This is a genomic window from Streptomyces fructofermentans (assembly GCF_014651055.1).
In the GTDB taxonomy this organism is placed as follows: domain Bacteria; phylum Actinomycetota; class Actinomycetes; order Streptomycetales; family Streptomycetaceae; genus Streptomyces; species Streptomyces fructofermentans.
The window spans coordinates 227,063-276,357 of the sequence record NZ_BMWD01000009.1 but is presented as its reverse complement, the minus strand read 5'-3'; the positions used below and the strand labels follow the sequence as shown (position 1 = coordinate 276,357).

Here is a 49,295-nt window from a genome sequence, read left to right as displayed (position 1 = left end):
GATCACCTTCTGGACGCTGTTCATCGGCTTCCACGGCACCTTCCTCGTCCAGCACTGGCTGGGTGCCGAGGGCATGCCGCGCCGGTACGCGGACTACCTCGCGGCCGACGGCTTCACCGCGCTCAACACGGTCTCGACGATCAGTTCGTTCCTGCTCGGCCTGTCGATCCTGCCCTTCTTCTACAACGTGTGGAAGACGGCCAAGTACGGCAAGAAGGTCGAGGTCGACGACCCGTGGGGCTACGGCCGCTCACTGGAGTGGGCCACGTCCTGCCCGCCGCCGCGGCACAACTTCCTCACCCTGCCCAGGATCCGTTCCGAATCCCCGGCCTTCGACCTGCACCACCCCGAGATCGCCGCTCTCGACCAGCTCGAGAACGCCGGTCACGGCGAGAAGGCCCTCACCGGTGGCAAGGAGGCCGGCAAGTGAAGGTCCAAGGCAAGATGTTCCTCTGGCTGGCGTTCTTCGTCCTGGCCATGGCGATCGTCTACGGCGTGTGGTCCAAGGAGCCCGCCGGCACCACGGCGCTGTTCCTCGGCTTCGGCCTGTGCGTCATGATCGGCTACTACCTGGCCTTCACGGCCCGGCGGGTCGACGTGGGCGCCCAGGACAACAAGGAGGCCGACGTCGCGGACGACGCCGGCGAGGTCGGGTTCTTCAGCCCGCACAGCTGGCAGCCGCTCTCCCTCGCCATCGGTGGCGCGCTCGCCTTCATGGGCGTCGTCTTCGGCTGGTGGCTGCTCTACTTCTCGGTCCCGATCATCATGATCGGCCTGTGGGGCTGGGTCTTCGAGTACTACCGCGGAGAGAACCAGAACCAGTAGCACGCGCCGAGCGCACGGAACCCGGACACTCCGTCAGGAGGTCCGGGTTCCCTCGTTTGCCGCACGTCCCGTCCCCCGCACGGCCCACTCGCCGCGCCGGAGCCCACCCGGGTTCCTACGTTGAGTCCATGAGCCACTCCGTTTCTTCCAGGAGCGCCGAAGCCGGTGTCGAGAGGCCGGCCGCGCTCAGCCCCCCGGGCCCTGGTGTGCTGCCTCTCCGGACCCCGACACGCCCGCGGAACCGCACCGTCGTGGGCTGCACCCTGCTGGTGATCGCACTCGGCGCGGGCGTCACCGCCTGCGGCTCCGACGGCCACCCGCTCTCCTCCGAGCCCTACGACGCCGCCGACCAGATCTCCTTCAACACCCCGGTGGGCGACGGGCGGAAGGTCGACCCGGACAAGCCGCTGGAGATCACCGTCAAGGACTCCGAGGGCCGCATCACCGACGTCACGGCGACGGACGCCGGCGGGCGGTACGTGGCGGGCGAACTCTCCGCGGACGGAGGCCGCTGGCACAGCACCACGCCGCTCGCCGCGGGAGCCCACTACACGGTCCGGGTCAGCACCGAGGACGAGGACGGCGCGCCCGGGCGCAAGGTCCTCGGCTTCCACACCAGCAGGCCGACGACGAAGAAGCGGCTGAACGTCACGTTCGGACCCGACAAGGGGACTTACGGTGTGGGCCAGCCGATCACGGCCGAACTCAGCGTCCCGGTCACGGACAAGGCGTCACGGGCGGTCGTGGAACGTGCCCTCAAGGTCGACTCGCGGCCCTCCGTCGAGGGCGCCTGGCACTGGGTGGACGACACGAAGCTGCACTACCGTCCGAAGGAGTACTGGCCCGCCCACGCCACCATCCGGGCGCACAGCAACCTCTCCGGGGTGAAGGTCGCCGAACGCCTCTGGGGCGGCAGGGCGAAGCCGTTGAAGCTCACCACGGGCGACCGCATCGAGGCCGTCACGGACGCCTCGACCCACTCGATGACGGTCTACCGCAACGGCGCGGAGATCAACACGATCCCGGTCACCACCGGCAAGCCCGGCTTCGAGACCCGCAACGGCGTCAAGGTCGTGCTGGGCAAGGAGTACTTCGTACGGATGCGCGGCACCAGCATCGGCATCGCCGAGGGCAGCGCGGACTCGTACGACCTGCCCGTGTACTACGCCACACGGGTGACCTGGAGCGGCGAGTACGTGCACGCCGCGCCCTGGTCGACGGGCTCGCAGGGATCGGCCAACGTCAGCCACGGCTGCACCGGCATGAGCACGGGCAACGCCGAGTGGTTCTTCGACACGGTCCGCGCCGGGGACATCGTCAAGGTCGTCAACAGCGACGGCGAGACGATGGACGCGTTCGGCAACGGCTTCGGCGACTGGAACCTGACCTGGAAGAACTGGCGCGAGGGCAGCGCCCTGGTGGGCGGAAGCCCCGAGGGACCCCGCCCCCAGGACCGCGCGCGACTGCGCCCGGAGTCCGTCTAGGGCTCCGCGGGACCTGCCGGGCCCCGAAGGGCCGGTGCGCGACGCGGGGGCCGCAGACGGCCCTCAGGCCGCCGTACGAGGGGTTCCTGACAGCACTCGGGGGTCAGGCGCTCAGTGCGGAGCCGCGCCGCAGCAGACCGGCCAGCGCCGAGGCGAACTCCACCGGGTCCACGGGCAGGGTCACCGCGGCGTCGGCCCGGCTCCACGTGGCCAGCCAGGCGTCCTGCGGGCGCCCCATCAGGACCAGTACCGGCGGGCAGTTGAAGATCTCGTCCTTGATCTGCCGGGCGATGCCCATCCCGCCGGCCGGCACGGCCTCGCCGTCCAGGACGCACACGTCGACGCCGCCGCGGTCCAGTTCCTTGATGACTGCCGCCGGTGTGGCGCACTCGATGAACTCGACCTGGGGGACGTCGGTCGCGGGCCTGCGGCCCGTCGCGAGCCGCACCTGTTCGCGGGTGTTGGAGTCGTCGCTGTAGACCAGCACCGTTGCGGTCGGCTGCATTCTTCCTCCGGGACGTCAGCGTCGTACGGGCAAGGACCGATGCGCGGATGCTACTCCCTCGACCACGTGGTCAACACCGCTTCGGACAGGGCTTCGATGGGCCATACGGGCTGGACACACACCACAGACACCCCGAACGGCACCCCCCGGAGTGAGGGCGGGATAAGCGACCGACATAATGTCGGTCGTGGCGACAGCAACGACAGTAGAAACCGGGCACGCGCACCCGTCGGTCAATCGGCCGAACCTCACCAGCGTCGGAACCATCATCTGGCTGAGTTCCGAGCTGATGTTCTTCGCGGCCCTCTTCGCGATGTACTTCACCCTGCGATCGGTGACAGGGGCCGAGTTCTGGAGTGAGAAGGCGCATGCCTTGAACTTCCCGTTCTCGGCCACCAACACCACGATCCTGGTGCTCTCCTCCCTCACCTGCCAGCTCGGCGTGTTCGCGGCCGAGCGCGGGGACGTGAAGAAGCTCCGGATGTGGTTCATCGTCACCTTCGTGATGGGTGCGATCTTCATCGGCGGCCAGGTCTACGAGTACACCGAGCTGGTCAAGAAGGACGGGCTCTCGCTCTCCTCCGACCCCTACGGCTCGGTGTTCTACCTGACCACCGGCTTCCACGGCCTGCACGTGACGGGTGGTCTCATCGCCTTCCTGCTGGTCCTCGGGCGCACCTACGCCGCCCGCAGGTTCACGCACGAGCAGGCGACCGCCGCCATCGTCGTGTCCTACTACTGGCACTTCGTCGATGTCGTCTGGATCGGCCTCTTCGCCACGATCTACATGATCAAGTAGCCGGGCCCGTTCCCGCGCACATTCCAGCAGCATCGACGCAGAAGATCCTGACACCGGGGTAATCCGTGAAAAAGCTCTCCGCACGACGACGCCATCCGCTGGCGGCGGTCGTCGTCCTACTCCTCGCGCTGGCGGCCACCGGGGGGCTGTACACCGCGTTCGCGCCCGCGGACAAGGCGCAGGCCGATACATCCGCCCAGTCCCTCGCCATCGACGAGGGCAAGAAGCTCTACGCCGTCGGCTGCGCCAGCTGCCACGGCACCGGCGGTGAGGGCACCACCGACGGTCCCAGCCTGGTGGGCGTCGGCGCTGCCGCCGTCGACTTCCAGGTCGGTACCGGCCGTATGCCCGCCCAGCAGCCGGGCGCGCAGATTCCGGCGAAGAAGGTCATCTACTCGCAGGCCGAGATCGACCAGCTCGCGGCGTTCGTCGCCGCGCTGGGCGCCGGCCCGAGCGTGCCGACGGAGGAGCAGTACAGCCCCGAGGGCGCGGACATCGCCGAGGGCGGCGAACTCTTCCGTACGAACTGCGCGCAGTGCCACAACTTCACCGGCAAGGGTGGCGCGCTGACGAACGGCAAGTACGCCCCCACGCTGGAGGACGTCGACCCGAAGCACATCTACGAGGCCATGCAGACCGGCCCGCAGAACATGCCGTCCTTCCCCGACACCACGCTGACGGAGAAGAACAAGCAGGACATCATCGCGTACCTCGACGTGGTCAACAGTGACGACTCGGCCAGCCCCGGTGGTCTGGAGCTGGGCGGCCTGGGGCCGGTCAGCGAGGGACTCTTCGGCTGGATCTTCGGACTCGGCGGACTGATCGCCGTGGCCGTATGGGTCGCCGCCCGGACCGCAAAGGCCAAGAAGTCATGAGTAGCCAAGACACCCCAGAAGAGAACCTGCCCGCCGAGCGGGCCGCCGACGAGCACGGCGCCGTACGCGTCGCGGACGAGAAGGACCCGTTCGCGGATCCCGGTCTGCCGCCGCACGAGCACCGCATCCAGGACATCGACGAGCGGGCCGCCAAGCGGTCCGAGCGCGCGGTCGCCTTCCTGTTCACGCTCTCGATGCTCGCCACGATCGGCTTCATCGCCGCGTTCGTGGCGATCCCCAAGGACGAGATCGTCTACATCTTCCCGCTGGGTCACATCAGCGGGCTGAACTTCGCCCTGGGCATGACGCTCGGCCTGGCGCTGTTCTGCATCGGCGCGGGCGCGGTCCACTGGGCCCGCACCCTGATGTCCGACGTCGAGATCACGGACGAGCGGCACCCCATCGCCGCCGAGCCCGAGGTCAAGGCCAAGGTCCTCGCCGACTTCAAGGAAGGCGCGCAGGAGTCGGGCCTCGGCCGCCGCAAGCTCATCCGCAACACGATGTTCGGCGCGCTGACCCTGGTCCCGCTCTCCGGCATCGTCCTGCTGCGCGACCTCGGTCCGCTGCCCGAGGACAAGCTGCGGCACACGCTGTGGTCCAAGGGCAAGCTGCTCGTCAACATGAACACCAACGAGCCGCTGCGTCCCGCGGACGTCGTCGTGGGGTCGCTGACCTTCGCCATGCCCGAGGGCCTGGAGGAGCACGACCACGACTTCCAGAACGAGATCGCCAAGGCAGCCCTGATGATCGTCCGGCTCCAGCCCGACGACATCAAGGACAAGCAAGAGCTCGCGTGGTCCTACGAGGGCATCGTGGCGTACTCGAAGATCTGCACCCACGTGGGCTGCCCGATCTCCCTGTACGAGCAGCAGACGCACCACGTGCTGTGCCCCTGCCACCAGTCCACCTTCGACCTCTCCGACGGTGCCCGAGTCATCTTCGGCCCGGCCGGTCACGCCCTTCCGCAGCTGCGCATCGGCGTGAACGACGAGGGCTACCTCGAGGCGCTCAGCGACTTCGAAGAGCCCGTCGGTCCTGCCTTCTGGGAGCGCGGATGAGCACCACCACGAGCACAACGGACCCGCGTCGCAAGGCGCCCGCCGGTGAGCGGGTCGCCGACTGGGCCGACGGCCGTCTGGGGATCTACTCCCTGGCCAAGACCAACATGCGCAAGATCTTCCCGGACCACTGGTCCTTCATGCTGGGCGAGATCTGCCTCTACAGCTTCCTGATCATCATCCTCACGGGTGTGTACCTGACGCTGTTCTTCCACCCGTCGATGAACGAGGTGGAGTACCACGGCAGTTACATCCCGCTCCAGGGACAGCTGATGTCGGAGGCCTTCGCCTCCACGCTGGACATCAGCTTCGACGTCCGCGGCGGTCTGCTCATCCGGCAGATCCACCACTGGGCGGCCATCGTCTTCCTGGCCGGCATGTTCGTGCACATGATGCGCGTGTTCTTCACCGGCGCGTTCCGCAAGCCGCGCGAGATCAACTGGATGTTCGGCTTCCTGCTGTTCGTCCTCGGCATGTTCACCGGGTTCACCGGCTACTCGCTGCCGGACGACCTGCTCTCCGGCACGGGTGTCCGCTTCACCCAGGGCGCGATCCTGGCCACGCCGATCGTGGGCACGTACATCTCGATGTTCCTGTTCGGCGGGGAGTTCCCCGGCACGGACTTCGTGGCGCGCTTCTACTCGATCCACATCCTGCTGCTGCCGGGCATCATGCTCGGGCTCGTGGTCGGCCACCTGATCCTGGTCTGGTACCACAAGCACACCCAGTTCGCGGGCCCCGGCAAGACCAACAAGAACGTCGTCGGCATGCCCCTGCTGCCGGTGTACACGGCCAAGGCGGGCGGCTTCTTCTTCCTGGTCTTCGGCTTCATCGCCATGGTCGCCGGAATCGCGTCCATCAACCCGATCTGGGTGCTGGGACCGTACCGGCCCGACCAGGTGTCGACCGGCGCCCAGCCCGACTGGTACATGGGCTTCGCCGAGGGTCTGATCCGCGCGATGCCGGGCTGGGAGATCAACCTCTGGGGCCACACGCTGGTCCTCGGCGTGTTCATCCCGCTGGTGCTGTTCGGCCTGTTCCTCGGGGTGATCGCGCTCTACCCGTTCATCGAGTCCTGGGTCACCGGGGACAAGCGCGAGCACCACATCCTGGACCGCCCGCGCAACGCCCCGACCCGTACGGCCTTCGGTGTCGCCTGGGTGACCTCCTACATGATCATGTTGATCGGTGGTGGCAACGACATCGTCGCCACGCACTTCCATCTGTCGATCAACTCGGTCACCTGGTTCGTGCGCATCGGGTTCTTCGTGGGACCGGTCATCGCGTTCGTCGTCACCAAGCGGATCTGCCTCGGCCTCCAGCGCCGGGACAGGGACAAGGTGCTGCACGGCCGTGAGTCCGGCATCATCAAGCGCCTGCCGCACGGCGAGTTCATCGAGGTGCACGAGCCCCTCAGCCAGGAGGCCCTGCACACCCTCACGGCGCACGACCAGTACCAGCCGGCCGAGATCGGCCCGGCGGTCGACGAGAACGGTGTCGAGCGCAAGGTGAACGGCACGCAGAAGCTGCGCGCGAAGCTCAGCAACGCGTACTTCGGGGAGGACAACCAGATCCCGAAGCCCACCGCCGAGGAGTACAAGGAGATCACCAGCGGCCACGGCCACCACTGATCCCCGACTGTCCGCCACGCCGAAGAGCCCCGTCCATTGCCCGGACGGGGCTCTTCGGCGTACCCGGGGCTGGATAGGGTGGAGCCATCCCCTACGAGACGCGGGTCCCGGCGCGAGCCGCGGGGACCGGACGAGCCAGGAGCGGCAGATGAGCGCTGTGACCCCCGCTGGAGGCGACACCGCGGCGGGCCGTTCCTGGCCCGAGGTACTGAACGGACTGCTCGACGGACGGGACCAGAGCGCGGACGACACCGCGTGGGCGATGGACCGCATCATGCGGGGCGAGGCCACCGACGCGCAGATCGCCGGGTTCGCGGTGGCCCTGCGGGCCAAGGGCGAGACCGTCGAGGAGATCTCCGGCCTGGTCCGCGCGATGTACGAGCACGCGAACGTGATCCAGGTGCCGGGGGAGACCGTCGACATCGTCGGCACCGGCGGCGACGGCGCGAAGACCGTGAACATCTCCACCATGTCCTCGATCGTGGTGGCCGGCACGGGCGCCAAGGTCGTCAAGCACGGCAACCGGGCCGCGTCCTCCGCGTCGGGCGCCTCGGACGTCCTGGAGAAGCTGGGCGTCAACCTCCAGCTCACGCCCCAACGGGTCGCCCAGGTCGCGGAGGAGGCCGGGATCACCTTCTGCTTCGCGGTGAAGTTCCACCCCGCGCTGCGGCACGTGGCGGCGGCCCGCGGGCAGCTCGGGATCAGGACGACCTTCAACTTCCTGGGCCCGCTGACCAACCCGGCCAAGGTGAAGGCGCAGGCGGTCGGTGTGGCGGACCTGCGGATGGCGCCCATCGTGGCCGGCGTGTTCGCCGAGCGCGGCAACTCCTCGCTCGTCTTCCGCGGCGACGACGGGCTCGACGAGCTGACCACCACGTCCACGTCCCGGGTGTGGGTCGTACGGGACGGGAAGGTCCGCGAGGAGTCCTTCGACCCGCGGGACGTCGGCATCGAACCGGTGCCGGTGGAGGCGCTCCGGGGAGCCGACGCCTCGTACAACGCCGAGGTCGCGCGGCGGCTGCTCGACGGCGAGAGCGGGCCGGTGCGGGACGCGGTGCTGCTGAACTCCGCGGCTGCCCTGGTGGCCCTCGCGCCGGGTGACGGGTCGCTCGCGGACCAGCTCGGCGCGGGCATGGCCGCGGCCGCGCGGGCCATCGACTCCGGGGCGGCCAGGCGGACGCTGGAGCGGTGGGTGGCGGCGACGAACGCGTAGCACCGCGCACCGGGAGCCCCTGTCTCCCGGACCCGCTGTCCCGGAGCCCGCTCCCGGACCCCTTCCACGGGTCCGGGAGCGGGCTCCGGCATGCGGGCGAGCCCTCGCCGTCCCGCCATCCGGACCGGGGGTTGCGTCGGAAAGATCGTGTGGCAGGATGCTTGGCAGGTCATGAGCGACAGCCATCAGGCCCCGGCCGGCTGTCCGGCAACCCTCCGTCCGTGGCGGGGTGCCCCGGGTGAGGACCAGGTCGCAGGCAGTGAGGTCTGCGGCAAGCGCGGACCCCTCGCACCACCAGGGGTCCTGGTCGTTCGAGGGAGCCTTCCGTGAGCCAGCGAATGCGATAGGGCGTCGAGCCCCGCCTCCGCGTACCCCTTTTCCCCGCCTTGCCCGCGCCGGGCCGTGCCTTCGGGCGCCCGTTCCGCGCGGTGCTGCCGCCTGCCTCACACGGGAGTTCGCCATGTCTGTCCCCACCGCTGTCGCGGACCAGTCGCTTTGTGCCCCGCTGGGCGTTCTGGGCAGTGATGTCACAGTGCCGCTCGTCACCGGCGGCGAGGTCGTCTACGCCGCCCTCGACTACGCGGCCAGCGCCCCGGCCCTCCAGCGGGTGTGGGACGACGTCGCCGCGTACGCGCCCTACTACGGCAGCGTGCACCGGGGCGCCGGCTACCTTTCGCAGCTCTCCACCGACCTCTTCGAGAACGCCCGCAGGACCGTCTCCGAGTTCCTCGGCTGCCGGGCGGACGACCAGGTCGTCTTCACCCGGTCCACCACCGACTCGCTGAACCTGCTCGCCGCCGCCCTCCCCGCCGACTGCCAGGTCTTCGTCTTCGAGACCGAGCACCACGCCTCGCTGCTGCCCTGGCGGGACGCCCGGGTCAGCTTCCTCGACGCCCCGCGCACCCCCGGTGAGGCGGTCGCGACGCTGGAGCGGGCCCTCGCGGACCGCGACCCGTACGGGCCGGCGCTGGTGTGCGTCACGGGGGCGTCCAACGTCACCGGCGAGCTGTGGCCGGTGCGCGAACTGGCCGCCGCGGCCCACGCGCACGGCGCCCGCATCGTGCTCGACGCGGCCCAACTCGCCCCCCACCACCCCGTGTCCGTACAGGAGTTGGACGTGGACTGGGTCGCGTTCTCGGGCCACAAGCTGTACGCGCCGTTCGGTTCGGGCGTGCTCGCCGGGCGCTCGGACTGGCTGCGTGCGGCGCAGCCGTACCTCGCCGGCGGCGGCGCGAGCCGCAAGGTCGCCCGGCGCGAGGACGGCGGCGTGGACGTGGAGTGGCACGAGAGCGCCGCGCGGCACGAGGCGGGGTCGCCGAACGTCATCGGCGCCTACTCCATCGCCTCCGCCTGCAAGGCCCTCACCGAGGCCGGCTTCGACACGCTCGTCGCCCGTGAGCGGCGGCTGATCGCGACCGTGCGCGAGGGACTGGCCGAGGTGCCCGAGGTGCGGGTGCTCTCGCTGTTCGGCGACGACGCGCCCCGGGTCGGCGTCATCTCGTTCGTCGTCGAGGGCTGGAACAGCTCGCACTTCGCGGCGGCCCTCTCCGCCGAGTACGGCATCGGCGTACGGGACGGGCTCTTCTGCGCGCACCCGCTGGTCCGCACCCTGCTCGGCGGCACCCCCCAGACGCAGGGCGAGTGCGGTGCGCCCGAGGCGGCACCCGGCGAGAAGTCGCTGAACGCGATCCGCGTCAGCTTCGGCGCGGGCACCCCCGACGAGCACGTCGAGCGTTTCGTGCGGGCGGTCAAGGAACTCGTGAGCCAGGGCGCGCGCTGGAACTACCGCACCGAGGACGGCCGTTGTGTCCCGGACACGGGCGGTGCCACCGCCTCCGCGACGGCCTGAGGAAGTCGCCCGCCGAGCCCGGTCGGGGTGCGGCGGGCCGCCCGGGCGTCCGGGCGGCCGGCGTACGGAGTCCTCCGGGGCCGCACGCCGGGTGGGCCGGGGGACCGGTCAGTTGTCCAGGCCGATGGCGAACGCGGCCTCCAGGTCGTGCTGCGAGTAGGTGCGGAACGCCACGTGCGTGTCCGTGCCCTCGACCCCCGGAATCTTGCTGATCTTGCCGGGGATGACGTCGGCGAGGTCGTCGTGGGCCGCCACGCGGACCATCGCGATCAGGTCGTACGTGCCGGTGACGGAGAAGACCTCGCTGACGCTGTCCAGCGCGGCGATCGACTCGGCGATCTCGGGGATCCGGTCCACGCTGGTCTTGATGAGCACGATCGCGGTGATCACGGCTGGTTTTCTCCCTCGGTGGCCGTCGCTGGGGATTTCACTCTATCCGGACGCCCGTACCTGGCCCACGCGTAGAGGAAGCCCGCGGAGAAGCCCAGGAGATGGGCCAGATAGGCGACCGCGGGGCCCTCGGTCGTACGGGTCGCGGCCAGCCACTGCAGGGACACCCAGAACGGCAGCACGACCCAGGCCGGAAACCGCAGCGGCAGGAAGAACAGGAACGGGAAGAGACTGGTCACCCTGGCTTTGGGGAACAACTGGAGGAACGCGCCGAGGACCGCGGAGATCGCGCCGGAGGCCCCGACGAGCGTCTGCGCGGAGTCGGCGTGGGCGGCCGCGTACCCGAGCAGGGCGAGGCTGCCGCAGCCCAGGTAGAACAGGGCGAACCCGACGTGGCCCATCCGCTCCTCGACCATCGCCCCGAAGACGTAGAGGAAGAGCATGTTCCCCAGCAGGTGCAGCCAGCTGCCGTGCACGAACAGCGCGGTGACCAGCGACGCGGCGGCCCGCGGAGTCCCTTCGAACAGCTCGGTGGGGATCACCCCCCAGCGTTCGAAGTAGGCCCGCTGCGCGGAGAGGAGCCCGTCACCGGTGCCGTACGTCGGGCTGAGTCCCGAGGCCGGACCGATCAGGAAGATCAGGCAGCACACGGCGATCAGCGCGTAGGTCACCGGAGCGGACTGACTGCGGACCGCCCTGCCGACGGTCGTACCCCAGGTGCCGATCATGAGCAGAGCATGACGTAACGGGCCCGATCGGCGCAGAGTGCCTCGCCGCTTCCGGTGGACGGGCGTCGAGTACCCGCCAGGCCGTAGGGTTACGTGCCACACGCTCCAGGGAGTCTGGTGCGGCACACGGACACAGGAAAGCGAGCGACTGCCACGATGACGGTTCCCCTCCCGAACGCCGAGACCCGGTGGCGCTGCTCGCTGTGCGGCAACCTCACGCGCTTCGACGTGACCCGTTCGTCGAAGGTCGTGGAGTACGTCCACCTCGACCTGGCCGGGGAGCCGAAGGTGGAGGAGCGCGAGGTGGTCAGTGAGACCATCGAGTCGGTGCGCTGCCGCTGGTGCAACGCGGTGGACCAGGTGGAACTGGTGGACAGGCCGGGCGCCGGCTCCTGACAGGAGCGACGCCCACGGACGATGGGGTGAAGGATGGTGGAGACCACGGGCGGGGAGCCGGACGACGGCACCGCCGAGGTGCTCGACCGTCCCCTTCCCGACGGCGTGCGCCGCCGGGTCGTGCAGATCGTCTCGGACGGTTTCGGCGGCCTCACCATGGCCGAACTGCCCGCGCAACTGCGGCAGTACGCCCGGTTCGCCCCCAATCGCCGCGCCAAGTTCGCGGGGAACGCGATGGCGGCGGCACTGGAGAGCGAACCGCTGTTCAGACAGCGCATCGCGGAGAAGCTCAGGGACGCCCAGCCGGAGCTCGCCGACGCCCTCGCCGCGGGTTCGCCGCCGCCGGCCGCGGACCCGCTGGACGTGGCGGCCGCGGCCTACGTGCTGCGGCCCACGGGCTGGGTGAAGCTCGTGACCGCCGCGGGCGAGGAAGCCCTGCGGGCGGACGCCGAGCGCGCCGACGACGAGAGCCGCGCCGAACTGGAGCGGCTGCGCGAGGAGCTCTCCCGGGCCCGCGGCCAGACGCGTGCCGAGACGGACCGGCTGCGCTCCGAACTCGACGCGGCGAAGAAGGAAGCCGAATCGCTTCACCGCAAGCTGCGCGGGGCCCTCAGCGACGTCAAGCGCGGTGAGGCGGCCGTGCGCAAGCTGCGCGACGAGATGGAGTCCGTACGCAGTGAGGGGCAGACGCAGGTCTCGTCCGCCGAGAGCGAGTCGCGCCGGCTGAAGGCGCGGCTCAGCGAGGTCGAGGCCACCCTGGAGGCCACCCGCCGCGCGGCCCGAGAAGGTCGCAGCGTCGAGGACATGCGCGTACGGCTGCTGCTCGACACCGTGCTCGAGGCGGCGCAGGGGCTGCGGCGCGAACTCGCCCTGCCGCCCGTGTCGGTGCGGCCGGCCGAGACCGTGGACGCGGTCGAACCGGGACGTATGACCCCGAAGGACATCGCCGCCCGGGCCCTGTCCGAGAACGACCCTGCGATCCTCGACCAGTTGCTCGCGCTGCCGCAGGCGCATCTGGTCGTCGACGGCTACAACGTCACCAAGACCGGCTATCCGCAGATGCCGCTGGAGAAGCAGCGGCTCAGGCTGCTCGGCCAGCTCTCGCAGCTCGCCGCCCAGACCGGCGCGGAGGTCACCTGCGTCTTCGACGGGGCCGAACTGGCCGCGCCCGTGCTGCTCGCGCCGCCGCGCGGGGTGCGGGTGCTGTTCTCCAAGCCCGGCGTCACCGCGGACGAGTTGATCCGCCAGCTGGTGCGCGCCGAACCCCCGGGCCGGCCCGTCATCGTCGTCTCCACCGACCGCGAGGTGGCCGACGGGGTGGCGAAGGCGGGGGCGCGCCCGGTCGCCTCCGTGGTGCTGCTGAAGCGCTTCTCGCGGGGCTGAGCGGGCCTCCTCGCGTCGAGGGCCGCCGTCCTGCCGGTGACGCGCGCCCCGGGCTCCCGTGCACCTGCCCTTCGCGTCCCGTGCGCCCGCCCGTGCGCGTGCGTCCCGGGAGCGGAAACGTCCTTGCGCAAGGGTTGAAACAGGAGCGTTCCGGGGACCCTGCCGACCCTTCGCGGCCGCCGGCGCTCTTCTGCGGCTTACGTCGCGTTGGTCCCGCTAGTCCCAACCGCAACGTATGTGCGGCGTGCCCGAATTGGCGAAACCTTCACGCAACGTAGCGTCAAGCGAGTATTACTGCACGTGAGTTGAGTGCAAAGAATGCGGTCCGTGACTGAGATTTTTCCCGCGAGGATTTGAACTGATCACAGTGAGGTCACTAGGGTCGGGCGTCGAACCTCTACTCGGGTGATCACTCATTGGGAGTGACGGTGGAGGGGCACCGCCAACCGGCGTCTTCGGTGGGCGGCTGAGGTAAGAAGGAGCTCGCCTCCGTGGCGTCCCACCGTCGACCGAAGCAGCCGAGCCGCACCCGTGTGACCGTGCTCACCGCCGCCGCCGCTGCCGCCGTGGCTCTCAGCGCGAACGCCGCCAACGCGGCGCCCAGCGAGAAGCCGAGCAAGGACGAGGTCAAGTCCAAGGTCGACAAGCTCTACGAAGAGGCGGAGAAGGCCACCGAGAAGTACAACGGGGCCAAGGAGAAGCAGGAGAAGCTCGAGAAGCAGATCGACGATCTGCAGGACAACGTGGCGCGCGGCCAGGAGGACCTCAACACCCTGCGCGACGGCCTCGGTTCCATGGCGAGCGCCCAGTACCGCACCGGTGGCATCGACCCCTCGGTCCAGCTCTTCCTCTCCTCGGACCCGGACGACTACCTCGACAAGGCCTCCGCGATGGACCAGCTGAGCTCTCAGCAGGTCGAGACGCTGAAGAAGGTCCAGGAGAAGCAGCGTTCGCTCGCCCAGCAGCGCGAGGAGGCCTCCGGCAAGCTGGAGGACCTCGCCGACACCCGCGAGACGCTCAAGAAGAAGAAGGACGAGGTCAAGGGCAAGCTCGCCCAGGCCCAGAAGCTCCTCAACAGCCTGTCCGCCGCCGAGAAGGCCGCGCTGGACGCCGAGGAGGACCGCGCCACCCGCGCCAGCGAGCGCGACGCGCTGAGCGGCGGCGCCAAGCCCGTGAGCGGGCGCTCCGGCTCCGCGTACGCCGCCGCCCAGAGCAAGATCGGCTCGCCGTACGTCTACGGCGCCTCCGGCCCCAGCTCCTTCGACTGCTCCGGCCTCACCTCCTGGGCGTACGCCCAGGCCGGCGTCGCCATCCCGCGCACCTCCCAGGCGCAGGCCAACGCGGGTACGCGCATCTACTCGCAGAGCCAGCTCCAGGTCGGCGACCTGGTCATCTTCTACGGCGACCAGCACCACGTCGGCTTCTACGCGGGCAACGGCCAGGTGCTGCACGCCCCGCGCAGCGGCACGGTCGTGCGCTACGAGTCGATCAACAACATGCCGTTCCAGTTCGGCGTCCGGATCTGATCACCCGCTTCCGCTCCGGACCGCTTCCGGAGCGGGCCGGAGACTGATCACCACGCCGCCCGAACGGGCGAATTCCCGAGGCTCCCGCTGACCCCGCGCCCCGCCGATGACCTGCGTCTGAGGCGGGGCGTCACGTTGTGTGCACGTGTGGGTCTTTGGCCGTGACGTGGTCGCACGGCTACTGTCTGGCGCGTTTCCCCCAACTCCGGGGGTCCGTCAGCGGAAGGGAGTGCGGTTTCCCTTGGGGTCCCATCGCCGCCTTGCACCGTCCGGCTTCGACCGGGGCGCCCGAGGCGCCACCCTCTGCGTGCTCACCGCCGCGGCCGCCGCACTCGGCGCCCTGCCCGCCGGTGCCGCGCCGCACGACGACGGCAGAGCCGAGGTCGACCGGCTCTACGAGGAGGCCGAGCGGGCCACGGAGTCGTACAACAGGGCCGACGAGCGCGCCGACGACCTGCGCGGCCAGGTGGGCCGGGCCCAGGACCGGATGGCCCGGCAGCAGGAGCGCGTCAACACCATGCGGGACGCGCTCGGTTCGCTCGCCGGCGCCCAGTACCGCTCCGGCGGCATCGATCCCTCCCTGGCGCTGATGCTCTCGGAGGACCCGGACGACTACCTCGACAAGGCCGCCGCCCTCGACCGCATCACCAGCCGTCAGGCCGGGGACCTCCGGGATCTTCAGGGCGCCATGCGCGAGCTGTCCCAGGAGCGCGAGGAAGCCACCCGCAAGCTCGCCGAACTGGAGCGCAGCCGCGCGGCCGTGGCCCGGCACAAGCGCGCGGTCGAGCAGAAGCTGTCCAAGGCGCGGCGGCTGCTCAACGCGCTGCCCGAGGGTGAGCGCGCGGCCCTCGACCGCGCCTCGCGCTCCGGCCGGACGCCCGACCTCTCAGGAGCCGTGCCGTCCTCCGGACGCGCCGCCGCCGCGGTCGCCGCGGCCCGGTCGGCCGTCGGCAAGCCGTACGTGTGGGGTGCCAACGGGCCCGGCGGCTTCGACTGCTCGGGCCTCACGCAGTGGTCGTACGCGCAGGCCGGTGTCGGCATCCCCCGCACCTCGCAGGCCCAGGCGCACGCGGGACGCCAGGTACCGCTCTCCCAGGCACAGCCCGGCGACCTGGTGACGTACCGGAGCGACGCCAGCCATGTCGGCATGTACGTGGGCAACGGCCAGGTGGTCCACGCGCCCTACCCGGGCGCGGCCGTGCGCTACGACCCGGTGGGCATGATGCCCGTCTCGGCCGTGACGCGCCCCTGACCCGTCCGGCCCGAGCCGTCCGCACCCGACCCGCCCGGCCGCGCGCCGTACGATCGTGATCGTGGCCGGTCGTGGGCGTGCGTCGAGGTGGGTGGTGGCACTGCTGCTGGCCGGCCTGGCCGGCCTGGTCGGCTGCGGCGGCCCGACCGGCGCGGACGGCGCGTCCGCCGACGTGCGGCGCGTGCTCGACCGGCGGTCGGCCGCGGTGCGCGAGGGCAGCGAGGCGGCGTACGTGGCCACGGCGGCGCCCGGTTCCGTCGACGCCGGGGAGCGGTCCGCCGCCCGTACCGGCTTCCGCAATCTGCGCGAGGTCCCGCTGACGGACTGGTCGTACCGGATGACGGGCTTCCACCGGTCGGGTGACCGGGCCACGGCCGACGCGGAACTGCGGTACCGGATCGACGGGTACGACAGGGCCCCCGTGGTCACCGCCCGCACGCTCGCCCTCGCGCGCACCGGCGGGCGGTGGTACGTGACCGGCGACCGGCCCGCGGAGGGCTCCGGCCGGCAACTGTGGGAGCAGGGGGCCGTGACGGCCGTGCGCGGCGGGCACAGCCTCGTTCTCGGCGTGGGCCGCCCGGCGGGCGCGCTGCGCGCCCTCGCGGAACTGGCCGACCGCGCGGTGCCCGCCGTCAGCGGGGCGTGGGGCGGCGGCTGGGCGCAGCGGGTGGTGGTCCTGGCGCCGGCCTCCCTGGAGGACATGGCGGGGCTGCTCGGTGCGCCCGCGTCCGGGTACCGGGGGATCGCCGCGGTGACCACGGGGGAGGCGGGCGGCCGGGCGACCGCGCCCGCCGACCGGATCATCGTCAACCCCGAGGCGTACGGGGAACTCGGCTCCTTCGGCCGGCAGGTCGTCATCACCCACGAGACCACGCATGTGGCGACCCGCTCCTCGACATCGGCGGCGACCCCGCTGTGGCTCTCCGAGGGGTACGCGGACTGGGTCGGCTACCGCGGCACGGGCCGCACCGCGCGGCAGGTGGCGCCCGAACTCGCCAGGGCGGTGGCCGCGGGCCGGGTGCCGACCGAGCTTCCGGCGGACGGCGACTTCGCGTTCGGCGGCGACACGGGGGCGCTGGCTCGGGCGTACGAGAGCGGCTGGCTGGCCTGCCGTTTCGTCGCTGAGCGGTGGGGCGAGGAGCGGCTCGGCGACTTCTACCGCGCCGTGGGCGCGCACGGGCGGCGGGCGGGCGCGGTCGAGGCGGGGCTGCGAGAGGTGCTCGGCACGACCCCGCGGGAGTTCACGGACCTGTGGCGGGCCTACGCGCGCGACCGGCTGGGGTGACTCCGCCGCCGGCCGGGTACGGGCCCTCGAAGGCGCGCCGTGCGCGCGGGACGGGGCCCCGCCGCTCGGCGCCTCGGTGACCCGGGTGGACGCCGTGGCCCCCGTGGGCCATTGTCGCCGCGGCCGTGCCGTGCGGAGTGCCTCCGGCGGCCCTGCGACGTCAGGAGTTCAGTGTCTCCCCGGTACGGGCGGTGCGACCGGGCAGACCCTCGGGGGCCTCCGCCGAGGCCGTGTCGCGCCACAGCAGGACGGCCCCGGTGACGGACGCGGCGACCAGCAGGCCGTTGCGCACGACGAGCAGGGTGATGCCGAGCCCGTCACTGCCCACCACGTGCGCGAACCAGATCGGGAACTCGAGCACGGTGAAGAAGCTCGCCGCCAGGACCATCCCCGCCGGGAGCCCCATCCGGCTGCCGCGGAAGACCAGGCACGCGGCGGCCAGGCCGACCAGCCACACCAGGTACTGCGGGCTGATCACCCGGCTCGTCGTCGTGAACAGCAGGACGGCCACGAACGCGGCGTCGGCGGCCGTGTGCGCCGAGAACCGCGTCGCGCACAGCCGCCACAGCAGCAGCCAGCCGATCGCGCACCCCGTCAGCATCAGCGCGAGCGTGCTCACCAGGTCCACGTAGGGGCCGAGGAACTCCACCGAGCCGTAGTTCAGCAGCACCTGGCCCTCCCAACCGTGGTGCCTGGCGATGTGGAACACCAGGGAGCCGAGGGACTCGACCTCGGTCCCGCGGTCGCGCTGGAAGGTCAGGAAGGCGAACGCGCCGGGCATCGCCACCGCGAACAACAGTGCGAGAGCGCCGGCCGTCAGCGCGGCGGAGACCCACGCCCGCCGCCGTACGACGCCGACCATCAGCAGCGCCGGCCACACCTTCAGCAGGGCCCCGAACGCGACCAGGGCCCCCATCACCCGCGGATGCCGCGCGCCCGCCAGGATCGCGGCCACCGCCACGGCCGTCACCATCACGTCGTAGCGGGCGTACACCGTCGGGCCGAGCAGCGGAACGCCCACGACCCACATCCAGGCGCCGCGCCGCGACCTGCCGGGACGCCGTCCCGCGTACGCGAGCAGGGCGAAGGCGGCCAGGTCGGCGAGGCAGGCCAGGACGAAGAACGCCGACGTGTAGGCCAGGAACGGCAGCAGCGCGGGGGAGAGGATCGCGAGCGCGGCGGCCGGCGGGTACTGCCAGGTCACGTCGTCCAGCGGGAAGGTGCCGGTGCGCAGGACCTCGAACCAGCCCTGGTAGATCACCGAGACGTCGCTCGTGACGTCCGGGCCGGGGAAGACGACCACCTTGAAGACGAAGAGCAGCAGCGCCAGCCTGGTCAGGCTCCAGGTCCCCACCAGCAGGTACGGGAATCCCGTCCCCCTCGCTCCCGACATGCCCACCAGTCCTCATCCGTGTCCGAGCGGATCCTGTGCGGCCATGATCGCCCGCGCGGCTGTGCGAGAGCCGTGAAGCGCGGCCGCGCGGAGCCGCAGGGCACGGGTTCGGTACTGTCGACGGCGATGCACAAGACCCTGATCGTGACCAACGACTTCCCGCCGAGACCGGGCGGCATCCAGGCCTTCCTGCACAACATGGCCCTGCGCCTGGATCCCGAGCGGCTCGTCGTGTACGCCTCCACGTGGAAGCGGGGCCGGGAGGGGGCCGAGGCCACCGCCGCGTTCGACGCCGAACAGCCATTCGTCATCGTACGCGACCGGACGACCATGCTGCTGCCCACGCCGAGGGTCTCCCGGAGGGCCGTCGGCCTGCTGCGGGAGCACGGCTGCACCTCGGTCTGGTTCGGCGCGGCGGCCCCGCTCGGACTGCTGGCGCCGGCGCTGCGGAAGGCCGGCGCGGAGCGGCTGGTGGCCACCACCCACGGCCACGAGGCGGGCTGGGCGCAACTGCCCGCCGCGCGTCAACTCCTGGGCAGGATCGGTGAGTCCACGGACACGATCACCTACCTCGGCGAGTACACGCGCTCGCGGATCGCCACGGCCCTGACGCCCGCGGCGGCCTCCCGCATGGTGCAGCTTCCGCCCGGGGTCGACGAGAAGACGTTCCACCCCGGGTCGGGCGGGGACGCGGTCCGCGCCCGGCTCGGCCTGACCGACCGGCCGGTGGTCGTGTGCGTCTCGCGGCTCGTACCGCGCAAGGGGCAGGACACGCTGATCCTCGCCATGCCGCGCATCCTGGAACGGGAGCCGGAGGCGGTGCTGCTCGTCGTCGGCGGCGGCCCGTACGAGAAGGATCTGCGCCGGCTCGCGCACGAGACCGGTGTCGCGGGTTCCGTGCGCTTCACCGGAGCCGTGCCCTGGTCCGAACTCCCCGCGCACTACGGGGCGGGCGACGTGTTCGCGATGCCGTGCCGCACCCGGCGCGGCGGCCTCGACGTCGAGGGCCTCGGCATCGTCTACCTGGAGGCCTCCGCGACCGGGCTGCCCGTGGTCGCCGGCGACTCGGGCGGCGCCCCCGACGCGGTGCTGGACGGCGAGACCGGCTGGGTCGTGCCGGGCGGCAGCGCCGAGGACGCGGCCGAACGGATCGTCGCCCTGCTCGGTGACGCGGAGTTGCGGCGCCGCATGGGTGAACGGGGCCGGGCGTGGGTCGAGGAGAAGTGGCGCTGGGACCTCCTGGCCGAAGGGCTCAAGAAGTTGCTGTAGGGCCCGGGGCCCGGTGTCCGCGGCCTTCCGGCCTGAGGTGTCCGGGGGCGGGGCGCCGGTCGCAGGGCCGCGGGTCCGGCGGCGACGGGCCTGCCGTGCACGGGATTCGCGGCCGGCCCCGGCCGTGCCCGCTCCGGTCGGCCCGTGCCCCTACGCGAAGACACACGACGTGACGAGAAGCGGGGCGGGCCGGAGCGGGGCGCGGAGGAAGCGGGGCGACGCGACGCGGGGCGCGGACGGGGTCCGCGCCCGCCGGGGCCCTCGACTCGGCGCGGGCGGAGCCGGAACGCCCCGCCCCGTGCCGAACAGGGGCCTCAGCCCCGGTAGATGGCCTCGATCTCGTCCGCGTAGTCCTTCGCCACCACGTTGCGCTTCAGCTTCAGCGACGGCGTCAGGTGGCCCGAGTCCTCCGTGAACTGGGCCGACAGGACGCGGAACTTGCGCACCGACTCCGCCTTGGAGACCGCGGCGTTGCCGTCGTCGATCGCGCTCTGGATCGCGGCGAGGAGATCCGTGTCCTCCCGCAGCGACACCGCGGTGGAGCCGGCCGGCTTGCCGTGCTCGTCGGCCCAACGGCCGAGGAACTCCTCGTCGATGGTGACCAGCGCGCCGACGAACGGCCGTCCGTCGCCCACCACCATGCACTCGGCGACCAGGGCGTGCGCCCGGATGCGGTCCTCGATCACGGCCGGGGCGACGTTCTTGCCGCCGGCGGTGACGATGATCTCCTTCTTGCGGCCGGTGATGCGGAGGTAGCCGTCCTCGTCGAGGGTGCCGATGTCACCGGTGTGGAACCAGCCGTCGGCGAGCGCCTCGGCGGTCGCGCCCTCGTTGTTCCAGTACTCCTTGAACAGGTGCTCGCCGTGCAGCAGCACCTCGCCGTCGTCGGCGATCCGCACCACGGAGCCCGGCAGCGGCTGACCGACCGTGCCGATCTTCTGGCGGTCCCACGGGTTGAAGGCTGTGGCCGCGCAGGACTCCGTCAGGCCGTAGCCCTCGAGGACCGTGAAGCCGATGCCGCGGAAGAAGTGGCCCAGGCGCTCGCCGAGCGGCGCTCCGCCCGAGATCGCGAACTCGCCCTTGCCGCCGAGCACCGCGCGCAGCTTGCTGTAGACGAGCTTGTCGAAGGTCTTGTGCTTGATCCGCAGGCCGATCGACGGTCCCGAGGGGGTGTCGAGCGCACGGCTGTACGCGATCGCCGTGTCCGCGGCCTTGTCGAAGATCTTGCCCTTGCCGTCGGCCTGCGCCTTGGCCCGCGCCGAGTTGTAGACCTTCTCGAAGACCCGCGGCACGCCGAGGATCAGCGTCGGCCGGAACGAGGCCAGCTCGTCGGTCAGGTTCTTGATGTCCGGGACGCAGCCCAGCTTGATCGGCGCCATCATCGGCGCGACCTGCACGAGCCGCCCGAAGACGTGCGCGAGCGGGAGGAAGAGCAGCACCGAGCACTCGCCCGTGCGGAACAGCGGACGCAGCCGCTCCACGATGTTGCCGCACTCGGCGAAGAAGCTGCGGTGGGTCAGCACGCAGCCCTTGGGGCGGCCGGTCGTACCGCTGGTGTAGACGATGGTCGCCGGGTCGTCGGCCTTGGCGAGCGAGCTGCGCTCCTCGACGGCGGCGTCGGTGACGTCCTGGCCCGCACGGGCCAGCTCATCGATGGCGCCGGCCTCGATCTGCCAGACGTGCTTGAGGTTCGGCAGCCGGTCGCGCACCGACTCGACCGAGGCGGCGTGGGCGTCGAGCTCCACGACGCAGGCGGTCGCGCCCGAGTCGCCGAGGATCCACTGCACCTGCTCGGGGGAGCTGGTCTCGTACACCGGCACGGTGATCGCGCCGGCGCTCCAGATCGCGAAGTCCAGCAGCGTCCACTCGTAGCGCGTGCGGGACATCAGGCCGACCCGGTCGCCGGGCTGCACGCCCGAGGCGATCAGGCCCTTGGCGGCGGTCTGCACCTCGGCCAGGAAGGCGGTGGCCGAGACGTCCGTCCAGGTGCCGCCGACCTTGCGGGCGATGACCGCGACATCAGGATGCTGCGCGGCGTTTCTGCGGACGATGTCGGTCAGATTGCCGTCCGCAGGGACCTCGTACAAAGCCGGAAGGCTGAACTCGCGCAAGACTGCTGCTCCTCATAGGGCGCCGACGCCACGACTGCGTGTGATGCGACGGAGCGGTCCAAGGCTCGGGCAAGGTGCTCCGGGAGTCGGTTGTTGAAACCCTGAGCACGACTGGACTGCCCGGACGTTACCCGCCGGTACTGCCTCTGGGACAGGGGGGTCCGGTGAGATGTTCCCCGCGTCACATGGACGGGCGTTCCTTCGCGCACAGTAGTCCACGGGTTCACCGGCTGGGTAGTAACCGCAGGTCCGCCCGCGTCTACACACGTTTGCTCCACAGGCTTACCCTTGATCGCCATGGCAGGTACACAAGGCGGCAGCGGCGACGGGACCTCGCGGAGGGCCCCCCGGAGGACTGCCCGGACGCGGATCCACGTGGTGAGCGACGTGCACGGAAACGTGCGTGACCTGGCCCTGGCCGGCGAGGGCGCGGACGCCCTGGTCTGCCTGGGCGATCTCGTGCTCTTCATCGACTACGCCGACCACACGCGCGGCATCTTCCCGGACCTCTTCGGCGCCGAGAACACGGACCGCCTCGTCGAACTGCGCACGGCCCGGCGCTACGACGAGGCCCGCGAGTTCGGCCGGGCCCTGTGGGCGGGGGTCGACCGCGGCCCCGCCATCGAGAAGGCCGTACGCAAGCAGTACGCCGAATTGTTCGCAGCCTTCCCGACGCCGACGTACGCCACCTACGGCAATGTCGACATGCCGCAGCTCTGGTCGGAGTACGCCGGACCCGGCACCACCGTGCTCGACGGGCAGCGCGTCGAGATCGGCGGCCGGGTCTTCGGCTTCGTCGGCGGCGGCCTGCGCACCCCCATGCGGACGCCGTACGAGATCAGCGACGAGGAGTACGCGGCGAAGATCGAGGCGGTCGGGGAGGTCGACGTGCTGTGCACGCACATCCCGCCGGAGGTGCCCGAGCTCGTCTACGACACCGTGGCACGGCGCTTCGAACGCGGGAGCCGCGCACTCCTCGACGCGATCCGGCGCACGCGCCCGCGCTACTCCCTCTTCGGGCACGTCCACCAGCCGCTCGCACGGCGCATGAGGGTGGGCGCCACCGAGTGCGTCAACGTGGGCCACTTCGCCGGATCGGGGAAGCCGTGGGTGCTGGAGTGGTGAGGGCCCGACGCGGCCGCGGGCCCGGGGACGGGCACCCGCCGACCGCGCGGTAGCCTTCACGCTGCATACACGGGTACGAAGCGTTCGTACCCGGAAAAGCACCCCCTGTCCGGACCGCATCTGGAGGAGCCACAGCGATGGCGGAACACACCAGCTCGAGCATCACCATCGAGGCGGCGCCGGCCGATGTCATGGGGGTGATCTCCGACTTCGCCCGCTACCCGGACTGGACCGGCGAGGTGAAGGAGGCGGAGGTGCTCGCGAGCGACGGCCAGGGCCGCGCCGAGCAGGTGCGCCTGGTCATGGACGCCGGGGCCATCAAGGACGACCAGACGCTCGCCTACACCTGGACCGGCGACCACGAGGTCTCCTGGACCCTGGTCAAGTCGCAGATGCTGCGCTCCCTCGACGGCTCGTACATCCTCAGGCCCGCCGGTTCCGGCGTGACCGAGGTGACCTACCAGCTCACCGTCGACGTCAAGATCCCCATGCTCGGCATGATCAAGCGCAAGGCGGAGAAGGTCATCATCGACCGCGCGCTGGCCGGGCTGAAGAAGCGCGTGGAGACGGACGCCGGGTAGCGCCCCGTCCGCCGGGGGACGGCAGCGCGTACCGTTCACCCCCATGCGCACCATCCTGTTCACCGGCCCCGGCGGCTCGGGCCGCACCACCGTCGCCGCGGCCACCGCGCTGGAGGCCGCCCGGCGCGGCTCCCGCGTCCTGGTGCTCTCGGCGGACCGCACCGACAGCCTCGGAGCCGTCCTCGGCACCCCCACCGGAGGCACGCCCACCGCGGCCGCCCCCGGACTGACCGCGTGGCGGCCCGACGCGACGGCGGGCTTCCGGGCCGACCTCCTCGCGTTCCAGGACCGGGCCTCCACCGCCCTGGACCTGCTGGGCGCGGCCCGGCTGGAGGCCGAGGAACTCACCCCCCTGCCGGGCGCCGAGGAGCTGGCCCTGCTGCGCGCCCTGCGCGACGCGTCCGCGGCGGACGCCCACGACCTGCTGGTCGTCGACCTGCCGCCCACCCCGCAGGCGCTCGCCCTGCTCTCCCTGCCCGAACAGCTGCGGCGCTACCTCCGCCGGCTGCTGCCCGCGGAGCGCCAGGCCGCCCGCGCCCTGCGGCCGGTCCTCGGCCGCCTCGCCGGCGTCCCGATGCCCGCGGACTGGCTGTACGAGACGGCCGGCCGCTGGGACGTCGAACTCGCCGCCGTCCAGCTCGCCGTCGAGGACCCCGACACCACCGTGCGGCTGGTCGCCGAACCCGGACCCGCCGGCACCGACGCCGTCCGTGCGGCGGCGACCGGCCTCGCCCTGCGCGGGCTGCGGGCCGACGCGCTCATCGGGAACCGCGTACTGCCCGACACGTCCCACGACGCCTGGCAGGCGGGCCTCGCCGCGCAGCAGCGCAAGGCGCTGGACGAGTGGCGCGACGAGTGGCGCGACACATGGGGGCGCACGTACGCGGTTGCGCACCTCGGCCGTGATCCGCGCGGCCCCGAGGACCTCGCCGCGCTCCCCGTGCCCGGCGCGGGCGAGGCCCCGGAGCCCGTCCGGTGGCCCGTCTCCGAGGGCGACGCCGACGGCGGCCGGGTCTTCGTCTGGCACATCCCCCTGCCAGGGGCGATACGGGAGGAACTCGACCTGGTCCGCCGCGGCGACGAACTCGTCGTCACCGTCGGCGCGCACCGCCGGATCGTCGCCCTGCCGTCCGCGCTGCGCCGCTGCACCGTGGACGGGGCCTCCCTGCGCGAGGGCGAGCTGAGGGTGCGCTTCGCCCCCGACCCGGAGCTGTGGCCGCGGACACGGTGAACGGCATACCCCCGTTCGGGTAACGTCGAGAGACACACAGCCGATGCTTGGAGTCCGCCATGAGCGATGAGCGCCCCACGTCCGACGCCGCGGGCGACGCGTTCGACGAGGTGCGCGACGAGGTGCGTGACGAAGCGCGCGCGACCGACGCCGACGCCTGGGCGAAGGCGTGCGCCGAGGACCTCGCCGCGGAGAAGGCCCGCCGTCGCACCGAGCAGGGCCGGCCGCCCTCCTCGGCCGCCGAGGAACTGCGCAAACTGGTCGACGCCGTCGCCGAGAAGCTGTCCGGCGCGCAGTCGCCGCTGTTCGGCGCCGTGGCGGGCGGGGCCGCCCAGCAGATGGTGAACCAGGTCGTGCAGCAGGCGAAGGCCGCGGTCGAGCCCGTCATCGAGCGGAATCCCGACGTCTTCGACCACCTGGCCGCCGCCGGCTCCGAACTGCTCGCCGCCTACCGGTCCGCGGTGGAGGCGCAGGAGGGTCGCTGGACCCGTGACACGTCCTCGCGTCCCAAGGACGAGGGCACCGGTCCCGGGGAACACATCGACCTGGACTGATGGCGCTCGGGTACGGTTGGCCGTAGCGGGGCTCGACCGAAACTGAGGGATTCATGGGACTCACCATCGGCGTCGACATCGGCGGCACCAAGATCGCGGCCGGCGTGGTCGACGAGGAAGGCAACATCCTCTCGACCTTCAAGGTGCCGACCCCCAACACACCGCAGGCGATCGTTGACGCCATCGCCGCGGCCGTGGAGGGTGCCCGGGCCGGGCACGAGATCGTCGGCGTCGGCATCGGCGCCGCCGGGTACGTCAACCGTCAGCGCTCGACGGTCTACTTCGCACCGAACATCGACTGGCGCCAGGAGCCCCTCAAGGCCGAGGTGGAGGCCCGCGTGGGCCTTCCGGTCGTCGTCGAGAACGACGCGAACGCGGCCGCCTGGGGCGAGTACAAGTTCGGCGCGGGCAAGGGCCACCGCAACGTCATCTGCATCACCCTGGGCACGGGCCTCGGCGGCGGCATCATCATCGGGAACAAGCTGCGCCGCGGGCACTTCGGCGTCGCGGCCGAGTTCGGGCACATCCGGATGGTCCCGGACGGCCTGCTCTGCGGCTGCGGCTCGCAGGGCTGCTGGGAGCAGTACGCGTCCGGCCGCGCGCTCGTGCGCTACGCGAAGCAGCGGGCCAACGCGACGCCGGAGAACGCGGAGGCGCTGCTCTCCCTGGGAGACGGCACCCCCGACGGCATCGAGGGCAAGCACATCTCGATGGCGGCCCGCCAGGGCGACCTGGTGGCCGTGGACTCGTACCGTGAGCTGGCCCGCTGGGCCGGTGCCGGACTGGCCGACCTGGCCTCGCTCTTCGACCCCTCGGCGTTCATCGTCGGCGGCGGTCTGTCGGACGAGGGCGAACTGGTCCTCGACCCGATCCGCAAGTCGTACAAGCGCTGGCTCGTCGGCGGGAACTGGCGTCCCGTCGCCGACGTGATCGCCGCCAAGCTGGGCAACAAGGCCGGACTGGTCGGCGCCGCCGACCTGGCCAGGGAGCCCGACCCGATCATGTGACACACGTACAACCGCCCGCCGCGCCCCGATCCCGGGGGACGGCGGGCTTTGTCGTACCGGGCGGTCGGCGGTCGGCGGCCTCCCGCGCGGACCGTGTGCGACGACCGGCGTTCCGGCCCGCTCCGCGGGGGCGCAGCGCGTAAATTGATCGGCATGCCGACGAGCCCGCCGCGCGCCACCGGTCCGCTGCCCCCGTCCCGCACCGAACCCGACGGTTCGGCCGTCGTCCGGGTCCTCAGCTACAACATCCGCTCGATGCGCGACGACACCGACGCGCTCGCCCGGGTGATCACCGCCTGCGAGCCCGACCTGGTGCTGATCCAGGAGGCGCCCCGGTTCTTCCGCTGGCGCAAGAAGCTCGCCCGCCTCGCCGCCGCCTCCGGGCAGGTGATCCTCTCCGGCGGCGCCACGGCGTCCGGCCCCGCCCTCCTGTGCTCCCTGCGCGCCACGGTCGAACGCACCGAGGACGTGCTGCTCCCGCTCACCCCCGGTCTGCACCGGCGCGGTTTCGCCACGGCCGTCGTGCGGTTCGGCGGCGCCCGCCTCGGAGTCCTGAGCTGTCACCTCTCGCTGCAGAAGGACGAGCGGTACGAGCAGGGCGGGATGCTCCTCGACCGGCTCGCCGCGCTGGGCACCCCGCACGCGGTCGCGGGCGGCGACCTCAACGAGCGACCGGGCGGGCGCACCTTCCGGCGCCTCGCCGGGGAACTCGGGGACTGCTGGACGGCGGCTCCCTGGGGCGCCGAGTACACCTCGACTCCCGTGGACCCCCGTCAGCGCATCGACGCGATCCTCACCACGCCGGGCGTGGAGGTGCTGGGCTGCGGTGTGCCGCTGGGGCAGCCGGGCGTGACGGAGGAGGACCTGAGGGCGGCCACGGACCACCTGCCGGTCCTGGCCGCCCTCAGGCTTCCCGCCTCCTAGATCCCGCCCGGCGCGCGGGCTCCCCGTCCCCCGGAGCCCGTCCGGCGCGCGGGTGGCGCACGGGTGGCGCGCACACACGTGGGGCCCGGCCGCTCACGCGCGCCGGGCCCCACATGGGCGGGTCGGGGTCAGACCACCGCGCCGCGGCCCGGGTCGTCCTCGTCCTCGTCGTCGTTGTGCATCCGTGCCACCAGCGTGGCGAAGCCGCCGAGGAAACCGCCTATTCCGACGGTGGCCAGCCACCAGGTCATCTCCCAGCCGAGCAGCACGGCGAGCAGGAGCAGCACGGGTCCGCCCACGACGGCCAGCCAGGCGAACCTGGAGGTCGTGTCCGCCGTGGGGAGCGGGGGCGGCTCGGGCGGCACGAAGTGGCCCTCGTCGTCGTCCTCGAAGTCCTCCTCGGCGGGCTCGGGCACCGAGTAGTCCCGGGGGCCGGCCACACCGGGCGCGAACGCCACGGAACTGCCGAGCGGCTTCTCGGCCGCGGGCTCCTCCTCCGCGGTGCCCCCGGCGTCCTCGGGCTCCGCGGGGTCCTCGGGGCTCCTGGTGTCCGTGCCGCCCTTCGTGGTCCGGGCGGTCCTGGTGCTCCCCGAGCCCGTCGTGTCGGGCTCGTTCGTCTCGGGCTCCAGGAGGGCCAGGTCCTCGACCGACTTGAAGGGCTTGGCGCCGGGCGGGTCCGGCGGCTCGTCGCCGTATCCCGCGACGATCGCCTCCCACGCGGCGGCCTCGTCGAACGACGGGCCCTGCTCCTCGCCGGGCGGCACGTCCTTCTCCTCGGGTTCGGGGTCCGCGTCGTGCTCAGCCACCGGTGGCCGTCCCTTCCTGCCGACTCGTCTGGCCCGCGCCCGCCTCCTTGCCGGCACCGGGTGCGAGCCGGGAGACGAAGGTGAAGCTCTCCTCGAAGATCCGGTCCGCGTCGTGGTCCAACGTCGCGACGTGGTAGCTCTGTTCCAGGAGTATCTCCGTGACGTCCGTGGACGACACCCGGCTGAGCACCCTGGCCGAGTCGGCGGGCGGCACGACATGGTCCTGCGGGCTGTGCAGGAGCAGCATCGGCTGGGTCACCTGCGGCAGCTCGCCGTCGACCAGCCGGAGGAAGTTCCGCAGCGAGTGGGCGGCGTGCAGGGGCACCTTGTCGTAGCCGACCTCGAAGCTGCCCTCCTTCGCGATGTCGCTGGTCAGGCCCTTCGTCGTGGGGACCAGGTGGCGCAGCACCGGCAGGGCGTGCGCGGACAGGCCGTGCACCTTGTTCGCCGGGTTGACGACGACGATGCCGCTGATCGCGTCACCGTGCTTCGCGGCGAGCCGCAGCGTCAGCGCGCCGCCCATGGAGAGGCCGAGGACGAAGACGCTGGAGCAGCGCTCGCGCAGGGAGCGCAGCTCGCGGTCCACCTCCGCGTACCAGTCCTGCCAGCCCGTGGCCTGCATGTCCTCCCAGCGCGTGCCGTGACCGGGCAGCAGGGGGAGCGCGACGGTGAGACCGCGCTCCGCGAGGTACTCCGCCCAGGGGCGCAGCGACTGCGGGGAACCGGTGAAGCCGTGGCAGAGAAGGACCCCGACCTCTCCGCCCTCGTGGCGGAACGGCTCGGCTCCAGGAAGCACCGGCACCTTCGGTCTCCTGTTCATTCAAGAGGGACGTCTCACGGAAGAGGGACGGCTGTTCGCCGTGAACGGTTCACGGGGGTGACCCGACGATCACCCCGAAGCGTTCGAGGCGTACTTCACCGTACGCGACCGCACTGACACCGACCAGGGCCGTCGGGCCCTTTGGCGGTGCTCCGGGTTAAGGTCTCACCGACAGACACGGGAGGCAGTGGGTTGATCTACGGCGCAATGAAGTTTTCCATCGGAGGGCCGCTGAAGCTCGCCTTCAGGCCCTGGGTGGAAGGCCTCGAGAACATTCCTGCCGAGGGCCCGGCCATCCTGGCGAGCAATCACCTGTCGTTCTCGGACTCGTTCTTCCTGCCCGCGGTCCTCGACCGCAAGGTGACCTTCATCGCGAAGGCGGAGTACTTCACGACTCCGGGCGTCAAGGGCCGGATGACCGCCGCCTTCTTCAAGGGGGTCGGCCAGCTGCCGGTGGACCGCTCCGGCGGGCGCGGCGCGGGTGAGGCGGCCGTCAAGAGCGGCATGGACGTCATCGAGCGCGGCGAGCTGTTCGGCATCTACCCCGAGGGCACGCGTTCGCCCGACGGGCGCCTGTACCGCGGCAAGCCCGGCGGCCTCGCGCGCGTGGCGCTGGCCACCGGCGCGCCCGTGATCCCGGTCGCCATGATCGACACCGAGAAGATCCAGCCGCCGGGGAAGGTGATGCCCAAGCTGATGCGGCCGGGCATCCGCATCGGCAGGCCGCTGGACTTCGCCCGGTACAGCGGAATGGAGCACGACCGTTTCGTGCTGCGGGCCGTGACCGACGAGGTCATGTACGAAATCATGAAGCTCTCGGGCCAGGAGTACGTCGACATCTACGCGACGGCCGCCAAGCGGCAGATCGCGGACGAGGCGAAGGCCCGGAAGCAGGCGCAGAAGGAAGCCGAGCAGGCCGGGAAGGACGCGCAGCGGGAGGTCGAGCAGGCGCGGAAGCAGGCCGAGCGGAAGCAGGCCGAGCGGGAGCAGGCCGACAAGGAGCGGGCCGACTCCTAGACGCGGCCGCCGGGGGATGGAGCAGTGGGGGACATGGCCAAGCGCGAGCACGTCATGAGGATGTCCGTCGAGCAGCCGCTGTGGCGCGCCCTGAGCGCGTACCGCGTACTGACGATGCTGTACGCGATCGGCCTCTTCGTGTCGAAGTACGGCGAGTTCGTCCGCCCCGAAGTGGCCATCGGCTACTTCGTGGTCCTCTTCGTCTGGACGTTCGCGACCCTGCCCAGGGTGGCCGGCGCGGCGGGCTGCACCAAGCCCTTCCTCGCCGCCGACCTGACCATCGCGCTCACCGGTGTGCTGCTGACCCCGGTCGCGGACGCCCACGAGCGGATCGTGGCCGGCGGCCCGACGCTCCCGTCCATCTGGACGGCCGGCTCGGTGCTGGCCTTCGCGATCAAGGGCGGCTGGCGGTGGGCGGCCTTCGCCTCGGCGCTCGTCGGGGTCGCCAACGTCGTGCAGCGCGGCGCTCCCAGCCAGGACACCCTGCACAACGTGCTGCTCGTGTGGGTCGCCTCCATCGCCATCGGCTACGTCGTCGAGGTCGCCCGGGCCTCCGAGCGGACCCTCGCCCGCGCCCTGGAGATCGAGGCGGCCACGCGGGAACGGGAGCGGCTGGCCCGCGACATCCACGACGGCGTGCTGCAGGTGCTCGCGATGGTCCAGCGGCGCGGCACCGCGCTGGGCGGGGAGGCCGCCGACCTGGGCCGCCTCGCCGGCGAGCAGGAGGTGGCCCTGCGCACGCTGGTGTCGGGCGGCCTGGTGCCGGTCTCCCGTGTCTCGGAGGACGCGGCGCAGGGCGCGCTGGTGCGGGCGGTGGACGAGCCCGACGCGGACGACGGCTCCGGCCCGCGCGACCTGCGTCCGCTGCTCGCCCCGTACGCCTCCGCGAAGGTGACCTTCTCCGAGCCGGGCACCCCGGTGCCGCTGGCCGCGGACGCCGCGAGGGAACTGGCCGCCGCGGTCGGCGCAGCCCTGGACAACGTGCGGCGGCACGCGGGCGCGGACGCCCGGGCGTGGATCCTGGTCGAGGACGAGCCGGACGCCGTGATCGTGACGGTCCGGGACGACGGCCCCGGCATCCCGGAGGGGCGGCTCGCCCAGGCCGAGGGCGAGGGGCGGCTCGGGGTGTCCCTGTCCATCGTGGGCAGGCTGCGCGAGATCGGGGGCACGGCCGAGCTGGTCTCGGTGCCGGGCCAGGGCACGGAGGTCGAACTGAGGGTGCCCGGGGACCGGCGAGGCCGGAAGGACTCCGCGGACCCGGAGGGGGCGCACGGACCGGGAGGCGCGAAGGACGGGCAGGGTCCGCGCGGGCCGCTGGGCAGGAAGGCGGAACGGTGATGACGGGAACACGGCGGGGAGCGGTGCCGGGAACGGCGGGGAACGGAACGGGGGCGGTGCGGTGATGGCGGGGGCAGTGGACACGTACGAGCGGGACGAGGACCCGATCAGGGTCATGGTGGTCGACGACCACCCGATGTGGCGCGACGCGGTCGCCCGCGACCTGGCCGAGTCGGGCTTCGACGTGGTCGCCACCGCGGGCGACGGCGAGCAGGCGGTGCGCCGTGCCCGGGCGGTCGGGCCCGACGTGCTCGTACTCGACCTCAACCTGCCGGCGAAGCCCGGCGTCCAGGTCTGCAAGGAGCTGGTCGGGGCCGACGCGGCACTGCGCGTCCTCGTCCTGTCCGCGAGTGGCGAGCACGCCGACGTCCTGGAGGCCGTGAAGTCGGGGGCCACCGGCTACCTGCTGAAGTCGGCGTCCACGGAGGAACTGGTCGACGCGGTGCGCCGCACGGCCGCGGGCGATCCGGTCTTCACCCCCGGGCTCGCGGGCCTGGTCCTCGGCGAGTACCGCAGGCTCGCCTCCGAACCGGCTCCGGGACCGGGCGCGGAGGAGTCCAGGGCCCCGCAGCTCACCGACCGCGAGACCGAGGTCCTGCGGCTGGTCGCCAAGGGACTGAGCTACAAGCAGATCGCCGAGCGCCTGGTCATCTCCCACCGGACCGTGCAGAACCACGTCCAGAACACCCTGGGCAAGCTCCAGTTGCACAACCGCGTGGAGCTGGTGCGCTACGCCATCGAACGGGGCCTCGACGACGCGTAGCGCGGGGCCGGACCGCCGCCCGGGTGCGCTTCCGGTGATCAACACCCGCACAATTCACCGGAATTGACCTTCCCGACCATCCCGAAGTGACCTGCATCACTACTAGCGTGAGTCCCATCAGCCATCCCCGGCGAAGGGATCTTCCATGCGGGTCGGAGTACTGACCGGAGGCGGCGACTGCCCCGGGCTCAACGCCGTCATCCGTGGCATCGTCCGCAAGGGCGTGCAGGAGTACGGCTACGACTTCACCGGCTTCCGGGACGGCTGGCGCGGGCCCCTGGAGGGCGACGCGGTCCGGCTCGACATCCCGGCCGTGCGCGGCATCCTGCCGCGCGGCGGAACCATCCTCGGCTCCTCGCGCACGAATCCCCTGAAGGTCGAGAACGGCATCCGCCGCATCAAGGAGAACCTGGCCAAACTGGAGGTCGAGGCCCTGATCGCGATCGGCGGGGAGGACACGCTGGGCGTCGCGGCCCGCCTCACCGACGAGTACGGGGTGCCGGTGGTCGGCGTTCCGAAGACCATCGACAACGACCTGTCCGCCACGGACTACACCTTCGGCTTCGACACCGCCGTGGGCATCGCGACCGAGGCCATCGACCGGCTGCACACCACGGCCGAGTCGCACATGCGCGTGCTCGTCGTCGAGGTGATGGGCCGGCACGCGGGGTGGATCGCGCTGCACTCCGGTCTCGCGGGCGGGGCCAACGTCATCCTCATCCCCGAACAGCGCTTCGACGTCGAGCAGGTGTGCGCCTGGGTGACCTCGCGCTTCAGGGCCTCGTACGCGCCGATCGTGGTCGTCGCCGAGGGGGCGATGCCGCGGGACGGCGACATGGTGCTCAAGGACGGCACGCTCGACTCCTTCGGGCATGTGCGGCTGTCCGGCGTCGGGGAGTGGCTGGCCAAGGAGATCGAGCGGCGCACGGGCAAGGAGGCCCGTACGACGGTGCTCGGGCACGTGCAGCGCGGCGGGACGCCCAGCGCCTTCGACCGGTGGCTCGCCACCCGCTTCGGTCTGCACGCCATCGACGCCGTGCGCGACGGGGACTTCGGGAAGATGGTCGCGCTGCGCGGCACCGACATCGTGCGGGTGCCCATCGCGGAGGCCACGGCCCGCCTGAAGACGGTCGATCCGGCCCTGTACGACGAGGTCGGCGTCTTCTTCGGCTGACCCGCGGCCTGCTCCCGGCTCCCGCCGCACCCGGCGGGCCGCGGGACCCGGGGCGCGCCCGGGTCCCGCAGCCACCACGCCCACGCCCTCCGGGCTTCGTATATTCGCCGGTGACAGACATTCCCGGCGCGACCCCCGGAGGGCCCGTGGACATCCTCGCTTTCGGCGTGCAGACCGACGAGAGGCCGCTGATCGAGAAGGCGTTCCGGGCCGAGGGCCATCACGAGGTGCGCTGCGTCGGCGTCTTCCTGAACGAGGACACCGCCCCCATCGCGGCCGGCTACGAGGCCGTCTCCACGAGCGTCAACTGCGATCTGGGCAACCGGGTCCTGCAGACGCTCGCCGCAGCGGGCACCCGGATGGTCGCCCAGCGGTCCACCGGCTTCAACAACATCGAACTGAAGGTCGCCGAGCGGCTGGGCATGACCGTCGCCCGCGTCTCGTACTACTCGCCGTTCTCCGTCGCCGAGTTCGCCTGGACCCTGGGCATGGCCGTCAACCGCCGTGTCGTCCGGGCCTCCAACCGCACCCGCGACTTCGACTTCAGGCTCGACGGGCTGATGGGGCGGGACATGCACGGCCGCACCGCGGGCGTCCTCGGCACCGGCAAGATCGGCGAGGCCTTCACCCGGATCGCGCACGGCTTCGGCATGCGCCTCCTCGGCTGGGACGTCGCCGAGAACCCGGCCTGCCTGGCCCTCGGCATGGAGTACGTCCCGAAGCAGCAGCTCCTCGCCGAGGCCGACCTGGTCAGCCTCCACGTACCGCTGCTCCCGCAGACCCGGAACCTGCTGGACGCGGCGGCCCTGCGCACGATGAAGGACGACGCGATCCTGGTGAACTCCAGCCGCGGCGGCCTCATCGACTCCCGGGCCCTCGTCGCCGAACTGCGCGAGGGCCGCTTCACGGGCGTCGGCCTCGACGTGTACGAGGCGGAGGCCGGACTGTTCTTCCTGGACAAGTCGCTGGAGGTGGTCGACGACGACACCCTGGCCCGGCTCGTCACCTTCCCGAATGTCGTCGTCACGTCCCACCAGGCGTACTACACCGTGGACGCGGTCGGCCAGATCATCGCGACCACGGTGGACAACGTCCTCGACTACGTCGCGGGCCGCCGCTCCGACAACGTGCTGGTGCCGGCGCCCCCGCGGACCTGAGCGACCAGTTCCCGCACGAGGTCCGCGCCGCGCAGGGTCAGCACCGACTCCGGGTGGAACTGGACGCCCGCGAAGCCGGGTCCGCGCAGCGCGTGCACCTCGCCCGACGGGCCGCGGCCGATCTCCACCGAGTGCGCGGCGAGTTCGGCGGCGGCCTCGTCGTCGCAGTGCGCCACGAAGCTGTTGTAGAAGCCGACGGTCTCGGTCCGCCCGAAGAGGTCGACGTCCGTCTGGGCGCCCTGGTACGGGACCTCCTTGCGGACGATGCCGAGCCCGAGCTCCGCCGCGATCAGCTCGTGCCCGAGGCAGACGCCGAGCAGGCCGTGCCGGTGCGTGCCGAGCAGTTCGGCGGTGAGGGCGCGCAGGAACGTCATCTTCGGGTCCGCGGTGTCCGAGGGGTCGCCCGGACCGGGGCCGAGCACCAGCGGACCCTCGTGCGCGAGAGCCTCCTCGCGCAGCCCGGGCTCGTCGTACCGCCGTACGGTCACCGTGAGGCCCGACGAGCGCAGCACGTGCGCGAGCATCGCCGTGAACGTGTCCTCGGCGTCCACGACGAGGGCGTGCCCGGACGCCGGCGCGGCCGACGGCTCCCGCATCCGCAGCCAGAACGGGGCCAGGGCCGCCCGCCGCCCGTCCAGCGCGGCCCGCACCCGCGGGTCGTCCGCCAGCCGGGGCCGCGGGCCCTCTCCGCCGGCCCGTCCGGGCCGCACGCCCAGGGCCGCCAGCACGCCCGCCGCCTTCGCGTGGGTCTCGGCGACCTCGCCCGCCGGGTCGGACCCGCGGACGAGGGTCGCGCCGACCGGCACCCGCAGCCGTCCGCCCGCGTCGATGTCGGCGGTCCGGATCAGGATGGGGGAGTCGAGGGTCTGGGCTCCGCCGGCGTCCCGTCCGACGAGGGCCAGCGCCCCGGCGTAGTAGCCGCGCCCGACGCCGTCCCGCCCGACGGGCTCGTGGCGCTCGATGACCCGGCAGGCGTTCTGCACCGGCGACCCGGTGACGGTGGCGGCGAACATGGTCTCGCGCAGCACGTCCCGCACGTCCAGCGACGACCTGCCCCGCAACTCGTACTCAGTGTGGGCGAGATGGGCCATCTCCTTGAGCCGCGGGCCGATCACGACTCCGCCCCTGTCGCCGACCGTGCACATCATCTTGAGCTCCTCGTCGACGACCATCGAGAGCTCCTCGATCTCCTTGCCGTCGGCCAGGAAGTCCAGCAGGCCCTCGGGCGTCGGGCCCCCGGCCGGGTAGCGGTAGGTCCCGCTGATCGGGTTCATCACGACGGTCCCGCCGGACATCCGCACGTGCACCTCGGGGCTCGCCCCGACGAGGGTCCGCTCTCCCGTGTGCACGACGAACGTCCAGTACGCCCCGCGCTCGCCCACCAGGAGCCGCCGGAACAGCGCGAGCGCGTCGGCCCTCCCGAAACCGGGGATCTCCCCCTCGTACGTGCGCCGGATGACGAAGTTGGCGCCCTCGCCCCGTCCGATCTCGTCGCGCAGCACCCGCTCGACGATCGCCGCGTACTCCTCGTCCCCGACGTCGAACCCGCCGCCCTCGACGCGCACCTGGTGCGAGGGAAGCTCCGACAGCGCCCGCTCCAGGGGGATCTCGTACGACTCCTCCGGGACGAGTACGGACAGCGGCGTGCCGTCGTCGCGGACCTCGAAGCCGCGTTCGCGGATCTGGCGGAACGGGACGAGCGCCAGGCCCTCGGGCAGGTCGGCCAGCCGTTCGCGGGTGGTGACCGGGCCGAGCAGCAGCTCGACGGTGTCGCCCCCCTCGGCGGAGCGGCCCGGCGTGCGGCGGCGCAGCAGGGCGAACGGGCGCGGATCGTCGAGGAGGTCGAGCAGATGCGGGGTCATGGGTCCGGGTTCCCTCTCGGTGGAATCGGATGGAGAGGGGCGGACCCGGCCGGGAGAACGCCGAAGGCCGCCCCTTGGGGCGGCCTTCGCGAAGCGGTGCGTACGCGCAGTCAGTGGGCCGCCGGATGAGCGGTCCACCACCAGGTGCTGATCGAGTGCGCGAACATGCGCCGCACCCTATCCCAGATCCTCCCGGTTTCGGGATCTCCGCGGCGCGCTTCCTCTATGATCATGTCTGTTTTGGCATGTTCAGACCATTCTCATTCCATGGAAGGGTGCGTGTGGCACTCAAACGGAAGAGCAGGCCGCTCGCGCTGGTCGCGGTGGCGGCAGCCCTGTTCGCGGGACTCACGGCGCGGCCGGCGACGGCCGCGGACGAACCCGTCGTCGTGCGGACGGCGCTCAGCGGCGACCGGTTCAGGATGACCGACACGAGTACCGCGGCGGCGGCGACCACCCTGCGGGCCAACCTGACGGCCGCCGACCTCCCCGAGGTCCTCACCACCGAATACACGAAGAACTCGGCCGGCGCGGCCGACCCCTGGATGAACCTGCGCTCCATGCGCTCCTGCGCCGGCGGCGAGACGCAGGCGCTGCCCCCGGTGGACCGGAAGGTCGCGTGGTGCTGGTCCGCCGCGCACGCGGACGACACCACACCCCGCTGGTGGCCGCAGGGCCTGAGCACCACCGGCACCGCCGACGGCGGCGACGGCGCCATCCAGGGCAAGCGCGCGGCGGCGGTCGTCTGGCACTACAAGACGTTCAGGACCAGCGCCTCCGGCACCGTCGAGGCCAACGACAAGTGCCGTACGAACAACCTCCTCAAGCTCAGCCTCATCGACCGGGACACCGGCAGGTACCGCCACGTCCTGCTCGCCGAGCCCACCGAGGGCGGCGCCGACTTCAAGCCCGTCACCGGCCACGGCGGCGGCCTCGTCTGGTACGCCAACCACCTCTACGTCACCGACACGTCCAACGGCATCCGCGTCTTCGACGTCAACAAGCTCGCCAAGGTCGACACGTACGGCTCCGGCGTCAACGCCTTCGGCATCAGCGGCGGGAAGGCCGGCGCCTGCGGCTACCCGTACGTGCTGCCCCAGGTGCACTACTACAAGCAGGCCTCCCCGCCGCCCGCGGGCGGCTGCGACTCGGACGCCGTGGGCGGCACGCCCGACACCGACTCCCTGTGCTACTCCTGGCTCTCGCTGGACAAGACCGGCGGCAGCCCGTTCAAGCTCGTCACGGGCGAGTGGTTCGGCAGCGCCACCGGCGCGCGCGTCGTGCGCTACCAGCTCAACCCGGCGAGCGCCGAGACGAACCCCGCGCTGCTCAACCTGTCCGGCGGCAGGACCGTGATCCAGGACGCGTACACGGCCTCCCGCTACCAGGGGCTCCAGGGCGGGATGACCTGGACCGACGGGGCCGGGCTGCTGAACTTCGCCTTCCACAAGGGCTGCGGCACCAAGCCCGCCGTGTTCTCGCACACCTGGGTGGGCGACACGCGGGCCGTGACGAGCTGCGCCTCCGGCGGGAACTGGGCCGTCGGCACCCCGCAGGCCCTCAGCCACTGGCCGAAGCTGGACGCCGACCAGGTGGACGAGCTGTGGGGGCTGACGGAGCACTTCTGCGCCGGCACCGCACTGCGCGCCGGCTTCCCGTACGAGTTCGAGGCCGTCACCGAGGAGGGCAACGCCTGCAAGGACTACGGCGCCGCGGCCAACCTGTCGCTGCGCTCCGTCTTCGCGGTGGGCTTCACCGACCCGGCGGTCATGGACCTGCACTGACACCCCCCGCCCGGTGGTGCCCGGAGCGCGTCGCGGCGCGCCCGGCACCACCGACGCGGGTCCGCCTGCGGACCCGCCCTCGGGCCCGCCTCGGGGCCCCGGGAGGGCCCGCGCCGATCGAGCGCGCCGCGTCTCACTTGATGAGCAGGTGGATGGACGCCCGACACGACCCCGTAATGTGGGGGAGGTGACCGTGAACGCTAAGTCCAGCGCGAGCGCTGGCAACACCTGGCGAGACCTTCCCGCGGCGCAGCAGCCCGAGTACCCCGATGCCGAGGCTCTGCGCGATGTGATCGCGGACCTCGAGTCGTATCCGCCGCTCGTCTTCGCGGGCGAGTGCGACCAGCTGCGCGCCCGACTGGGAGCCGTCGCCAAGGGCGAGGCGTTCCTCCTCCAGGGCGGCGACTGCGCCGAGGCCTTCGACGCGGTGTCCGCCGACCACATCCGCAACAAGCTCAAGACCCTGCTCCAGATGGGCGCCGTCCTCACCTACGCGGCCTCCGTGCCGGTCGTGAAGGTCGGCCGGATCGCCGGCCAGTACTCCAAGCCGCGCTCCAAGCCCACCGAGACCCGCGACGGCGTGACCCTGCCGACCTACCGCGGCGACTCCGTCAACGGCTTCGAGTTCACCGAGGCGTCCCGTGTCCCGGACCCCGAGCGCCTGAAGCGGATGTACAACGCCTCCGCCTCCACGCTCAACCTGGTGCGCGCCTTCACCACCGGCGGCTACGCCGACCTGCGCCAGGTGCACGCCTGGAACCAGGACTTCGTCAGGACCTCGCCGTCCGGCCAGCGCTACGAGCAGCTGGCGCGCGAGATCGACCAGGCGCTGCACTTCATGAACGCCTGCGGGGCCGACCCGGAGGAGTTCAAGACCGTCGAGTTCTACGCCTCCCACGAGGCGCTGCTCCTCGACTACGAATCGGCGCTGACCAGGGTCGACTCCCGCACGGGCCACCTGTACGACGTCTCGGGCCACATGGTGTGGATCGGTGAGCGCACCCGGCAGCTCGACGGCGCGCACATCGAGTTCGCCTCGAAGATCCGCAACCCCGTCGGGATCAAGCTGGGCCCGACGACGACGGCCGAGGACGCCCTCCAGTACATCGAGCGCCTCGACCCGGACCGCGAGCCGGGCCGGCTGACGTTCGTCGTGCGCATGGGCGCCGACAAGGTGCGCGACAAGCTCCCCGAGCTGGTCGAGAAGGTCACCGCCTCCGGCGCGACCGTGGCCTGGGTGACCGACCCGATGCACGGCAACACCTTCGAGGCGGCCTCGGGCCACAAGACCCGCCGCTTCGACGACGTGCTCGACGAGGTCAAGGGCTTCTTCGAGGTCCACAAGGGCCTCGGCACGCACCCGGGCGGCATCCATGTGGAGCTGACCGGTGACGACGTCACCGAGTGCGTGGGCGGCGGCGACGAGATCTTCGTCGACGACCTGCACCAGCGCTACGAGACGGCCTGCGACCCGCGTCTGAACCGCAGCCAGTCCCTTGACCTGGCGTTTCTCGTCGCCGAGATGTACCGGGACCAGTAGCAGATCAAGAGCCGCAGCGGCTCTTACCGGCAAGTGCCCTGGGGCGCGGATCACATGCGATCCGCGCCCCAGGGCACTTTTGCGACTCCGACCCGACGGGTAAGGTTAGGTTAGCCTCACCGATTAACGGACTTACATCCTTCGGTACGGCACGACCCAGGAACCATGTCGGGAGGTGAACCGCGTGTACGTCTGCAACTGCTTCGGGGTGACCGAGGCGCAGGTGAAGAAGCATGCGGCGGAGGGTGCCTGCACCCCCCGGCAGATCGCGTCCGCCAGCAAGGCGGGAACCGACTGCGGCTCCTGCGTGCGGAGCATCCAGGCGCTGCTGGGCCGGGGCACCTGCCCCCGTCGCGAGCTGGCCGACCAGGGAAAGCCCGTACTGTCCGAGGTCGAGAGGCTCGAAGAGGCGGCCTGAGCCCGCGGACGCCCGGCCACTCCCGGCGGGTCTAGCTCTCCGGCTGCTCGACGAGCTGCGCGATGTAGAGCGCCTCGCCCAGCTTCTCCACCAGTTCGAGCTGGGTGTCCAGGTAGTCGATGTGGTGCTCCTCGTCGGCGAGGATCGACTCGAAGATGTTCGCGGACGTGATGTCGCCCTTGGTCCGCATGACCTCGATCCCGCGCTTGAGGCGGTCGATCGCCTCCACCTCGACCTGCCGGTCGGCCTGGAACATCTCGGTGACCGTCTGCCCGACCCGGACGTGGAACAGCCGCTGGTAGTTCGGCAGCCCGTCGAGGAAGAGGATGCGGTCGGTGAGGACCTCCGCGTGCTTCATCTCGTCGAACGACTCGTGCCGCGTGTACTTCGCGAGCTTCGTCCAGCCGAAGTTCTCCTGCATCTTCGCGTGCAGGAAGTACTGGTTGATCGCGGTGAGTTCGGCGGTCAGCTGCTCGTTGAGGAATTCGATGACCTCGGGGTCGCCCTGCATCGCAGAGGCTCCTTCCAAGCGGGGACTGGCGGGTTGCGCCGCATGATTCCACCGGCTTCGAAGATCGTCCAGTAAGTGCATGCTTAGTAAGTAAGTACATGCTTAGTCCGGGTAATCCTGAGTTGTCCGAGTCGGGGCGGACCTGGTCAGGTCCACCGTCCCGGGTCTGTCAGGATGGAGCCATGGGTGTGCCGGTGGGTCGTGATTCTGGAGAAGCAGCGCAGTCGGAGCTTCCGCCGGGACAGCGACTGCAGCGGGGGTGGCCCGTGACCCACTACGGGCCCGTTCCCAAGTTCCGCCCCGAGCGGTGGGAGTTCAGGGTCTTCGGGGCCACCGCCGACAGCGAGAAGCACTGCTGGGCCCACGAGGAGTTCACGGCACTGCCCTACGCCACGGTCGTGGCCGATCTGCACTGCGTCACCAAGTTCAGCATGCTCGGCGCGGAGTGGGGCGGCATCCCGGCCCGCACGATCCTGGACATCGCCCCGCCCGCCCCCACCGTCACCCATGTGATGGTCTGGGCGGAGTACGGCTTCAGCTCCAATCTGCGTCTCGACGACTTCGCCTCCGAGCGCACGATCTTCGCCACCCACAAGGACGGCGAACTGCTCACCGCCGAGCACGGCTTCCCGCTGCGCCTCGTCGTCCCGCACCTGTACGCGTGGAAGGGCCCCAAGTGGGTCCGCGGCGTCGAGTACATGACCGCCGACCGCCGCGGCTTCTGGGAGGAGCGCGGCTACCACAACATCGGCGACCCCTGGCGGGAGCAGCGCTACTCCTACCAGGAGGAGCCCGGGGACGGTCCCGAGCTCTGACCCGGCCCGGCTCCGGCCCGCCCTCCGGTCGGGAGGGCCGCCGCTGTCAGTGCAGTCCGTGCACCACCGCGTGGCCCTTGCCGCGCCCGATCATCCACTTGTTCACGGGCAGGGTCACCACGAAGGCGGCGGCCAGCGCGAAGGCCAGGACCCACCAGAACGAGGCGTCCGACAGCTCGGCCTCCATCGCGCCCGGCCAGAAGGCGATCACGCCGTTGTCGATCAGTTCCATCACCGCGATCGACAGGGTGTCCGCGGCCAGCGCGATCCGCACCGCGCCCCGGAGGCCGACGCCGGCCGCGAGCACGCTCCGCAGGGTGAGCGAGTAGCCGAAGGCGAAGGCCAGGGTCACCGCCAGGACGAGGGTGGGTACGGCGCTCCAGCCCAGGGCGGTTCCGATCACCATGCCCAGGACCTCGCCGATGGCGCACCCCGTCAGGCAGTGCAGGGTCGCCCGGGCGGCCATCGACCAGCTCGTCGCCGGGCCCCCGTGCGTGTGGTCCGCGTGCGCGCGGCCTCCGTCGTCGGCGGTGTGCGTGTGTCCGGTGTGCTGGTCTTCCTGCTCCATGGCAAGTCCCCAGGTCGCTCGCGGTCGCTTCCGAGAGGTGCAACGCTATACCCCCTGGGGGTATTCCCTCGAAGGGTGGGACCGCTGGTGGTGCCGCGTGTCCGGCTCAGCCGTCCCGGAGCTTCTTCAGCCGCTCCACGTCCGCGGCGTGCCCCTCCTTGCCGCCCGGCGTCTCGATGACGAGCGGTACGCCCGCCGTGGCCGGGTGGGTCATCAGCGCCCGGAACGGGTCCTCGCCGATGTGTCCCGCGCCGATGTTCTCGTGGCGGTCCTTGTGGGCCCCCGCCACGTCCTTGGAGTCGTTGGCGTGGATCAGCCTCAGCCGGCCCTCGCCGACCGTGTCCACCAGCAGGTCGAGGGTCTGGTGCATCCCGTCGGGGCCGGTGAGGTCGTGGCCCGCGGCGAAGATGTGGCACGTGTCCAGGCAGACGCCCAGCTTCGGGTGCGCGTCGAGGGCCTCGAAGTACGGGCCGAAGTCCCAGGTCCGCGAGCAGAGCGAGGAGCCCTGGCCCGCGGTCGACTCCAGGAGCAGGTACGGGTCGTCGTCGTGGGTCAGCTCGTCCAGCAGCGGCAGCAGGTGCTCCCGCACCTGCTTGAGGGCCACCGATCGCTCCCGTCCGCCGGTCGCCGAACCGGTGTGCACCACCACGCCCAGCGCGCCGATCGCCCGGCCGCGCCGCAGCGAGTGCCGCAGCGACTCCACCGACTTCTCCACGGTGGCCTCGGTGTGCGAGCCGAAGTTGATCAGATAGGGGGCGTGGACGTACGCGGGCATCGACGCCTCGGCGCAGGCCGCGCGGAACTCCTCGTCCTGCCGGGGGTTGCCGGGCGGTGTCGCCCAGCCGCGCGGGTTGGCGACGAAGACCTGGACGGTCTCGGCGGCGAGTTCGCGCGCGTACGCGAGACCTGTGGAGGCGAGGCCTCCGGCGACCGGGACATGGCCGCCGACGGGGTTGCGGGACTGCTGAGTGCTCACCCCGCCAGGGTGTCACGCGGTCCCGGGCGCCCTGCCGGCGGCTGCGGTGCCCGTACCTGGTGTGACGGGGACCGGGCAGGACCGGCGGCCCGGGCCGGAGGGGCGGATGCCGTGCCGTACCCGTGGCCGTGACCGGGGGCGGGCCGGAAGCGGGGCGGGCCACCTGCCGGTGGGCCGGTGGTCGGGGCCGGGGCGCCACGGCTCGGGCGTACAGGCTGCTGTGCTCGCGCGCCCGGAGGCCGTTCGACCGTGGGGCTCTCCGGCCACAGGCCAGCGCCCCGAGGCCGTTCGACCGTGGGGCTCTCCGGCCACAGGCCACGGCGCGGGGACGCACCGGCCGGGGCGCCACGGCTCGGGTGCCAAGGTTTCGGGGACTTACCGGCTGGAGGCACGGGCGGCTGTGCTCGCGCGCCCCGAGGCCGCCGGCTGTCGGGCTCTCCGGGCAGGGGGTCACCTGTGGGCTCTCCGCCCGGCAGCCGCAGGCAGGTCGCCGGCCGGCGACCTGCCTGCGGGTCGCCGGCCGGCCGGAGGACCCGGCCCAGGTTCCGCCCGGGCCGGCGCCACGCCGGGCGCCCTGCGCGGCCTCGCCGCGAGGTGCCCCGGCAGCCGGTGCCGGGCGGCACCCCGTGCCGGGGCGCAACCCCCGCGTCAGCGGATCCTGATGGTGATCGTCGAACCCTTGGGAGCCGTGTCGCCGCCGTCGACCGACTGCCGGTCGACGGTGTCGCCGAAGAAGCCGAGCAGTCCGCGGTCCTCGTCCACCTCGAAGCCGGCGGCTTCGAGCTTCCGGGTCGCGTCGCCCACGCTGTCGCCCACGACGTCCGGGACCTCGATCATCTCCGGGCCCTTGGACACGGTCAGGGTGATCGTGTCGCCCCGGGCCACCCTCTTGTCCGGCCGAACCGACTGCTCGGCCACCTGGCCGGCCTCGTGGTCGGAGTGGACCCGGCCGGGGGCGACCTCGACCGTCAGGCCCTCGTCCTCCAGCTCCTGCCGCGCGTCCGCGAGGTCGTCGCCGACGACGTCGGGCATGTCCACCGGGCTGCCCTGGCTGACGGTGAGGGCGATCGCCGAGCCGCTGCGGCGCTCGGTGCCGGCGCCCGGGTCCGTGCTGATCACCAGGCCCGCGCGGATGTCGTCGCTGAAGGCCTTGGTGACCATGCCGGCCACCAGCCCCTCGCGCTTCAGCCGCTGCTTGGCCTTGTCCAGCACCACGCCCTCCAGCTCGGGCACCCGCACGGTCTCCGGGCCGCTGGAGACGACCAGAGTCACGGAGTCGTTGTCCCTGATCCGCTCGCCGGGACCCGGGTCGGTGCTGACGACCCTGCCCCGCTTGACCGTGTCGCTGTGCTCGCGCTCGACCGTCACCCCGAGCCCCGCGTCGCCGATCCGCTTCTTGGCCACCGACTCCGTCACGTCGAGCACCGCGGGGACCTTGGTGAACTGGCCCGAGTTGATGTACCAGACGCCCGCCCCGAGCCCGAGGGTCAGCAGCACGGCCGCCACGATCGCGAGCATGCCGCGGCGCGGTCCCGAGGCGCGGCCGACGCGCGGCGGCTCGGGCGGCGGGGACGGCAGGAAGCTGGTGCGGTGCAGCTCGGACGCGTCGTCCTCGTTGACCGGGAGGGGCCGGGGAACCGACAGCGCGAGCGGGATGACGCTCGTGCGGTCCTCGGCGTTCTGGTGGGCCGTGGCGACGGCCTGCGGCGGCACCGCGTCGAGCTGTGCGTCGCTCAGCGCGCTCCGCGCCTCCAGGACCTGCGCGAGCAGGGCGACCGCGTCGTACGGACGCAGGGCGGGGTTGCGCGCCGTGGCCGAGACGACCAGCTCGTCCAACCCGTGGGCCAGGCCGGGCACGGTCGCCGACGGCGGGGGCACGTCCTCGTGCAGGTGCTTGTAGAGCACGGCCGCGGGGGAGTCCCCGAAGTGCGGCCGGTCGCCGGTCAGCATCTCGAAGAGCAGGATGCCGCACGCGTACACGTCGACCCGGGGGTCGGCCGTGCCGCTCTCTATCTGCTCCGGGGCGAGGTACGAGACCGTGCCGAGCACTGCCCCCGTGGTGCTGGTGACGGTGTCCACCGCCCGTACGAGCCCGAAGTCCGCGACCTTCACCCGGCCGTCGTCCCCTATCAGGACGTTTTCCGGCTTCATGTCGCGGTGCACGAACCCGGCGCGGTGCGCCGCGCCGAGCGCGGCCAGGACCGGCTCCAGGATGTCCAGCGCGGCCCGCGGCTGGAGGGCCCCCCGCTCGCGCAGCACGTCCCGCAGGGTGCACCCGGCCACGTACTCCATGGCCAGGTAGACGTACGCGCCGTCCGCGCCCTGGTCGAAGACCTGGACCACGTTCGGGTGGGCGAGCCGGGCCACCGACTTCGCCTCACGGATGAAGCGGTCGACGAACGAGGCGTCGGCCGCCAGCGTCGGGTGCATCACCTTGAGCGCGAGCACCCGGTCGAGGCGGGTGTCCACGGCCCGGTAGACCGTGGCCATCCCGCCGACGGCGATGCGCGCGTCGACGCGGTAGCGGCCGTCGAGCACGTGCCCGACAAGCGGGTCCTGAAGGGTCGTATCCACGCAGTTGAGTCTACGAGCCGCCGCTGACGGTGCCGCCCGCCCGGGCGAATCCGGGGCGGTACTGCAGCCGAGCTGTGACGCACGCCGCACGGGCGCGCGGGCCGGTTCCGCGCGTCCGTGCGGCGTGCGGGCCGGACCGTCCGCGCGGTCGGCGGTCAGAACGCGGGCCGCTCCGGATCCAGCCGCGCGACGCCCTCCACGGGCGAGGACGCCTCGGCGAAGTGGCGGCGCGGGATGCGCCCCGCGCGGCGGGCGAGCCGGCCCGCCTCCACCGCGTGCCGCATGCCCTCCGCCATCAGGACCGGCTCCTGGGCCCGGGTCACCGCCGAGGCGAGCATCACACCCGCGCAGCCCAGCTCCATGGCGAGCGCGGCGTCCGACGCCGTGCCGGCGCCCGCGTCCAGGATCACCGGCACGCGCGCGTGCTCCACGATGAGCTGGAAGTTGTGCGGGTTCCGGATGCCGAGCCCGGACCCGATGGGCGACCCCAGCGGCATGACCGCTGCGCAGCCCACGTCCTCCAGCTTCCGGGCGAGCACCGGGTCGTCGTTGGTGTACGGGAGGACGGTGAAGCCGTCGTCGACCAGGGTCTCGGCGGCGTCGAGCAGCTCGATCGGGTCGGGCAGCAGCGTGCGCTCGTCGGCGATGACCTCCAGCTTGACGAGGTCCGTGCCGAGCGCCTCGCGTGCGAGACGGGCCGTCAGGACGGCCTCCCCGGCGGTGAAGCAGCCCGCCGTGTTGGGCAGCACGCGGATGCCCAGCCGGTCGAGCACGGACAGCACCGAACCGTGGGCCGCCGGATCGACCCGCCGCATCGCGACCGTGGTCAGCTCGGTGCCGGACGCGACGAGGGAGCGCTCCAGGACGTCGAGGCTGGGCGCTCCGCCGGTGCCCATGATGAGGCGGGACGTGAAGGACGTACCGCCGAGGACGAAGGGGTCGTCGGCCATGGGTCAGCCTCCTTGGACGGCGGTGAGGACCTCGACGCGGTCGCCCTCGCCGAGTCGGGTCGTCGGCCACTGGGAGCGCGGCACGACGGTCTCGTTGAGCGCGGCGGCGACACCGGAGGGAGCCGCGGTGAGCGAGGCGACCAGGGTGTCGAGGGCGGTGCCGGCGGCGATCAGCCGCCGCTCCCCGTTGACGACGACGTTCATGCGGGCTGCTCCGTGAGTGCGGCGGCGCGGAAGCGCCCGGGGGTGAACGGTTCGGCCTCGGCGGGCAGCCCACCGGTGGCGAGCGCGTGGGCCAGGGCGTCACCGGTGACCGGGGTGAGCAGCACCCCGTTGCGGTGGTGCCCGGTGGCCAGGAGCAGACCCGGCAGGTCGGTCGGGCCGAGCAGCGGCGCGTTGTCGGGCGTGCCGGGGCGCAGTCCGGCCCGCGTCTCGGTGAGCGGCAGCTCGGTGATCCCGGGGACGAGTTCGTGGGCGTCCCGCAGGAGTTCGTACACCCCGCCCGCGGTCACCGTGGTGTCGAAGCCCAGCTCCTCGCTGGTGGCGCCGACGACCAGCTCGCCGTTCTCGCGCGGCACCAGGTAGACGTGGCTGCCGCGGACGAGCGCGCGCACGGTCCGGCTGAGGAAGGGCGCGTACCGCTCGGGCACGGCCAGCCGCAGCACCTGCCCCTTCACGGGACGCACGGGCGGCAGCACCGCATCCGGCACGCCGGCGAGACGGCCGCTCAGGCTGCCTCCGGCGAGCACGACCTGGCCGGCGGACAGGGCGACGCCGTCGCCGGTGACGACCCCGGCGGCGCGGTCCCGCACCACGGTCAGCCGTTCGGCCCATGCCCGGTGGAAGACCACCCCGGCCCGTTCGCACGCCGCGACCAGGGCCCCGGCGAGCCGCCGCGGATCGATCTGGTGGTCGCCGTCCACCCGCAGTCCGCCCCGGACGCCCGGCGCGAGCATCGGCTCCAGCCGGCGGCACTCGCGGCCTGTCAGCCACTCCGATTCCAGGCCCGAGCGCTGCTGGAGGGCGTGCAGGTCGCGCAGGTGGGCCCGGTCGTCGGCGTCGAGCGCCACGGCCAGCGTGCCGCACCGCCGGTACCCGAGGTCCCGGCCGCTCGCCTCGGTCAGCTCGGCGGCGAACTCCGGGTAGCGGCGGGCCGAGGCCAGGTTCAGGCCGAGCAGGGTCTGCTCGCCGTAGTGGAGTTCGGTGACGGCCGCGAGCATCCCGGCCGCGACCTGTGCCGCGCCGCCGCCGGGCGAGGGATCGACCAGCGCCGTCGCGAACCCGCGCTGCGCGGCCCGCCAGGCCGTGACCAGGCCGATGATCCCGCCCCCGACGACCAGGACGTCGGACGGGCCCGGCGTACCCGCGGCGCCCGGCGTACCCGCGGCGCGTGGCGCACCCGCGGTCCGTCGGGCCGCGGGCGCACGCGGCGGCTCCTGCGCGGGTGGTGGTTCCGGTGTACGCGACATGGGCGTCCAGCCCCTCCCTTCGCCGGCATGACCCGGATCAGGTTCGTACGGTCGGAGGCCGCCCCAGCCTCCCTCTCAGCCCGGTGCGTCCGGGCTCCCGCGAGTGCTCTACGTTGGCCACCCTAGCCCTTCGTCGCACACCTCAGTAAGGGAGCCTCCCGGCATGGCCCGCTCGCTCGACGGACTCGTTCTGGCCCCTGTCGCCGACCAGGCACCCGGTCAGGTGGGCACGCGGACCAGGTTCGCCTACCACGAGGAGGACGGCGTGATCTGGGCGGAGTACGCGGGCGGGGACGTCGTGCGCGGCCGGCTCGTGGGCACCCGCGCGGGCGACCTGCTCGACTTCCGCTACGTGCAGCTCAAGCGGGACGGCGGTACGTCGTCAGGGCACTGCGTGTCCCGGGTGGTGGAACTGCCCGACGGGCGGGTGCGCCTGGAGGAGACCTGGGAGTGGGAGTCCCGGGAGGGCAGCGGGACCAGCGTGGTCGAGGAGGTCCGGGAGGCCTGACAGGGCCCGGGAGGCTCGGGAGGCCTGAGCGGTCCCGGAGGCCTGAGCGGCCCGGGAGGGCCGGGAGCCCCAGGGGCCCGAGGGGGCTCCGGCAGGTCCGGGCGGCCGAGGTCCCGGCGTGTGCACCAGGTCACGGATCGCGCCCCCTGCCCGGCGATTTCACCTGTGTCTATGGTGATCGGGTGAGCGAGCAGACACAGGGACGGAGCCCGGCGGCACGGCACGGCGTCGTGATCGTCGGCGCGGGCATGGCCGGCGTGCAGACCGCCGTGGCCCTCCGGGAGCAGGGCTTCACCGGGTCCGTGACCCTGGTCGGCGCGGAGCCGCACCAGCCGTACGACCGGCCGCCGCTCTCCAAGGCCGTCCTGCTCGGCAAGGCCGAGGACTCCGCCTTCGACGTCGACTTCGAGGCGCTGGGCGTCGAACTGCGGCTCGGCCTCGAAGTGACCGGTGTACACCCGCTGCGGCACGAACTCGACACGGCGGACGGACCCCTCCCGTACGACGTCCTGGTGATCGCCACGGGCGCGGAGCCGATCCGGCTGCCGGGCGCCGAGGGGGTCCCCGGCGTCCACCTGCTGCGCACCCTGGACGACGCCGAGCGGCTGCGCCCCGTCCTCGCGCGCCGGCACGACATCGTGGTGGTGGGCGCAGGCTGGATCGGCGCCGAGTTCGCCACGGCAGCCCGCGAGGCCGGCTGCGCGGTGACCGTCGTCGAGGCCGCGGACCTGCCGCTCGCCGGGGCACTGCCCGCGGAGGTGGCCGCCCCCATGGCCGACTGGTACGCGCAGAGCGGGGTGACGCTGCGCACCGGCGCGCGCGTGGAGCGCGTCGAGGAGGGCTCGGTCGTG

Annotated in this window: 48 protein-coding genes and 2 riboswitches (1 of these 50 cut by a window edge); of the genes, 32 read left to right on the top strand and 16 right to left on the bottom strand. The window is 72.1% G+C overall.

The window, feature by feature from the left end; genetic code table 11:
- The 3 genes from IE265_RS15895 to IE265_RS15885 form a co-directional block, all read left to right on the top strand.
- Positions 1–430, top strand: a 430-nt coding sequence (locus IE265_RS15895; RefSeq protein WP_190036201.1) for a cbb3-type cytochrome c oxidase subunit I, incomplete at its 5' end; no start/stop codon positions are given.
- Complete coding sequence (locus tag IE265_RS15890; RefSeq protein ID WP_190036200.1) at positions 427–825, top strand: cytochrome c oxidase subunit 4; 399 nt, start codon at positions 427–429, stop codon at positions 823–825. The genes IE265_RS15895 and IE265_RS15890, both read left to right, overlap by 4 nt.
- 251 nt (positions 826–1,076) lie before the next feature.
- Positions 1,077–2,309 carry a L,D-transpeptidase gene (locus IE265_RS15885; protein ID WP_229916209.1) on the top strand — a complete coding sequence of 411 codons (1,233 nt, stop codon included), beginning with the start codon at positions 1,077–1,079 and terminating at the stop codon, positions 2,307–2,309.
- A 103-nt stretch (positions 2,310–2,412) separates the two neighbouring features.
- Here IE265_RS15885 and IE265_RS15880 read toward each other — a convergent pair whose 3' ends face one another.
- Positions 2,413–2,814, bottom strand: coding sequence for a hypothetical protein (locus tag IE265_RS15880; protein WP_190036198.1), 402 nt, complete (start codon positions 2,812–2,814; stop codon positions 2,413–2,415).
- A 178-nt stretch (positions 2,815–2,992) separates the two neighbouring features.
- Between IE265_RS15880 and ctaE the strand changes: the two genes are divergently transcribed.
- The 6 genes from ctaE (at position 2,993) to IE265_RS15850 (ending at position 10,239) form a co-directional block, all read left to right on the top strand.
- On the top strand, positions 2,993–3,613 hold the full coding sequence (ctaE, locus tag IE265_RS15875; protein WP_190036197.1) for an aa3-type cytochrome oxidase subunit III: 621 nt from the start codon (positions 2,993–2,995) through the stop codon (positions 3,611–3,613).
- A 65-nt stretch (positions 3,614–3,678) separates the two neighbouring features.
- Positions 3,679–4,488: a cytochrome bc1 complex diheme cytochrome c subunit gene (gene qcrC, locus IE265_RS15870; RefSeq protein ID WP_190036196.1), complete on the top strand. Its 810-nt coding sequence runs from the start codon at positions 3,679–3,681 to the stop codon at positions 4,486–4,488.
- On the top strand, positions 4,485–5,546 hold the full coding sequence (gene qcrA / locus IE265_RS15865) for a cytochrome bc1 complex Rieske iron-sulfur subunit (RefSeq protein ID WP_190036195.1): 1,062 nt from the start codon (positions 4,485–4,487) through the stop codon (positions 5,544–5,546). Before qcrC ends, qcrA begins: the two co-directional genes overlap by 4 nt.
- The gene (gene qcrB, locus IE265_RS15860) at positions 5,543–7,177 is read left to right on the top strand and encodes a cytochrome bc1 complex cytochrome b subunit (protein ID WP_190036194.1); all 1,635 of its coding nucleotides are present in this window, start codon (positions 5,543–5,545) and stop codon (positions 7,175–7,177) included. Before qcrA ends, qcrB begins: the two co-directional genes overlap by 4 nt.
- Before the next feature lie 148 nt (positions 7,178–7,325).
- Positions 7,326–8,390: an anthranilate phosphoribosyltransferase gene (gene trpD, locus IE265_RS15855; protein ID WP_190036193.1), complete on the top strand. Its 1,065-nt coding sequence runs from the start codon at positions 7,326–7,328 to the stop codon at positions 8,388–8,390.
- A gap of 167 nt (positions 8,391–8,557) precedes the next feature.
- Positions 8,558–8,674: riboswitch (SAM riboswitch) on the top strand.
- Positions 8,675–8,850: 176 nt separating this feature from the next.
- Positions 8,851–10,239 (top strand): aminotransferase class V-fold PLP-dependent enzyme, encoded by a 1,389-nt coding sequence (locus IE265_RS15850; protein ID WP_190036192.1) that lies wholly within the window; start codon positions 8,851–8,853, stop codon positions 10,237–10,239.
- A 108-nt stretch (positions 10,240–10,347) separates the two neighbouring features.
- On the opposite strand, the gene IE265_RS15845 is transcribed toward IE265_RS15850, so the two are convergent.
- Together IE265_RS15845 and IE265_RS15840 are read right to left on the bottom strand one after the other, a co-directional pair.
- Positions 10,348–10,629 (bottom strand): Lrp/AsnC family transcriptional regulator, encoded by a 282-nt coding sequence (locus tag IE265_RS15845; protein WP_190036191.1) that lies wholly within the window; start codon positions 10,627–10,629, stop codon positions 10,348–10,350.
- On the bottom strand, positions 10,626–11,357 hold the full coding sequence (locus IE265_RS15840) for a rhomboid family intramembrane serine protease (RefSeq protein ID WP_190036190.1): 732 nt from the start codon (positions 11,355–11,357) through the stop codon (positions 10,626–10,628). The genes IE265_RS15845 and IE265_RS15840 overlap by 4 nt, the downstream gene beginning before the upstream one ends.
- Before the next feature lie 156 nt (positions 11,358–11,513).
- Between IE265_RS15840 and IE265_RS15835 the strand changes: the two genes are divergently transcribed.
- The 5 genes from IE265_RS15835 to IE265_RS15815 all read left to right on the top strand — a co-directional run bounded on the left by IE265_RS15835 (position 11,514) and on the right by IE265_RS15815 (position 17,199).
- Positions 11,514–11,753, top strand: coding sequence for a hypothetical protein (locus tag IE265_RS15835; RefSeq protein ID WP_190036189.1), 240 nt, complete (start codon positions 11,514–11,516; stop codon positions 11,751–11,753).
- 33 nt (positions 11,754–11,786) lie between these two features.
- Positions 11,787–13,136, top strand: coding sequence for an NYN domain-containing protein (locus tag IE265_RS15830; protein WP_190036188.1), 1,350 nt, complete (start codon positions 11,787–11,789; stop codon positions 13,134–13,136).
- A gap of 491 nt (positions 13,137–13,627) precedes the next feature.
- A complete protein-coding gene (locus IE265_RS15825) occupies positions 13,628–14,662 on the top strand; it encodes a C40 family peptidase (protein WP_190036187.1) in 1,035 nt (344 codons plus the stop codon).
- A gap of 241 nt (positions 14,663–14,903) precedes the next feature.
- Positions 14,904–15,914, top strand: a complete 1,011-nt coding sequence (locus IE265_RS15820; RefSeq protein WP_190036186.1) for a C40 family peptidase — start codon at positions 14,904–14,906, stop codon at positions 15,912–15,914.
- Positions 15,915–15,975: 61 nt separating this feature from the next.
- Positions 15,976–17,199 (top strand): hypothetical protein, encoded by a 1,224-nt coding sequence (locus IE265_RS15815; protein WP_229916208.1) that lies wholly within the window; start codon positions 15,976–15,978, stop codon positions 17,197–17,199.
- A gap of 160 nt (positions 17,200–17,359) precedes the next feature.
- Here IE265_RS15815 and IE265_RS15810 read toward each other — a convergent pair whose 3' ends face one another.
- The gene (locus IE265_RS15810) at positions 17,360–18,592 is read right to left on the bottom strand and encodes a glycosyltransferase 87 family protein (protein ID WP_190036185.1); all 1,233 of its coding nucleotides are present in this window, start codon (positions 18,590–18,592) and stop codon (positions 17,360–17,362) included.
- Between the two features lie 126 nt (positions 18,593–18,718).
- On the opposite strand from IE265_RS15810, the gene IE265_RS15805 reads away from it, so the two are divergent.
- Positions 18,719–19,861, top strand: coding sequence for a glycosyltransferase family 4 protein (locus IE265_RS15805; RefSeq protein ID WP_190036184.1), 1,143 nt, complete (start codon positions 18,719–18,721; stop codon positions 19,859–19,861).
- Between the two features lie 314 nt (positions 19,862–20,175).
- On the opposite strand, the gene IE265_RS15800 is transcribed toward IE265_RS15805, so the two are convergent.
- Positions 20,176–21,972: an AMP-dependent synthetase/ligase gene (locus IE265_RS15800; RefSeq protein WP_190036183.1), complete on the bottom strand. Its 1,797-nt coding sequence runs from the start codon at positions 21,970–21,972 to the stop codon at positions 20,176–20,178.
- A 375-nt stretch (positions 21,973–22,347) separates the two neighbouring features.
- Between IE265_RS15800 and IE265_RS15795 the strand changes: the two genes are divergently transcribed.
- The 6 genes from IE265_RS15795 to IE265_RS15770 all read left to right on the top strand — a co-directional run bounded on the left by IE265_RS15795 (position 22,348) and on the right by IE265_RS15770 (position 27,394).
- Positions 22,348–23,097, top strand: a complete 750-nt coding sequence (locus IE265_RS15795; protein ID WP_190036216.1) for a metallophosphoesterase family protein — start codon at positions 22,348–22,350, stop codon at positions 23,095–23,097.
- Positions 23,098–23,234: 137 nt separating this feature from the next.
- On the top strand, positions 23,235–23,678 hold the full coding sequence (locus IE265_RS15790; RefSeq protein WP_190036182.1) for an SRPBCC family protein: 444 nt from the start codon (positions 23,235–23,237) through the stop codon (positions 23,676–23,678).
- A gap of 43 nt (positions 23,679–23,721) precedes the next feature.
- A complete protein-coding gene (locus IE265_RS15785; RefSeq protein ID WP_190036181.1) occupies positions 23,722–24,909 on the top strand; it encodes an ArsA family ATPase in 1,188 nt (395 codons plus the stop codon).
- 59 nt (positions 24,910–24,968) lie between these two features.
- Positions 24,969–25,463 (top strand): DUF5304 domain-containing protein, encoded by a 495-nt coding sequence (locus IE265_RS15780; RefSeq protein WP_190036180.1) that lies wholly within the window; start codon positions 24,969–24,971, stop codon positions 25,461–25,463.
- Positions 25,464–25,516: 53 nt separating this feature from the next.
- On the top strand, positions 25,517–26,470 hold the full coding sequence (locus IE265_RS15775) for an ROK family glucokinase (RefSeq protein WP_190036179.1): 954 nt from the start codon (positions 25,517–25,519) through the stop codon (positions 26,468–26,470).
- 153 nt (positions 26,471–26,623) lie between these two features.
- On the top strand, positions 26,624–27,394 hold the full coding sequence (locus IE265_RS15770; RefSeq protein ID WP_190036178.1) for an endonuclease/exonuclease/phosphatase family protein: 771 nt from the start codon (positions 26,624–26,626) through the stop codon (positions 27,392–27,394).
- 128 nt (positions 27,395–27,522) lie between these two features.
- Here IE265_RS15770 and IE265_RS15765 read toward each other — a convergent pair whose 3' ends face one another.
- Positions 27,523–28,200 (bottom strand): hypothetical protein, encoded by a 678-nt coding sequence (locus IE265_RS15765; protein WP_190036177.1) that lies wholly within the window; start codon positions 28,198–28,200, stop codon positions 27,523–27,525.
- Positions 28,193–29,002, bottom strand: coding sequence for an alpha/beta hydrolase (locus tag IE265_RS15760; protein WP_190036176.1), 810 nt, complete (start codon positions 29,000–29,002; stop codon positions 28,193–28,195). Before IE265_RS15760 ends, IE265_RS15765 begins: the two co-directional genes overlap by 8 nt.
- A gap of 225 nt (positions 29,003–29,227) precedes the next feature.
- Here IE265_RS15760 and IE265_RS15755 point away from each other — a divergent pair, with 225 nt between their 5' ends.
- The 5 genes from IE265_RS15755 to IE265_RS15735 all read left to right on the top strand — a co-directional run bounded on the left by IE265_RS15755 (position 29,228) and on the right by IE265_RS15735 (position 34,469).
- Positions 29,228–30,037 carry a lysophospholipid acyltransferase family protein gene (locus tag IE265_RS15755; protein WP_190036175.1) on the top strand — a complete coding sequence of 270 codons (810 nt, stop codon included), beginning with the start codon at positions 29,228–29,230 and terminating at the stop codon, positions 30,035–30,037.
- Positions 30,038–30,070: 33 nt separating this feature from the next.
- Positions 30,071–31,375 carry a MacS family sensor histidine kinase gene (gene macS, locus IE265_RS15750; protein WP_190036174.1) on the top strand — a complete coding sequence of 435 codons (1,305 nt, stop codon included), beginning with the start codon at positions 30,071–30,073 and terminating at the stop codon, positions 31,373–31,375.
- Positions 31,376–31,439: 64 nt separating this feature from the next.
- Complete coding sequence (locus IE265_RS15745) at positions 31,440–32,138, top strand: response regulator (protein ID WP_229916207.1); 699 nt, start codon at positions 31,440–31,442, stop codon at positions 32,136–32,138.
- 145 nt (positions 32,139–32,283) lie between these two features.
- Positions 32,284–33,312, top strand: a complete 1,029-nt coding sequence (locus IE265_RS15740; protein ID WP_190036173.1) for a 6-phosphofructokinase — start codon at positions 32,284–32,286, stop codon at positions 33,310–33,312.
- Between the two features lie 146 nt (positions 33,313–33,458).
- A complete protein-coding gene (locus IE265_RS15735) occupies positions 33,459–34,469 on the top strand; it encodes a 2-hydroxyacid dehydrogenase (RefSeq protein ID WP_190036172.1) in 1,011 nt (336 codons plus the stop codon).
- On the opposite strand, the gene IE265_RS15730 is transcribed toward IE265_RS15735, so the two are convergent.
- Together IE265_RS15730 and IE265_RS39295 are read right to left on the bottom strand one after the other, a co-directional pair.
- Positions 34,412–36,331, bottom strand: a complete 1,920-nt coding sequence (locus IE265_RS15730; protein ID WP_190036171.1) for an anthranilate synthase family protein — start codon at positions 36,329–36,331, stop codon at positions 34,412–34,414. The genes IE265_RS15735 and IE265_RS15730 overlap by 58 nt on opposite strands.
- A 110-nt stretch (positions 36,332–36,441) precedes the next feature.
- Positions 36,442–36,498 carry a trp operon leader peptide gene (locus IE265_RS39295; protein ID WP_373302957.1) on the bottom strand — a complete coding sequence of 19 codons (57 nt, stop codon included), beginning with the start codon at positions 36,496–36,498 and terminating at the stop codon, positions 36,442–36,444.
- A gap of 114 nt (positions 36,499–36,612) precedes the next feature.
- Between IE265_RS39295 and IE265_RS38370 the strand changes: the two genes are divergently transcribed.
- The 3 genes from IE265_RS38370 to IE265_RS15710 all read left to right on the top strand — a co-directional run bounded on the left by IE265_RS38370 (position 36,613) and on the right by IE265_RS15710 (position 40,073).
- A complete protein-coding gene (locus tag IE265_RS38370; protein WP_229916206.1) occupies positions 36,613–38,115 on the top strand; it encodes a hypothetical protein in 1,503 nt (500 codons plus the stop codon).
- A 187-nt stretch (positions 38,116–38,302) separates the two neighbouring features.
- On the top strand, positions 38,303–39,655 hold the full coding sequence (locus IE265_RS15715; protein ID WP_190036169.1) for a class II 3-deoxy-7-phosphoheptulonate synthase: 1,353 nt from the start codon (positions 38,303–38,305) through the stop codon (positions 39,653–39,655).
- 175 nt (positions 39,656–39,830) lie between these two features.
- Positions 39,831–40,073 carry a (2Fe-2S)-binding protein gene (locus tag IE265_RS15710; RefSeq protein WP_190036168.1) on the top strand — a complete coding sequence of 81 codons (243 nt, stop codon included), beginning with the start codon at positions 39,831–39,833 and terminating at the stop codon, positions 40,071–40,073.
- 31 nt (positions 40,074–40,104) lie between these two features.
- Here the strand turns inward: IE265_RS15710 and bfr are convergent, their stop codons facing one another.
- Positions 40,105–40,584: a bacterioferritin gene (gene bfr, locus IE265_RS15705; RefSeq protein WP_103552107.1), complete on the bottom strand. Its 480-nt coding sequence runs from the start codon at positions 40,582–40,584 to the stop codon at positions 40,105–40,107.
- Between the two features lie 182 nt (positions 40,585–40,766).
- On the opposite strand from bfr, the gene IE265_RS15700 reads away from it, so the two are divergent.
- Positions 40,767–41,399: a sulfite oxidase-like oxidoreductase gene (locus tag IE265_RS15700; RefSeq protein WP_190036167.1), complete on the top strand. Its 633-nt coding sequence runs from the start codon at positions 40,767–40,769 to the stop codon at positions 41,397–41,399.
- A gap of 46 nt (positions 41,400–41,445) precedes the next feature.
- Here IE265_RS15700 and IE265_RS15695 read toward each other — a convergent pair whose 3' ends face one another.
- The 6 genes from IE265_RS15695 to thiO form a co-directional block, all read right to left on the bottom strand.
- Positions 41,446–41,967 carry a DUF4396 domain-containing protein gene (locus tag IE265_RS15695; RefSeq protein ID WP_190036166.1) on the bottom strand — a complete coding sequence of 174 codons (522 nt, stop codon included), beginning with the start codon at positions 41,965–41,967 and terminating at the stop codon, positions 41,446–41,448.
- A gap of 106 nt (positions 41,968–42,073) precedes the next feature.
- Positions 42,074–42,943: a deoxyribonuclease IV gene (locus IE265_RS15690; protein ID WP_190036165.1), complete on the bottom strand. Its 870-nt coding sequence runs from the start codon at positions 42,941–42,943 to the stop codon at positions 42,074–42,076.
- Positions 42,944–43,591: 648 nt separating this feature from the next.
- Positions 43,592–45,517: a Stk1 family PASTA domain-containing Ser/Thr kinase gene (gene pknB, locus IE265_RS15685; RefSeq protein WP_190036164.1), complete on the bottom strand. Its 1,926-nt coding sequence runs from the start codon at positions 45,515–45,517 to the stop codon at positions 43,592–43,594.
- Between the two features lie 155 nt (positions 45,518–45,672).
- Positions 45,673–46,467: a thiazole synthase gene (locus IE265_RS15680; protein WP_190036163.1), complete on the bottom strand. Its 795-nt coding sequence runs from the start codon at positions 46,465–46,467 to the stop codon at positions 45,673–45,675.
- A 3-nt stretch (positions 46,468–46,470) separates the two neighbouring features.
- Positions 46,471–46,671, bottom strand: coding sequence for a sulfur carrier protein ThiS (gene thiS, locus IE265_RS15675; RefSeq protein WP_190036162.1), 201 nt, complete (start codon positions 46,669–46,671; stop codon positions 46,471–46,473).
- On the bottom strand, positions 46,668–47,936 hold the full coding sequence (gene thiO, locus IE265_RS15670) for a glycine oxidase ThiO (protein WP_229916205.1): 1,269 nt from the start codon (positions 47,934–47,936) through the stop codon (positions 46,668–46,670). The genes thiS and thiO overlap by 4 nt, the downstream gene beginning before the upstream one ends.
- A riboswitch (TPP riboswitch) is annotated at positions 47,934–48,047 on the bottom strand. It overlaps the preceding gene by 3 nt.
- Positions 48,048–48,099: 52 nt before the next feature.
- Here thiO and IE265_RS15665 point away from each other — a divergent pair.
- Both IE265_RS15665 and IE265_RS15660 read left to right on the top strand, forming a co-directional pair.
- Entirely contained in the window at positions 48,100–48,444 is a 345-nt protein-coding gene (locus IE265_RS15665; protein WP_190036161.1) for an avidin-fold protein, read from the top strand.
- A gap of 182 nt (positions 48,445–48,626) precedes the next feature.
- Positions 48,627–49,295 carry the 5' portion of an NAD(P)/FAD-dependent oxidoreductase gene (locus tag IE265_RS15660; protein ID WP_190036160.1) on the top strand. Its footprint extends 573 nt past the window's final position, so 669 of the gene's 1,242 nt are visible here — the first part of the coding sequence; its start codon is at positions 48,627–48,629; its stop codon lies off the right edge, out of view.

Excerpts from the sequence above, each read along its gene's own strand:
- IE265_RS15780 (WP_190036180.1), top strand. The coding sequence starts at position 24,969 with ATGAGCGATGAGCGCCCCACGTCCGACGCCGCGGGCGACGCGTTCGAC.
- IE265_RS15770 (WP_190036178.1), top strand. The coding sequence starts at position 26,624 with ATGCCGACGAGCCCGCCGCGCGCCACCGGTCCGCTGCCCCCGTCCCGC.
- qcrA (WP_190036195.1), top strand. The coding sequence starts at position 4,485 with ATGAGTAGCCAAGACACCCCAGAAGAGAACCTGCCCGCCGAGCGGGCC.
- IE265_RS15730 (WP_190036171.1), bottom strand. The coding sequence starts at position 36,331 with ATGACCCCGCATCTGCTCGACCTCCTCGACGATCCGCGCCCGTTCGCC.
- trpD (WP_190036193.1), top strand. The coding sequence starts at position 7,326 with ATGAGCGCTGTGACCCCCGCTGGAGGCGACACCGCGGCGGGCCGTTCC.
- IE265_RS15790 (WP_190036182.1), top strand. The coding sequence starts at position 23,235 with ATGGCGGAACACACCAGCTCGAGCATCACCATCGAGGCGGCGCCGGCC.
- IE265_RS15740 (WP_190036173.1), top strand. The coding sequence starts at position 32,284 with ATGCGGGTCGGAGTACTGACCGGAGGCGGCGACTGCCCCGGGCTCAAC.
- macS (WP_190036174.1), top strand. The coding sequence starts at position 30,071 with ATGGCCAAGCGCGAGCACGTCATGAGGATGTCCGTCGAGCAGCCGCTG.
- IE265_RS15700 (WP_190036167.1), top strand. The coding sequence starts at position 40,767 with ATGGGTGTGCCGGTGGGTCGTGATTCTGGAGAAGCAGCGCAGTCGGAG.
- IE265_RS15880 (WP_190036198.1), bottom strand. The coding sequence starts at position 2,814 with ATGCAGCCGACCGCAACGGTGCTGGTCTACAGCGACGACTCCAACACC.
- IE265_RS15755 (WP_190036175.1), top strand. The coding sequence starts at position 29,228 with ATGAAGTTTTCCATCGGAGGGCCGCTGAAGCTCGCCTTCAGGCCCTGG.
- thiS (WP_190036162.1), bottom strand. The coding sequence starts at position 46,671 with ATGAACGTCGTCGTCAACGGGGAGCGGCGGCTGATCGCCGCCGGCACC.
- ctaE (WP_190036197.1), top strand. The coding sequence starts at position 2,993 with ATGTCGGTCGTGGCGACAGCAACGACAGTAGAAACCGGGCACGCGCAC.
- IE265_RS15830 (WP_190036188.1), top strand. The coding sequence starts at position 11,787 with ATGGTGGAGACCACGGGCGGGGAGCCGGACGACGGCACCGCCGAGGTG.
- IE265_RS15840 (WP_190036190.1), bottom strand. The coding sequence starts at position 11,357 with ATGATCGGCACCTGGGGTACGACCGTCGGCAGGGCGGTCCGCAGTCAG.
- IE265_RS15835 (WP_190036189.1), top strand. The coding sequence starts at position 11,514 with ATGACGGTTCCCCTCCCGAACGCCGAGACCCGGTGGCGCTGCTCGCTG.
- IE265_RS15850 (WP_190036192.1), top strand. The coding sequence starts at position 8,851 with ATGTCTGTCCCCACCGCTGTCGCGGACCAGTCGCTTTGTGCCCCGCTG.
- IE265_RS15745 (WP_229916207.1), top strand. The coding sequence starts at position 31,440 with ATGGCGGGGGCAGTGGACACGTACGAGCGGGACGAGGACCCGATCAGG.
- bfr (WP_103552107.1), bottom strand. The coding sequence starts at position 40,584 with ATGCAGGGCGACCCCGAGGTCATCGAATTCCTCAACGAGCAGCTGACC.
- IE265_RS15775 (WP_190036179.1), top strand. The coding sequence starts at position 25,517 with ATGGGACTCACCATCGGCGTCGACATCGGCGGCACCAAGATCGCGGCC.
- IE265_RS15810 (WP_190036185.1), bottom strand. The coding sequence starts at position 18,592 with ATGTCGGGAGCGAGGGGGACGGGATTCCCGTACCTGCTGGTGGGGACC.
- IE265_RS15665 (WP_190036161.1), top strand. The coding sequence starts at position 48,100 with ATGGCCCGCTCGCTCGACGGACTCGTTCTGGCCCCTGTCGCCGACCAG.
- IE265_RS15785 (WP_190036181.1), top strand. The coding sequence starts at position 23,722 with ATGCGCACCATCCTGTTCACCGGCCCCGGCGGCTCGGGCCGCACCACC.
- IE265_RS15805 (WP_190036184.1), top strand. The coding sequence starts at position 18,719 with ATGCACAAGACCCTGATCGTGACCAACGACTTCCCGCCGAGACCGGGC.
- IE265_RS15680 (WP_190036163.1), bottom strand. The coding sequence starts at position 46,467 with ATGGCCGACGACCCCTTCGTCCTCGGCGGTACGTCCTTCACGTCCCGC.
- thiO (WP_229916205.1), bottom strand. The coding sequence starts at position 47,936 with ATGTCGCGTACACCGGAACCACCACCCGCGCAGGAGCCGCCGCGTGCG.
- qcrB (WP_190036194.1), top strand. The coding sequence starts at position 5,543 with ATGAGCACCACCACGAGCACAACGGACCCGCGTCGCAAGGCGCCCGCC.
- IE265_RS15695 (WP_190036166.1), bottom strand. The coding sequence starts at position 41,967 with ATGGAGCAGGAAGACCAGCACACCGGACACACGCACACCGCCGACGAC.